The sequence below is a fragment of the Agrobacterium sp. SOY23 genome (genome assembly GCF_027212525.1).
GTDB classification, from domain to species: domain Bacteria; phylum Pseudomonadota; class Alphaproteobacteria; order Rhizobiales; family Rhizobiaceae; genus Agrobacterium; species Agrobacterium tumefaciens_I.
On record NZ_JAPWDT010000013.1, the window covers coordinates 1 to 54,992 of the forward strand.

Annotated in this window: 53 protein-coding genes and 1 pseudogene; 12 read left to right on the top strand and 42 right to left on the bottom strand. The window is 57.6% G+C overall.

Features of this window, described 5'->3' with window-relative positions; all coding sequences use genetic code 11:
- Positions 1–292 (top strand): aldehyde dehydrogenase family protein (locus O3S81_RS25160; protein ID WP_269347551.1); only part of this gene is annotated, 292 nt, incomplete at its 5' end.
- A 71-nt stretch (positions 293–363) separates the two neighbouring features.
- Positions 364–1,365: an ABC transporter substrate-binding protein gene (locus tag O3S81_RS25165; RefSeq protein WP_269347552.1), complete on the top strand. Its 1,002-nt coding sequence runs from the start codon at positions 364–366 to the stop codon at positions 1,363–1,365.
- 156 nt (positions 1,366–1,521) lie between these two features.
- Here O3S81_RS25165 and O3S81_RS25170 read toward each other — a convergent pair whose 3' ends face one another.
- A complete protein-coding gene (locus O3S81_RS25170; protein WP_269347553.1) occupies positions 1,522–2,397 on the bottom strand; it encodes a LysR family transcriptional regulator in 876 nt (291 codons plus the stop codon).
- Between the two features lie 80 nt (positions 2,398–2,477).
- Between O3S81_RS25170 and O3S81_RS25175 the strand changes: the two genes are divergently transcribed.
- The 5 genes and pseudogenes from O3S81_RS25175 to O3S81_RS25195 all read left to right on the top strand — a co-directional run bounded on the left by O3S81_RS25175 (position 2,478) and on the right by O3S81_RS25195 (position 6,129).
- Entirely contained in the window at positions 2,478–3,491 is a 1,014-nt protein-coding gene (locus O3S81_RS25175) for a zinc-binding alcohol dehydrogenase family protein (protein WP_269347602.1), read from the top strand.
- A gap of 38 nt (positions 3,492–3,529) precedes the next feature.
- Positions 3,530–3,928, top strand: coding sequence for a nuclear transport factor 2 family protein (locus tag O3S81_RS25180; RefSeq protein WP_269347554.1), 399 nt, complete (start codon positions 3,530–3,532; stop codon positions 3,926–3,928).
- 110 nt (positions 3,929–4,038) lie between these two features.
- Positions 4,039–4,146 (top strand): annotated as a pseudogene (locus tag O3S81_RS25185) (integrase); the annotation flags it as partial.
- 103 nt (positions 4,147–4,249) lie between these two features.
- Positions 4,250–5,455, top strand: coding sequence for a hypothetical protein (locus O3S81_RS25190; protein ID WP_269347555.1), 1,206 nt, complete (start codon positions 4,250–4,252; stop codon positions 5,453–5,455).
- A gap of 434 nt (positions 5,456–5,889) precedes the next feature.
- Complete coding sequence (locus O3S81_RS25195; protein ID WP_269347556.1) at positions 5,890–6,129, top strand: BrnA antitoxin family protein; 240 nt, start codon at positions 5,890–5,892, stop codon at positions 6,127–6,129.
- 90 nt (positions 6,130–6,219) lie between these two features.
- Here O3S81_RS25195 and O3S81_RS25200 read toward each other — a convergent pair whose 3' ends face one another.
- The 23 genes from O3S81_RS25200 to O3S81_RS25310 form a co-directional block, all read right to left on the bottom strand.
- Complete coding sequence (locus tag O3S81_RS25200; protein ID WP_269347557.1) at positions 6,220–6,531, bottom strand: type II toxin-antitoxin system RelE/ParE family toxin; 312 nt, start codon at positions 6,529–6,531, stop codon at positions 6,220–6,222.
- Positions 6,528–6,779, bottom strand: a complete 252-nt coding sequence (locus O3S81_RS25205) for an antitoxin (RefSeq protein ID WP_269347558.1) — start codon at positions 6,777–6,779, stop codon at positions 6,528–6,530. The genes O3S81_RS25200 and O3S81_RS25205 overlap by 4 nt, the downstream gene beginning before the upstream one ends.
- A gap of 300 nt (positions 6,780–7,079) precedes the next feature.
- Complete coding sequence (locus tag O3S81_RS25210; protein WP_269347559.1) at positions 7,080–8,309, bottom strand: AlbA family DNA-binding domain-containing protein; 1,230 nt, start codon at positions 8,307–8,309, stop codon at positions 7,080–7,082.
- Between the two features lie 295 nt (positions 8,310–8,604).
- Positions 8,605–9,996, bottom strand: a complete 1,392-nt coding sequence (locus tag O3S81_RS25215; RefSeq protein ID WP_269347560.1) for a DUF2235 domain-containing protein — start codon at positions 9,994–9,996, stop codon at positions 8,605–8,607.
- Complete coding sequence (locus O3S81_RS25220) at positions 9,954–11,018, bottom strand: hypothetical protein (RefSeq protein ID WP_269347561.1); 1,065 nt, start codon at positions 11,016–11,018, stop codon at positions 9,954–9,956. Before O3S81_RS25220 ends, O3S81_RS25215 begins: the two co-directional genes overlap by 43 nt.
- A complete protein-coding gene (locus tag O3S81_RS25225; protein WP_269347562.1) occupies positions 11,015–11,725 on the bottom strand; it encodes a hypothetical protein in 711 nt (236 codons plus the stop codon). The genes O3S81_RS25220 and O3S81_RS25225 overlap by 4 nt, the downstream gene beginning before the upstream one ends.
- Positions 11,692–12,204, bottom strand: coding sequence for a hypothetical protein (locus O3S81_RS25230; protein WP_269347563.1), 513 nt, complete (start codon positions 12,202–12,204; stop codon positions 11,692–11,694). The genes O3S81_RS25225 and O3S81_RS25230 overlap by 34 nt, the downstream gene beginning before the upstream one ends.
- Positions 12,201–12,764, bottom strand: a complete 564-nt coding sequence (locus tag O3S81_RS25235) for a peptidoglycan-binding domain-containing protein (protein WP_269347564.1) — start codon at positions 12,762–12,764, stop codon at positions 12,201–12,203. Before O3S81_RS25235 ends, O3S81_RS25230 begins: the two co-directional genes overlap by 4 nt.
- Before the next feature lie 111 nt (positions 12,765–12,875).
- Positions 12,876–13,187 (bottom strand): hypothetical protein, encoded by a 312-nt coding sequence (locus tag O3S81_RS25240; protein ID WP_269347603.1) that lies wholly within the window; start codon positions 13,185–13,187, stop codon positions 12,876–12,878.
- A 191-nt stretch (positions 13,188–13,378) separates the two neighbouring features.
- Complete coding sequence (locus tag O3S81_RS25245) at positions 13,379–14,008, bottom strand: 3-oxoacid CoA-transferase subunit B (protein ID WP_269347565.1); 630 nt, start codon at positions 14,006–14,008, stop codon at positions 13,379–13,381.
- A complete protein-coding gene (locus tag O3S81_RS25250; RefSeq protein WP_269347566.1) occupies positions 14,009–14,713 on the bottom strand; it encodes a CoA transferase subunit A in 705 nt (234 codons plus the stop codon).
- 135 nt (positions 14,714–14,848) lie between these two features.
- Complete coding sequence (locus tag O3S81_RS25255) at positions 14,849–15,763, bottom strand: alpha/beta hydrolase (RefSeq protein ID WP_269347567.1); 915 nt, start codon at positions 15,761–15,763, stop codon at positions 14,849–14,851.
- Between the two features lie 305 nt (positions 15,764–16,068).
- On the bottom strand, positions 16,069–16,752 hold the full coding sequence (locus O3S81_RS25260) for a TetR/AcrR family transcriptional regulator (RefSeq protein ID WP_269347568.1): 684 nt from the start codon (positions 16,750–16,752) through the stop codon (positions 16,069–16,071).
- Positions 16,753–16,825: 73 nt separating this feature from the next.
- Positions 16,826–17,641, bottom strand: coding sequence for an AraC family transcriptional regulator (locus tag O3S81_RS25265; protein ID WP_269347569.1), 816 nt, complete (start codon positions 17,639–17,641; stop codon positions 16,826–16,828).
- 129 nt (positions 17,642–17,770) lie between these two features.
- A complete protein-coding gene (locus O3S81_RS25270; RefSeq protein WP_269347570.1) occupies positions 17,771–19,204 on the bottom strand; it encodes an APC family permease in 1,434 nt (477 codons plus the stop codon).
- Between the two features lie 80 nt (positions 19,205–19,284).
- Positions 19,285–20,475 (bottom strand): cytochrome P450, encoded by a 1,191-nt coding sequence (locus O3S81_RS25275; protein WP_269347571.1) that lies wholly within the window; start codon positions 20,473–20,475, stop codon positions 19,285–19,287.
- Positions 20,476–20,537: 62 nt separating this feature from the next.
- Positions 20,538–21,782 (bottom strand): FAD-dependent oxidoreductase, encoded by a 1,245-nt coding sequence (locus O3S81_RS25280; RefSeq protein ID WP_269347572.1) that lies wholly within the window; start codon positions 21,780–21,782, stop codon positions 20,538–20,540.
- Between the two features lie 179 nt (positions 21,783–21,961).
- Positions 21,962–23,008 carry an ABC transporter permease gene (locus O3S81_RS25285; protein ID WP_269347573.1) on the bottom strand — a complete coding sequence of 349 codons (1,047 nt, stop codon included), beginning with the start codon at positions 23,006–23,008 and terminating at the stop codon, positions 21,962–21,964.
- Positions 23,009–23,010: 2 nt separating this feature from the next.
- Entirely contained in the window at positions 23,011–25,539 is a 2,529-nt protein-coding gene (locus tag O3S81_RS25290; RefSeq protein ID WP_269347574.1) for an ATP-binding cassette domain-containing protein, read from the bottom strand.
- A gap of 74 nt (positions 25,540–25,613) precedes the next feature.
- Positions 25,614–26,780, bottom strand: a complete 1,167-nt coding sequence (locus tag O3S81_RS25295) for a substrate-binding domain-containing protein (protein WP_269347575.1) — start codon at positions 26,778–26,780, stop codon at positions 25,614–25,616.
- Between the two features lie 60 nt (positions 26,781–26,840).
- Positions 26,841–27,629, bottom strand: coding sequence for a glucose 1-dehydrogenase (locus O3S81_RS25300; protein WP_269347576.1), 789 nt, complete (start codon positions 27,627–27,629; stop codon positions 26,841–26,843).
- A 58-nt stretch (positions 27,630–27,687) separates the two neighbouring features.
- Entirely contained in the window at positions 27,688–29,385 is a 1,698-nt protein-coding gene (locus O3S81_RS25305) for a class I adenylate-forming enzyme family protein (RefSeq protein WP_269347577.1), read from the bottom strand.
- A gap of 9 nt (positions 29,386–29,394) precedes the next feature.
- The gene (locus tag O3S81_RS25310) at positions 29,395–30,435 is read right to left on the bottom strand and encodes a 3-keto-5-aminohexanoate cleavage protein (protein WP_269347578.1); all 1,041 of its coding nucleotides are present in this window, start codon (positions 30,433–30,435) and stop codon (positions 29,395–29,397) included.
- 907 nt (positions 30,436–31,342) lie between these two features.
- Here O3S81_RS25310 and O3S81_RS25315 point away from each other — a divergent pair.
- Complete coding sequence (locus O3S81_RS25315) at positions 31,343–32,233, top strand: alpha/beta hydrolase (RefSeq protein WP_269347579.1); 891 nt, start codon at positions 31,343–31,345, stop codon at positions 32,231–32,233.
- A 77-nt stretch (positions 32,234–32,310) separates the two neighbouring features.
- On the opposite strand, the gene O3S81_RS25320 is transcribed toward O3S81_RS25315, so the two are convergent.
- The 9 genes from O3S81_RS25320 to O3S81_RS25360 all read right to left on the bottom strand — a co-directional run bounded on the left by O3S81_RS25320 (position 32,311) and on the right by O3S81_RS25360 (position 40,781).
- On the bottom strand, positions 32,311–33,507 hold the full coding sequence (locus O3S81_RS25320) for a cytochrome P450 (RefSeq protein ID WP_269347580.1): 1,197 nt from the start codon (positions 33,505–33,507) through the stop codon (positions 32,311–32,313).
- A 113-nt stretch (positions 33,508–33,620) separates the two neighbouring features.
- Positions 33,621–34,391 carry an SDR family NAD(P)-dependent oxidoreductase gene (locus O3S81_RS25325; RefSeq protein WP_269347581.1) on the bottom strand — a complete coding sequence of 257 codons (771 nt, stop codon included), beginning with the start codon at positions 34,389–34,391 and terminating at the stop codon, positions 33,621–33,623.
- Positions 34,392–34,427: 36 nt separating this feature from the next.
- A complete protein-coding gene (locus tag O3S81_RS25330) occupies positions 34,428–35,219 on the bottom strand; it encodes an MOSC domain-containing protein (protein WP_269347582.1) in 792 nt (263 codons plus the stop codon).
- A 69-nt stretch (positions 35,220–35,288) separates the two neighbouring features.
- Positions 35,289–35,675, bottom strand: a complete 387-nt coding sequence (locus O3S81_RS25335; protein WP_269347583.1) for a nuclear transport factor 2 family protein — start codon at positions 35,673–35,675, stop codon at positions 35,289–35,291.
- A gap of 219 nt (positions 35,676–35,894) precedes the next feature.
- Positions 35,895–37,400, bottom strand: coding sequence for an APC family permease (locus tag O3S81_RS25340; protein WP_269347584.1), 1,506 nt, complete (start codon positions 37,398–37,400; stop codon positions 35,895–35,897).
- 64 nt (positions 37,401–37,464) lie between these two features.
- Positions 37,465–37,869, bottom strand: a complete 405-nt coding sequence (locus O3S81_RS25345) for a Rid family hydrolase (RefSeq protein WP_269347585.1) — start codon at positions 37,867–37,869, stop codon at positions 37,465–37,467.
- Entirely contained in the window at positions 37,866–39,236 is a 1,371-nt protein-coding gene (locus O3S81_RS25350) for a flavin monoamine oxidase family protein (RefSeq protein ID WP_269347586.1), read from the bottom strand. The genes O3S81_RS25345 and O3S81_RS25350 overlap by 4 nt, the downstream gene beginning before the upstream one ends.
- Before the next feature lie 89 nt (positions 39,237–39,325).
- Complete coding sequence (locus O3S81_RS25355; RefSeq protein ID WP_269347587.1) at positions 39,326–39,781, bottom strand: flavodoxin domain-containing protein; 456 nt, start codon at positions 39,779–39,781, stop codon at positions 39,326–39,328.
- A 574-nt stretch (positions 39,782–40,355) separates the two neighbouring features.
- Positions 40,356–40,781, bottom strand: coding sequence for a nuclear transport factor 2 family protein (locus O3S81_RS25360; RefSeq protein ID WP_269347588.1), 426 nt, complete (start codon positions 40,779–40,781; stop codon positions 40,356–40,358).
- A gap of 285 nt (positions 40,782–41,066) precedes the next feature.
- Between O3S81_RS25360 and hemB the strand changes: the two genes are divergently transcribed.
- A complete protein-coding gene (hemB, locus tag O3S81_RS25365) occupies positions 41,067–42,044 on the top strand; it encodes a porphobilinogen synthase (RefSeq protein ID WP_269347589.1) in 978 nt (325 codons plus the stop codon).
- A gap of 94 nt (positions 42,045–42,138) precedes the next feature.
- Here the strand turns inward: hemB and O3S81_RS25370 are convergent, their stop codons facing one another.
- From O3S81_RS25370 to O3S81_RS25380, 3 genes are all read right to left on the bottom strand, one after another.
- The gene (locus O3S81_RS25370) at positions 42,139–42,618 is read right to left on the bottom strand and encodes a hypothetical protein (protein ID WP_269347590.1); all 480 of its coding nucleotides are present in this window, start codon (positions 42,616–42,618) and stop codon (positions 42,139–42,141) included.
- 88 nt (positions 42,619–42,706) lie between these two features.
- Positions 42,707–43,489: an ATP-dependent Zn protease gene (locus tag O3S81_RS25375; protein WP_269347591.1), complete on the bottom strand. Its 783-nt coding sequence runs from the start codon at positions 43,487–43,489 to the stop codon at positions 42,707–42,709.
- Positions 43,490–43,925: 436 nt separating this feature from the next.
- Positions 43,926–44,813: a LysR substrate-binding domain-containing protein gene (locus tag O3S81_RS25380; RefSeq protein WP_269347592.1), complete on the bottom strand. Its 888-nt coding sequence runs from the start codon at positions 44,811–44,813 to the stop codon at positions 43,926–43,928.
- 107 nt (positions 44,814–44,920) lie between these two features.
- On the opposite strand from O3S81_RS25380, the gene O3S81_RS25385 reads away from it, so the two are divergent.
- From O3S81_RS25385 to O3S81_RS25395, 3 genes are read left to right on the top strand one after another with little or no spacing between them, the layout of a single operon-like run.
- Positions 44,921–46,174, top strand: coding sequence for an aromatic ring-hydroxylating oxygenase subunit alpha (locus O3S81_RS25385; protein ID WP_269347593.1), 1,254 nt, complete (start codon positions 44,921–44,923; stop codon positions 46,172–46,174).
- Positions 46,164–47,252 carry a hybrid-cluster NAD(P)-dependent oxidoreductase gene (locus O3S81_RS25390; RefSeq protein ID WP_269347594.1) on the top strand — a complete coding sequence of 363 codons (1,089 nt, stop codon included), beginning with the start codon at positions 46,164–46,166 and terminating at the stop codon, positions 47,250–47,252. The genes O3S81_RS25385 and O3S81_RS25390 overlap by 11 nt, the downstream gene beginning before the upstream one ends.
- 13 nt (positions 47,253–47,265) lie before the next feature.
- Entirely contained in the window at positions 47,266–48,543 is a 1,278-nt protein-coding gene (locus O3S81_RS25395) for a M24 family metallopeptidase (RefSeq protein ID WP_269347595.1), read from the top strand.
- A 147-nt stretch (positions 48,544–48,690) separates the two neighbouring features.
- Here the strand turns inward: O3S81_RS25395 and gfa are convergent, their stop codons facing one another.
- From gfa to O3S81_RS25425, 6 genes are all read right to left on the bottom strand, one after another.
- Positions 48,691–49,263: an S-(hydroxymethyl)glutathione synthase gene (gene gfa / locus O3S81_RS25400; protein WP_269347596.1), complete on the bottom strand. Its 573-nt coding sequence runs from the start codon at positions 49,261–49,263 to the stop codon at positions 48,691–48,693.
- A gap of 57 nt (positions 49,264–49,320) precedes the next feature.
- On the bottom strand, positions 49,321–50,157 hold the full coding sequence (fghA, locus tag O3S81_RS25405; protein ID WP_269347597.1) for an S-formylglutathione hydrolase: 837 nt from the start codon (positions 50,155–50,157) through the stop codon (positions 49,321–49,323).
- A 3-nt stretch (positions 50,158–50,160) separates the two neighbouring features.
- On the bottom strand, positions 50,161–51,288 hold the full coding sequence (locus tag O3S81_RS25410; protein WP_269347598.1) for an S-(hydroxymethyl)glutathione dehydrogenase/class III alcohol dehydrogenase: 1,128 nt from the start codon (positions 51,286–51,288) through the stop codon (positions 50,161–50,163).
- Positions 51,289–51,344: 56 nt separating this feature from the next.
- A complete protein-coding gene (locus tag O3S81_RS25415; RefSeq protein ID WP_269347599.1) occupies positions 51,345–51,635 on the bottom strand; it encodes a DUF1330 domain-containing protein in 291 nt (96 codons plus the stop codon).
- 23 nt (positions 51,636–51,658) lie between these two features.
- The gene (locus O3S81_RS25420; protein WP_269347600.1) at positions 51,659–53,320 is read right to left on the bottom strand and encodes an electron transfer flavoprotein-ubiquinone oxidoreductase; all 1,662 of its coding nucleotides are present in this window, start codon (positions 53,318–53,320) and stop codon (positions 51,659–51,661) included.
- Between the two features lie 102 nt (positions 53,321–53,422).
- On the bottom strand, positions 53,423–54,970 hold the full coding sequence (locus O3S81_RS25425) for an FAD-dependent oxidoreductase (RefSeq protein ID WP_269347601.1): 1,548 nt from the start codon (positions 54,968–54,970) through the stop codon (positions 53,423–53,425).
- Positions 54,971–54,992: the final 22 nt, after the last annotated feature.

Consider the following 54,992-nt stretch of genomic DNA (forward strand, 5'->3'; position numbering starts at 1 on the left):
CGTGCTGGATTTCGAGCATGAGGACGAGGTTCTCGCCCGCGCCAATGCCACCGAATTCGGGCTGGCCGGCGGTGTCTTCACCGCCGACCTCGCCCGCGCCCACCGCGTCGTGGATCGGCTGGAGGCGGGTACGCTGTGGATCAATACCTATAATCTGGCACCGGTGGAAATCCCCTTCGGCGGCTCCAAACAATCCGGTTTTGGCCGGGAGAATTCTGCGGCGGCGCTGGAACATTATACCGAACTGAAGACGGTTTATGTCGGCCTGGGACCAGTGCAAACGCCTTATTGACCTCGAACGCGGTGGGAAGCAGCGGCGCTCCCAATCGTGACCATCGTGCCGCCAATGAAAAGGGAACTGACATGAACAAACTTCTGGCATCCACCGCATTGACGCTGGGTCTGCTCGCCAGCGCTTCGTTCACACAGGCTGCGGAATGCGGAAACCTGACGATCGCCAGCATGTCCTGGCAGAGCGCCGAGGTCCTGTCCAACCTCGACAAGGTAATCCTTGAGGAAGGGTATGGATGTCAGGCCGAAATCACGGTCGGCGACGCCGTGCCGACGATGACGTCGATGTCGGAGAAGGCTCAGCCGGACATCGCACCCGAGGCCTGGGTGGACCTTCTTCCGGAGGTAATCAAGCACGGAGAAGAAGCTGGAAATATCGAAAAGGTTGGCTCTCCCCTACCCGAAGGCGGTATCCAGGGCTGGTGGATTCCCCAATACCTTGCCGACAAGCATCCGGACATCAAGACGATTGCGGACGCCCTGAAGCATCCGGAGCTATTCCCCGACGCGGAAGATTCGAGCAAGGGCGCTGTCATCAACGGTCCTCAGGGCTGGGGTGGTACGATCGTTACCGCCAATCTGTTCAAGGCCTATGAGGCGGAAAAGGCCGGCTTCAAACTGGTCGACAGCGGCTCCGCGGCCGGGTTGGACGGCGCGATCGCGAAGGCCTATGAGCGCAAACAGGGTTTCCTCAGCTACTATTGGTCGCCGACGTCGCTCCTTGGCAAGTACAATCTGGTGAAGCTTGAACATGGCGTCTCCTACGACGCCGCTGAATGGAAACGTTGCAATACTGTCGCCGACTGCGCCGACCCCAAGGAAAATGACTGGCCGCGCGACGCCATCGTCACGCTGGTCGCAAAGCCCTTCGCAGAGCGGGCCGGGCCGGAGGTCATGGACTACCTCAAGAAGCGCTCGTGGTCGAACGACACCGTCAACAAGCTCATGGCGTGGATGACCGACAACCAGGCCACAGGCGAGGACGGGGCCAAGCACTTCCTCAAGGAAAACGAGGACCTGTGGATCAAATGGGTCTCGTCCGAGGCGGCTGAAAAGATCAAGGCCTCCCTGTGACATCTGCGCGGCGCCGTGGGATCGGTGCCGCGTCCGTTACAGATTTGTCAAATGACCGCAGCTCGCAAGACCATCGCCGGCCACTAATTGAAGAGGCGGCAATCCCATTCGGAAGAAGTCTGTCGCCGAATGGACGAAGTTCGTGGCAGCGGCCTCTTATATACATTCCCTGAACACCTCGACAACGCGATCGGCGACAAGCCTGACGCGCCGGGAGCGCCGGACATCAGGATGCATGACCAGGAAGAGTGGTCGGACCAATGGCGGGTTTACCGAGGCGCATGGTACAAGCTGCGGATGATATCGTGCCAGAAATTCCGGCAGCAAAGCGACGCCGAAACCGCCAAGCGCGGCGTGCAGCATGGTCGCCATGTCGTTCGAATGCAGGCTAAACTGTCCACTCGATGCCTCGGTATCGAGCCATTGCTTTTGCGGCAGGCCGGGCATGCTGTCATCGAAACCGATATAGATCCGTTCTGCCTCCGGCCGGGTTGTTTCCGACGCCAGCCCGAAAAGACCATAAGCCACTTCGCCGAGCGATTGCACGACGAGATCGGGTTCAGAGGGGCGGCCGAGACGGATGGCGATGTCTGCTTCGGCGCGGATCAGATCAGCTTCACGGCGTTCACCGATCAGATCCAGCCGCAGACCAGGATGATCAGAACGCAATCCGGCGAGACCTGGCAATACCAAATGCGCAAGCATGACCGGCGGCGCGGAGATGCGGACAACGCCGGTCAAGGCATCGATCCCCGCCGCGGCCCTGCGCAGCCCCAATACCTCCTGCTCTACCGCCTCGGCGCGACCAAGCAACACCTGTCCTTCGTCGGTCAAGGTCCATCCGCGCGCGAGACGGTCAAAGAGCCGCACGGCAAGGGCGGCTTCCAGCTGACCCGCGCGTCTGGACACGGTGGAGTGCTCCACACCCAACTGGCGTGAGGCGGCAGACAGGCTGCCGGTGCGGGACAGCGCCAGAAAATAACGGACGTCGTCCCACGACAACTCTGATGCAATCTGATTATTTTTACCCATATCCTGCCAATTTATACCATCTATCGATTTATTTTTATCGACTTATCTTTCTTGCGACAATTCAAACATGGAACATGGCCATGAAATCCGTAGGGATATTTCACAGTCTCCCGATCAGCGACTCAATGGCGCTGGTCGAGCGCGACATTCCCGAACCGAAGCCTGGCGACATGGACCTTCTGGTTCGCGTCGAAGCCATTTCGGTCAATCCCGCAGATTATCGGGTACGCCAGCGCAAGGCGAATGACGGCGCATATCAGGTGCTCGGCTGGGACATTGCCGGCACGGTGATCGAGGTAGGCCCGGGCGTTTCCGGTTTCTCCCGCGGCGACGCCGTTTTCTATGCCGGCGACCTGACCCGCCCCGGGGACAACAGCGAGCTGCATGTGGTCGACGAGAGAATTGTCGCCCGCCGTCCGGTAACGCTTTCAGCTGCCGCAGCCGCGGCCCTGCCTTTGACCGCCCTGACGGCGTGGGAGGCGCTGTTCGAGCGGCTGGGTCTGTCGATGGTCAGCGCGGGCCGCGCAAAAACTTTGTTGATCGTTGGCGGCGCGGGCGGCGTCGGTTCGGTAGCCATTCAGCTCGCGCGCCTCGTTCCCGGCCTCACAGTCATCGCCACCGCGTCCCGGCCTGAGTCTGTGGCGTGGTGCGAACGGCTCGGTGCCCACGCCGTCATTGATCACTTCGACGACATGGGCGCACAGATTGCGGCGCGGGGCTTGAACGCACCGGATCTCATTCTTCTCACCAATAGCCCGGACCGGCATTATTCATCGCTTGCCGAACTCATCGCTCCACAGGGCGTCATCTGTTCGATCGTGCCTTTCGACACTGCGCCCGACCTCAACCTCATCATGCGCAAAAGCGTGACCTTTGTTTGGGAGTTCATGTTCACACGGCCGATGTTCCAGACATCCGATATGGGAGAACAAGGCCGGATTCTGACCCTTGTTGCAGATCTGGTGGAGGCCGGGCAACTTGTTTCTACCGAAGCAGAGAACCTCGGGCTCATCAACGCCGAAAACCTGCGAACAGCCCATGCACGTCTGGAGCAGGGCCGCACCATCGGCAAGCTCGTGCTTGCCGGCTTTTAAACCTCACCTCTCCCGATATCAGAAAGAAGAGCACTGACATGGCCGTACCCTCAATCGTCCAGACCTTTCTTGGTCACATTTTCTCAGGCGCAATGGAGCCGGCCCTGGCTATGGTCGCGGCCAATGCCCGTTTCATCTCCACCAACCCCAAACCCAACCCGGGCACTCCGCTACATGGAACCTTTACCGGCGTCGACGGTGCGAAGGCATTCTTCGGCGGCTTCGTGGATCTTCTCGAACCCGGCGATTTTCAGGTCATCGCATCGTTCGGGGATGATGAACATGCTGCGTCATATGGCACGCTTCGTCACAAGGTTCGGCGGACCGGCAAGGATTTCGTGAGCGACTGGGCGCTGATTTGCCAGGTCCAGAACGACAAGATCGTCCTCTACCATTTCTATGAGGATACCGAGGCGCTGCTGAACGCAATGCGGTGACAGACACTGTCGCACCGCCGCTCGGGTGCATTCAAGGGCCGAGGTTGAATGCTGCGAAATGCACCAGGTTAGTGACGCCAGCGTAGTGCAGCACTGATGCGCGAAGAGGCCGCCATGTTCAGAAGCATCTGGGGCACACGAACGCCGAGATGACGCGGCGGTATCAACGACGGCGCGATCGGTTTCGAGTTGACCTGACGAAGGCCTCGGGGCTTTAGCTGGCTTCTTTGGCTGCTTGCGAGGTATTAACGGTCGCCGAAGCCTCATTTAGGCCATCCTTATTGCGTTGCAATATCCTGGATTCGGTTGAAAGAGCTTGTCATGGCGGGTACCGCAGCGATTTCGAGGATTGTCGGGATAGATCTCACCCGGTCGGTCGCCATCTTTTTTGCAATGCTCAGTCATGTCTGGGTCGTCACCGCAATGGATCACTTCTGGAGCAGCCTGTCTGCAGATTTATTGCGCGCGCTGATGGCGCTGGCGACGCCGATCTTCATCCTGCTTTTCGGCACGATGCTCGAAATCATCTATCGGCCCAAATTTGTCCCGGGTGAGCAGGGGCTGGTTGCCATGCGGCTGTTTTCGCGTGCCATACAATGCTGGCTGCTATACTGCCTGTCGGTCGTAGCGCTGTATCTGGTCCCAGACGGATATTCGCTGAAATTCTCGATCGCGACTATGATGCTTCTGGGAGTTACACCATTCACCGACATTCTGAAATTCTATGCCGTCGTTCTTTTCCTTGCCCCAATCCTATTGCTGTTGCGCAACAGAACCGGCCTGCTGCCGCTTCTCTTCGCCGCGGTCGCAGTCCATGCAGCCCACCCGATCCTTCGGGGATTGCCGAGCCCTATCGATTTTCAGATGAGCATGTACGCGGAAAGGGTAGCGACTTTTTTGTTTGGTATTGGCAACGCTAAGCTCGGCGGCCCGTCGATCCTTCACGGACTTAGCCTGATCATCGGAGGAATGGCGTTCGGGAGGCTCATCGCAGGTGACCGAGCTGCTCGATCTGAAACAACGGGCAGTATTCGCAAAAGAGCCTCGTTTCTGTTGGTCGCCTCAACTCTGGCATTAGCACTCGGTGTTCTTTTAAGCCGTGACAGTTCGTTGGCCGAGCTTGGCGACATGTCTCTGCGAATGGATAGCGACCCGCTTTATTTTGCTGCCGGCCTTTGCGGCGCGATTGCCCTTACCTCCTTGGCCGTGCTCGCCACTCAGGGATTGTCTGACGAGGGAAAGAAGAAGCTGGAAAAGCTCGTGTTTTTCGGACGTACCAGCCTGTTCACCTTCGCATTCGGCAACATGATCCTGTACGCTTGGCCCGATACGCCGGACACCCTTGGATCGGCCATTCTTCACGCTGTACTGATGAGCGTAGTCATTATCGGGCTAAGTTACCTGTTCGACCGGGAAATGCGTCGCGGCGGGCCACTGGCCACGGTTGTTGGATTGCTTCAGTCGAAGATCACGTCATTTGTCAAGATGCTGATAGCTTTGAGTATCCGCAGAGCGGAACAGACCTGATTTCTTAGAAAATGCCGCGGGGCTGTTGATTATCGCACGAATTTGACCCACTTTTTCATTCCGGAGCGATCCGCACCGCCAAAAGAGGCTTCCAGTCAACACCTGGATGAGATCAGGTGCTACAACGCGAAATGGAAACTTGTCGCAAATTCTGCCGAAACATCAACACAACTAAACTCCCAGCGAAGATCGAAGGCTACCTCCGGGTAAGGTTTCCTGCAACCAGTTCGGCAGTTGCAGGAAACCCGTGGAGTTTCACTTCGCGATATGCGATCTCTTCCGGATTGCGGGGCGGCTGACCAGTTCATCAGCAGCAATTATGCTCTTTTGGCTGCCCGCTACACGTGGGCTGCGACTACGCTGTGTTGGACATACAGCCTGGAAAAAACCGACCGGCTGCGCTGTTCAAGTGCACGACACAAGAGGATATGACCATGGCAACATCCCGACGACCGTCCAATCCCAAAGACGCAGCCGAGGCGCTGTTCAAACCGGCAACGAAGGTCGCAGCGCCGGCCGTTGAACGGCCTGCAATCCCTAACACCAGGGAGCTTGTATCATTGAAGATCGACAGCGATGTCCTCGCGCATTTTCAGGCAGACGGTCCTGGCTGGCAAGAGCGCATCAACGATACCTTGCGAGCCGCAATGAATGTGTCCAATGAAAGCTCTTGACGGGATCAGAACTGGCGCCCCGCTTTTTGGCCACGCGATAACAACGATTTGACGATTTCGCGCTCACGTAATCTCGCCTCCGTCCAAACATCATTCGTTCAGACGATCAACCAAGCGCTTCATGAGATCCATTCGTTCATGAAGAATCGCCACGATGAGGGCGGGCGCATCCTCTCGAGGCAGGCAAAAGACGTAGTGATATTGGCATCGCGCCATTCGTAACGCCGGATAAAGCACACTCATATCCTTGAAAGAACCTTTGCCCTCGGCAAGGGTTGCGATACCTTGCTCCAAACCCGAGACGTAGCGGCGTACCTGGGCAGCACCCCATTGCGCACGTGTGTAGCGGATTACCGAACGTAGATCTGATTCCGCCTCTGCGGTAAAAATGTAGGCAGTCAAGCACGACCCTCGGCAATCTCCTCGTCGAGGATCTCACCTACGGTTTTGGTCGACAGTTTTCCGGCGAGCCCTTCATTGACGCGCGTGTTCACCAAGGTTTTCAACTCCTCCCAGGCTCGTTCTGCGTCAGTGTCACCAGGGAAGAGGCGCTCGAGTGTATACTGTTTGATTGTCTTGCCCTGCAAAGCGGCCAGCGCCTTCAGGCTTTGATGTTGTTGGTCCGTTATGTCAATCGTCAATCGGCTCATGTGACGCACTCCCAAACTAAGAAAACCCACATTAACACATATGTTGGTATGTGACCACCGCCGCTACCTCGGATCCGATATCGTGCGCGTTGCAGTTGACTGGACTCGAACCTGCGGCATGCAGTTCGCTCTAGCTAAACTATTGAAAAAAATAATTTCACGGGTAACGAGCGCACTCAAATGAGTAGACGCCTCAAAAGAGGAATACCGTCAATATATTCAGGCTCAAAAGCCGAAGAATCCATGCAGTTTCATTGCATCACATTAAAGCCCGATAGGGATAGAGGAAAACGGCGGCGTTCAGCATCGGACGTATTTTCCCGACTCGTCGTAACTAGGTGATCCGCGCTGACCAAACGCATTCCACATGAGATCAAATAAAGGCCTAAGGGTATTCTCTGGAACATCCGCTGCGCCTCTCGCATCAATATTGAGTTCGGGCAGCATGATCCGGTCAGAACGATACGGATAATTGATGCTGCCCCGCCACTCATCAATCGGGGCCGAAACTCCACGAATACCAATGAGGCTCACGAAAATCGTGTATGGCGCGGGGATCGACCGCCGTTTGTATTCTCCCAGGATCTGCCGAATACCGGAGGCTATCCCTTGCTCCACACCGGTCAGATAAATGTTGCGTTGACCGTCCTTCCCGCCGACATTCAACTTTGCAACGGCCTCCGCGATACCATTGCGAAAAAGCGTCGAAAATGCGCGGACGGTACCAGATTGCTCCTCCGGCCCCGAGTAAGCGACGAGACCGTCGAGCGAGTACATTGGATTTGCGCCGCTAGCGCCGAGAGGCCACGGCCACATCGTTCCACCACGTTCATCAAACGAGAGTGAAATGCTCTCTGTGAATGAGGCTCGTGGCACGACTTGCATGACCAGCCGAGTCTCTCCATCGGCGCCAACCGCCAGAGGTCCCTCGTTGTTGGTCAGGATTTCCAGCCGTTCTGTTCTAAAGCGTCTGATCCTCTCTTCGACCTCGGATGCAAATAGAAACGCTCGCCGCAACTCTTCTACTGACATCGGATGCTTTCCGTTTTCGTCGCGGATGAAAAAGCGATAGTCCTTGGCGACGGTTACTCGATGGGGGGCACTCCAGCTCCGCGCCATCTTGATGACCAGAACGCCGCGTTCACCCTCGATAGCAATCCATTTCACCCGAAATTCGAGGATTGGCGGTTCGAACGACGTTCGAATGGTATCGGAAACCGCTCGAACCAAGCCATCAGGATCTGGCGTCGCAACGCCGCTGACGTCTGATGCTATTCCGTTCCGCTCGTCGACTCCGATCACAAGATACCCGCCCACAGCGTTGGCCATGGCGGATACATCGGCAGCAAACTCTCGCCGGTCTTCGTCTTTGCGCCCATAATGATCGCGCTTGAATTCTAGTTGTCTGCCTTCAGGGATTCCCTCTTCAACAAGTGCTTGAAGATCGGAAAGTGCTATGTCGTCGAACTCTCTCGCAAACATCGACTCGCTCTCTAAATACTCCGAAGAGCGTGCAATATTTGTATCCACCCAACAAGAACCGGACGCTCAATTCACAGCCACAAGCAGTATTGCGACCGACATCCCAATCGACACCACCATCATCGGGGACAACACCAGCGAGATAGCGTTCAAACTGCTTCTTCGAGGAGAAGGCGGCCAGAGCACGAGTTGGAAGCTGAGACTATCGTCAAGGGAAAATCAGTCGGTTGTAGTCGGCGGTAGTCAGCGTGCATATGGGCGGATTGAGGATGCGAACTCCACGCCCCGTGAAATCGGAGACATTTCGCGTCACCACTACCAGCCTCGCTGGCCTGTGACCTGTTCAAAGCGTCTTCCGAAACAACAAAATAGGATGATGAATTCGGCGCATTCCTGCCACCCGCTCATTCGCCTGCTTGATGATCTGGCGTGCAGCGGAAGCGCTTTCTGGAACTAAGGGATTGAGAATCTTTCCATCCCATCCGATGATGAGCAGGTTTCCAGTGACTGTCGGTAAGCCATCCCCATACGTCGTCGCCAGCTCTGGCAATGCGGCAATTAGATTCGCTGGTAGATAATGGCGGCGCTTACGTCCCTCGGGTGAGACCCGTCCAAGACGCTCCAAACTGGAAATATGAACAGCCTCACCAAGGACCGGTTGATATCGATCACGACAAACAATCGTCTGTCTGAAACCGACCGAGATCTTTGCCTCTCGTCCAATTGCCCGTATGGCCTTGGGGAAGAGTCTATAGATGCCACGGCGTGACCGATGGGCGACCGCATCAATGGCGGTTGCGGTCAGTCGCTCAACGTCGATCCCTGTCGGCAAATTCAAGTCTGGGAAATGAAAATTTAATCGAGTGAGCAGCCAAGAATATGGCAGGTCATCGATACGAAGGCATTGTTCTGTCGAGTCAATATATCCGCCGCCTATGTCGCCATGGGAGCCGGGAAACCATACCTGCTCTACATTCGCAGCGACACTAGGTCTCGACAGGCCCCGCCAAAGGCTAGCTTCGAATGCAAGTCTGTGCTCGTCGATGGCGAGCGCATGGAGGTTCAGATTGGCTGATGCCGAGAGACTGACATCATGGAACTCGTACAGATCGCGGTTAAATCTCCAAAGCGCGCGGACGGGAATTCCAAGTGCGCCGACCGTGTCGAACACTGCGAGGCAGTCGACATTGACCTCTTTCAACGGCCGTAAATATGGTTGCAACAGGACAGCTGTGCCGGATCCACGGTTTCCCCTTCGCGCCCGGTAAAAATCCCAAATGGAAGCCTCGATGTTCGGAACGCAATGCTCGCGTTTCAACAAACCGATCGACGACAGCAAACCGACCAGAGATCGAGCGGTATAAGCTCCTCGCGAGAACCCTCCAATGATCAAACGGTCACCAGGCCTGTAGACATCGCAAAGATAGCGATAGGCGCGACGTATCCCCTCGTCCAAGCCAATGCCTATCGCCCCGCCAGATACACGTTGGAAGAATGAGGTCCCTACCCCGCGGTCGTAGTAGATCAAAACGTCTGAGGACGTATCTTCCGACCGCGACAGCACCCATTGCCGCAGTGTTTCTCGCAATCTAACGACACTTGTCGTCGGACCAGGCGCATCGGCATCGTTCCATGTGCCATCGAGTAAGATAAAGATTGTTCGCTGGCGCGGTAGGTCAACAGGCGCGGTAGTCACTTTTGCTGGTCCATCTGACGCACAGTTGCTGCGAGCCAAGGATCTCCCGGGGGTAAAAGCTCAATCTTGCTCTGAAGGCGAGCCACGAGATCCTTGTTCACTTCCGCGCATCGGTTCGAGGGAGCTCTTGAGCATTCCGACAGCGACGCCATGTAAACGTATTGGAGGGCGGTTATCGAGTTCGGCAGGTCTCGCGTGACGGCACCTGCTAATTCTGACGTGTCTGCACCTTGCTGCGCCCGCATTCGGAGTTGCAACAGCGATGCATCCGCTTTAACTGCTGCGGTTCCACCATCGCTTCTCTTCACCTGCGTGAAGAGTTGATCGGCACCGCGCCAGTCTCCGCGGAATGTTCGAATGAGACCCCCGACAAAATTGACGAGTTCATCATCGCCGCGCCCCAGATCAGGCGTAGCGAGCCAGCCCTCGATGGGATCCGGCGACTGTCGCCTTATCTTTATCCAGTTTTCATGAACTTCAAGCGCCTTGATTGGGTATTGCTCGACAGCGCCCAGGCGGCGGGACTCGGTTGTCGCTCGTTCGTAAATCGGCAGAGAATTCGGCTGCGAATAGGCGTCGATGAATTGATTAGGAACACGGATAAGTTTCAGACTGTAGCTCGATCGCGGCAGTCCAAGAGATAGCTGGTTCGTTCCGACTCCAATGCGCCACTGCTCAAAAAGCTCGCTGTCCTCGCGAAAGTACCGGTTCGGAAGTACAGTGATGACTGGACTGATGACGACCTCACCGGGAAACTCATAAATATTCCCCCACACAGCGATAGATGCCGTGTTCTCGGCCAAACGCGCAGCGCGCTCGGCGGACGCATCATCTGTGACAGGCGTCGTCGGTGGGTTCACGATGATCTCGGCATCTGGAAACACTTCCCCTCTGTCTCCCTGCTTCCGCAGCGTTCGGAAGATCTGCATATTGATTGCGACTGACGCAGCCTTCGCCCAGTAACCTCCATCCGGCAGTGTCGCGACAAGAACATGGACGTCAGCGCGAGCCGCGGAAACGGAGACAGCCAACGTTAAGAAAAGTGCGCAGATTCGGTTCATGGCAGCACCAGGTCCTTCAGCTTCTTATCGATCGCCTCAGAAACAACTTTCAAATCTCCTGTTAGCTGGCCGTCGTCCTTTAGTTGACGTGCAATCTCCCCCGCGCCCTCCAGTATCTTATAGACAGTCGCGGTACTGCACTTTCGCGCCTGGGCGTCCATTGCCAGCGCGTACGCCATGATCAGCCTATGACTATCGATCAACGCTTGGGAGTCGCTTTGTCCTTTGACCCCGGGATCGTTCGCGAGAGAAGGAAGATCAAGTCCTTCGGAGTAGATGCTCGAAAAGACCTTCATCGGCGGAGAGCTGTGAATGCTTCCGTGCAGCATCCCAAGCATCGATTTGGCATTTTCCCACCAAATCCGTCGGGCCGCCGAGCTTCCATATGTATCCTGGATTGGCTTATCGGATCCGGTGGGCAGGCTTTCCAGATCGATGATCTCACCTGAGATTAATCCGGCTTCAGAAAGCGCTCTTGGCAGCCGAGCGATCTCTTTGTTGATCGCGAAGCGGAGGTGTCCGAACTCTGCTTCATAGTCCGCGCTCGCGCCGCGCGAGTAATCCGTCCAAAAGATGATCTTTCGCTCCGCCGCCTGCACACATGCGGCTGAAGATCCCACCGCCGAAGCGAGCAAAAGACTGGTCACTAAAAGGCTGACCGACAAGACCGGTTTCATGAGCACCTCACCGCTTTCCTCCACATCCACCTAAGCGAGCTTCCGGTAGCGAATCTCAGTTCTCGAACACCCGAGACGCCTGGGATAGTGTAAAGCACTTCAGCTTTGATGACCTTCTCCTTGTCGACAAGCATGACGGTCGCGGCGGCATTGTCGCCCGAGAAGCGAGCCGTCGTCGCAAGGCCTTGATCACCGAACAATCCATCCAGGCGAAGCAAACCAGCCATATTGCCGGTGTTGGTTATGCTGAAGGTTGCCCGGTCACCCGAGCACTTGACATCCAAGACATCGATATTTGAACTGGGCGCGAATTGAAAAACAGAAATAATCGCTCCGACCACCCCGATGAAGACCGGAATAGTTGCGAAAACATCCTTCCATACCAAAACTTTTCTGCGCCAGTCCTGCAGATTTCCGCATTCAACGCAGTGCTCGGCCCCCGCAAACATTGGCGAACCGCAGGCTATGCATCGGGACGTTTTCAGCAGGTTCGAGTCCGGCTCAGTCAATCCCAGTCCTCAGCAATCCCATGAGTACAATCAGACCCACTCAAGTCGCTGAAGATAGCTTCGGGGAGCGCCTTCTTAAGGAATCGAAGGTGCCAGATCGATGGCTCGTCATTCCATCGCTCACGTCTCCAATACATCGCAAGGGCGCGTTCTGTACCTTTTCCGTAGATTCCATCGACGCGCTTCTCGTATACCCCTTCCCGCTTCAGGAATATCTGTACGGCTCGGGTCAGGTCTTTTGGTGCGCGATTGCACGCGTTCATAATATCAGCATGCGCGCTCGAAGACACGGCTAACGCAATTGCGAGGAAAAGCAGGCGAATTTTAAGCATCTCAATTAGCAGCCTCCCGAACGTCACACCAAGTGCGATCATGATCACTGAATGCGAAGTAAGAACATTAGGAGGCGCTGCTTTAAAAGCAGCAGCCCAAGCCCGACGTTCGATGGAATGCTTGCACGTTTGCGTTGAAGCGTCAATTTCACGGATAGCAACTACAACGAATTTTAGACCTGCGCAGCGAACGTCTGGTGCCATGTAAAAGGGCGAAACGCCGAACATCGTTTCCACCGCCGATCCAAATTCGATCGGCAGCCCGGAGAAATAGCTGATGTCGCTGGCTTAAAGGTGAAGCCGACGAGATCCAGAGACGCACTCCTTCTCCCGGCAAACTCATTCTTCGCCGCTCTCCACCTCACCCAAAAGCGGTTCATTCTGAGCAACCTGTCGGCTGAGCAACCCGGCGTCCTCGAGCGCCTCGATGTCCATGGCGATGACATTTGCGCCGGTGGCACGGACCTGCTCCAGAAGCTCCGTGTTCTGGCCGGGATAAAAGAACGAGATCAACGTCTGACCAGCGCGAAGATGTTCGACTTCACCAAGCTCCGGCGGCCGCACCCTCGCGATCACGTCAACAGACGCCCAAAGTTCGGCTGCCGACGACGCTACTTCGACGCCCGCCGTGCGATAGGCTTCATCGGGTATTCCTGCCCCCTAGCCTGGACCAGTTTCGACGAAACAACCAAACCCAATTTTTTTTCAAGTGAAGCGCGCTGTCCGGAGTCAATACGACCCGATCTTCAGCGACGACGTTCTCACGCGGTACGCCAATCCTCATTCTCAATCCGCCCTTGCTGGTAGAGTTCAGTCGGTCCGAAGAAAAATGCGCCGCTGGATCAGATAACGATGGTCGCCTCGGTCGACTTGCGAAGTTCCTGTTCCGTAACGCCATCAGCGAGCTCGACAAGACGAAGCCCTCCGTCCACGACGTCGAGAACCGCAAGATTCGAGATGATGCGGTCGACGACCGCCTCCCCGGTCAGCGGCAACGTGCAATCCTTCAGCACCTTGGATTCGCCCGCCTTGTTCGTGTGGTCCATTACGACGACCACGCGTCCCACGCCCGCGACGAGGTCCATCGCGCCGCCCATTCCCTTGACCAGCTTCCCTGGGATCATCCAGTTGGCGAGATCGCCTTTCTCGCTCACTTCCATGGCGCCGAGAATCGCCATCGCGATCTTGCCGCCCCGGATCATGCCGAAGCTCATCGCGCTATCGAAATATGCGGTCTCCGGCAGTTCGGTGATTGTTTGTTTTCCCGCATTTATGAGATCCGCATCTTCATCGCCTTCAAACGGAAATGGCCCCATTCCCAACATCCCGTTCTCGGACTGAAGAATCACGTTTACGCCCGCAGGGATGTAGTTGGGGACGAGGGTCGGAATGCCTATGCCGAGGTTGACGTAGGTTCCATCTTGAAGCTCTCGAGCAGCGCGCGCTGCCATTTGATCTCTGTCCCAGGCCATTCACGCCCCCTCCCGTTTGCGAACGGTCACTTTTTCGATACGTTTTTCGTGTCGTCCCGCGACGAGACGATGCACGTAGACGCCCGGAAGGTGAACCTGGTCAGGGTCGAGAGCGCCGACCGGAACGATCTCCTCGACCTCGGCAATGCAAATCTTTCCGCAGGTGGCCGCGGGCACGTTGAAGTTGCGTGCCGTCTTTCGGAATACGAGGTTGCCCGTGGTGTCGGCCTTCCATGCCTTGACGATGGAAAGATCCGCGACGATTCCAGTTTCCAAGATATAGGTACGGCCGGAAAAGTCTTTGTGCTCCTTGCCCTCAGCGATCACAGTACCGACGCCGGTTGGCGTGTAAAAGCCGGGAATTCCGGCGCCTCCGGCCCGCATCCGCTCGGCAAGGGTGCCTTGGGGGTTGAATTCGAGCTCCAGTTCTCCGCCGAGAAACTGCCGCATGAATTCAGCATTTTCTCCCACGTACGAAGAAATCATCTTCTTGACCTGACGCGTGCTCAACAGCATGCCGAGGCCAAAATCGTCGACGCCCGCATTGTTCGAGGCGACGGTAAGGTCCGCGACTCCGTGATCGCGGATCGCCGCGATGAGGAGTTCCGGTATCCCGCATACACCGAACCCGCCCGCGGCGATCGTCATGCCGTCGAAAAGCAGTCCTTCCAGCGCAGCTTCCACGCTTGGGTAAATCTTGTCCATGTCGTTGTCCGAGAATGGCGTGTCCGGACACATCGGCGCAATCGGACGACGGATCAGCCCCGTTACCCGGCGATGCTGCGGACGCAGATGCTCGGCCTTACGGCCGAGCGACGATGTTGCGGCAGTTCGTTCGAACTAGATTTTCTTGAGCGTTTCCTTGAGCCAATCGGCGGACGCCTGCCCAATTTTCTCGAGGTGATCCGCCTTGGTATAGAGGCTCATGTGGTCCACGCCGCCTACTGATACGAAGGACTTGTTCGGGTTCGGAATGGCATTGAACATTTCGATCTCGAGGTCGGCCGAAGTGATGTTGTCACCCTTCGCGATCGCGACCAGAACAGGCGTTTCATAGATCCGCTCGGCGTAGGGCTTCACCTGGTAACGAAGCAGCCACTCGACGGATTCGATCGTGGTCCAATGCTCGTGTAGAGGCGCCGACTTCTCCTTGATACCCATAAAGCCGGAGTAGATGTGCGGAAACGGCCAGGCAGTGAGTTCCTTGCTCGGATCCTCTTTCGGCGACTGCGCGATGATGCCGCTCGGCTTGCCTTCGTATCGGTTCTTCCGGTCCTGAGCGACAAGATGCAGGAGTTCCTCGAACCGCATTTCGCCGTGGCAACGACGAAGGGTTAGATACCCGTCAATGACCGGGACCGCGGAAATGACGAACGCAAGCCGCGGCTCGATCGCACCGGTGATGATTGCGTGACCGCCGGCGTAGGAGATGCCCATGAGGCCAATGCGCTTGTGATCGATGCCTTCCAGCGTCTCGGCGTAGGAGACGGCATTACGAATGTCCTCGATCTGCTCCCACGGGTTGAGATCCTGCCGGATATCGCCTTCGCTCTCGCCGAAATTACGGTAGTCGAAGGCGAGCGTAGCACAACCAATGTCGTGGAACTTCTTGGCATAGTTCGGAAGCACGATTTCTTTCGTGTAGCACCACCCCCCTGCCATCACCACGAGAGGCACATTGTCCTTACGGTCCGGGCGAGTCAGCACCCCCTTCAGGGTGTAGCCACTGCTTTTGAATTCTACCTTCTGTTCCACGCGATATCCTCCATTGGTCATATTCGATTGCGGGTCGGCCAACCGTCCGATCCGCGATTTGAAGCAACGTAGACGATGCTTCTGGCGATTGCGCGTTCCAGTCTGCCAATCACTACGCCGCAAAAGTCATCTTGTCGGCTGCGCGTGTGTCGCGCGCGAACCTGAAATCGAAAGAGCATTTCGTATCAATAGCTTCGCTAAACGCGGCTCGGTCGTGGATGTGTAACGGAGGGTCGTTCACCCGTCGTGAGACGAACGTCGACAGCGCCCAATCAAGGGACACATCGCAGCTGCAGCAAGGACGCTTAGGCGCTTGCCTTCACGGTCCGGGAGACCTTTTCCAGATCGAACTGTGAAGCCAGTATGCCGCGAGAAATCGCAACCGCTTTATCGAGAGCCACGTTCCGGAGGGATTTATCGCTGGGCCAATCGCACCAGATCTCGGCACTGTCCATCAGGCTCAGGACTGCGCGCGCCTTCTGACGAGAGTCTTCGTGGCCTAACGCTTCGCCGACAGCCTCGTAGAGCCGAATGAAAAGCTCTACGCGTTCGTTCATGTCGGCACGAAGATTGGCGGGAAGGAAACGGCCGACGCGGTCGGAGGCAACGATCATGTCCCACAATCGATTGTTGGGGTTCTCAAGCATCTGTCGGCAGTGGTTGCGGACCAGAGCATCCCACATCTCGTCATGACTGCGGACGCCTTCAACCGCCTTGAGCAAAGACTCGCCGTAATCGCGCGACTGCCACCGCAAGCAGTATTCCGTGATTTCTTCCCGGCCACCGGGGAAATGCGAATAAATGCTTGGCGCCTTTATTTTCAGTTCTGCTCCAATGGCGCGCATTGTAACCGCCGCGTATCCTCGCGCGGCAGCCAGCCTCATGAAAACGTTCAGGATAGCAAGCCGCTTGCTTCCAATGTCCGAAAAATCGAAGGCCGCCATGCTCGTGCGGAGTTCGTCGAGTATCGTTATGATTTTTTGAGACAACGCCACATTTCGCCCTTTCGATAAGGGACGATTACACTCTGCCAGCCTACGGGACAACCTTTGTGTTTCGATATCAGACTGATGCATACAGTCCCTCGATCTTGTGCGCCGGAGAATGCGCAATGTATCCACTGGGTGTCACACCCGTCACTCGCCGGAACATGGCCGAGAACGCCGCCGGTGTCTCGTAGCCAAGATCTCCAGCCACGAGCGTTACCGGCTCGCCCTGGTCCAGTCGCGAAGACGCTGCTGCCACTCGAACCTGTTGGCGCCACGCAAGAAACGACATCCCGAATTCCGACTGGAACCGGCGGGCGAGCGTTCGCTTCGAAGCTCCCACCAGTTGCGCCCACTCATCAAGGCCCCGCGGGCAACCGGGGTCCTCGAGTATGGCGCTGCATACCTTGCCGAGGCGACGGTCCTGGCATTGAGGAAGTTGCAGTTCCAACGGAAGCGAATGTTCGGCCTCTCGAAGGAGCACACCTAGCTCATCGAGGATAAGCGCGAGTATGCGGTTTTTCAGGTCGTAGGGGTCTTGATTTGTTGGCGACTCCAGACTGCGCAGGACGAGCTCTCTTAGCAGAGCGCTGACGGACACCAGCATGGGCTGTGCTGAAAAGGTGTGTGGTACGACATCCGGGGAAAAATAAACCGTTCTTAGCTCGACCGCCCCCCTCGCGCGCATCTGATGAACGACCGAAGGCGGGATCCAGACCGCCCGCTGAGGCGGAACAAGCCATAACTTATTCCCAACGACAACTTCCATCACCCCCACAATCGCGTAGATGAGTTGCCCACGCCTATGGCAATGGGGCTCGACGAGTTGCCCGTTGTGATAGTTTATTTCACGCACGGCGATGTATTTGACGGTATCCTTCGTATGCGGCATCACAGCTCCTCCTGTCGCCTCATGAAGTTTTTTTCCGTCGCCCTTTAGACGACGCGTTCGAGCCCTCCTCGGCTCTCGCCGGCGCCACTCGGCGCCGACCGATACTTTAATAGTGGTGTGCCGTAGTCTTCATTGCCTCCCGATCGAAGCAAAGACCGACGGGTTGCACCGCTTGAGCGAGAGTGCCCAGATTACTCCAATAGAGAATACCGCGAAGACGCACCCGAGCATAGCTTTCGAAGCTATCCCGGCATCGCCTGTCAACGCATCGAAATTAAGAATCGCGATGACATTGGCCGCACCGAGCAGCAGGGTCGCTAGAACGGGAAACACGATACCGTTCAAAGTCATGCCCGGCTCAGGATTTCTCAAAAAGTACCCCGCACAGGCCGCGCTCGTGAGCGCCATGGCGAAAAGGATGCCATAGGTTCCCATTCCTCCAAACCAGGCATACCCCGTCGCCGGAGGCAGCTCGCTCAGGATGAGCACCGCAAGGGTGGCAAGAATAGCGAGACTTGTCGCGACCGAAGAACGGCTGGGAGAATTGTGCTTGTCGTGCGCAACCCCGAGGAAGCGGGGCAGGACGCCATCTTTGCTCAATGAATAGACGTAGCGTACGATAACGTTCTGGATTGCAAGGTGAGCCGCGAACGCGCTTGTCAGCAGTAGAAGATTGACAACGTCGTTGTATGTCGGGCCAAGGATGCGCAGCGAGGTGTTAAGGAATGCGCGAGCCGGATCTGCCTCGGACAAGCTCTGTGCAGCGTCGATACCCATTGCCTGGATCATCATCCACGATGTCACGCTGTAAAAGACGCCGATGAACAACACCACCAGATACGTTGCGCGCGGGATTACCCGGTTCGGGTCGCCGATCTCTTCACGGTAGATCGCAGTCGCTTCGAAACCAATGAACAGGATCACGGTGAAAAGAATTCCGAGGCCGACGTTGCTGTTGGCATAAGCGGTCGGGCTGAAAGGCGCGAAATCAAGACCCGACAGTCCTAGATGAACCAGGACGGCAATGTTGTAGACCGCGACAGCTATCACCTCCAAGATAAGAAGGTAGCTCAGGATCTTGGCAGACAGTTCAATCCGGAAGTATGCGAAAAAGCCGACCGCGGCCCAAAAGAGAAGCGCGTAGACCCACCAGGGTTGAGCGACTGGAACAAACTGCTCCACGTAGTCTTTTGTGATCGTGCCCGCGAAAGCATAAAAACCGACCGCAATCGCGCCGTAGGAGAAGAGCATCAGGAACGACGCTCCCAATCCGATGGGACGCCCCAGCCCGGCGGTGATGTAGGCGTAGAAGGCGCCTGGATTGGGCACCTTCTTGCTAAGTGCAGCGTAACCAACAGAAAAAATCAGAATGATGAACATCGTGACGAGGAACGACAGTGGCGTTGCGATGCCACTGCCGAACCCGATGCTCAACGAGAGATAGCCAGCACTCGCCGCGAGCGGCGCAGCGTATGCGAGCGTCGCAAGTATAATGTCGAGAGTTCCAAGATTTCCCTGTATTCGTGACGTATCGACGTCCACGCCTGTTTGGATTGTTGTCATTCTAGTTCCCTTGTCTTATTTATAAGCGGCCCCTGATGTTTTAACGGCCGCGGCCCTTGCCTTTTTCCTCCGTAGTTCGGTCAGAAGAACTTGACCGGCAATGTGACATACGCGCGGGACCGGTCGGTAGTATCGTACTCGGGCATGCCGGCCATTTCGATGCGCTCCACGCGATCAGCGATAACCTTGAAGATCGTGTCGGCTTCAGCTCGGCTGATGACCTGACCCGCACATGCATGCGGACCGATGCCGAAGCTGAGGTTCTGGGCGGCCTCTACCGGCCTGTGGGGGTCAAGAATATTGGGATCCTGGAAAACCTCCGGATCGCGATTGGCGGCGTCCAGAATAAACCGGATACGCTCGCCTGCCTTGATCTTTACGCCGCGGATTTCGAGGTCCTCCGTTGGATAGCGGACAAACGAAAGTTCGGGAGGATTCAAGCGCAGCAGTTCGTTTTGAATGCCGCTGCGCAGATCCGGCCGCTCGCGATACAAACGGTAGAGGTCGGGATTGCGGGCGAAATACTCGATGCCGGAACTTACGAAGAAGGAAGGATTGTGACCACCCGATCCCCAGAAGAGCGAGATCGTCTGGATGATCTCCTCTTCGGTCATTTCTCCGACCCTTTCAGCCTCGATCAGAGCGTCTGCAAGTCCGTCGCCCGGATTTGCACGCTTATAGGAAAGAAGGTCGATCGAGCGCTCCCGGAGATACGCGAAAGCTTCGGCAGCGCGGATGTCGTCTTCTTTCGAGGCGACCGAACTCAGCGCGGCCATCGCCGCCAGCATCGCCTGATGAACTGGCGAGACGTTGTCCGTCGGCAGTTGAAGGGCGCTGCACATGGCGGCGTGTGTCGGAACAACCCCGAGTTCGAGATTAGCTTCAACTGTCTGACCTAGCTCGAGGCGATCCAACGCATCGTTCGCAGCTTTTTCCGCTGCCTCCACCCAAGTCTGCACGAGTTTTGGAGTGAACCATTTATTGGTTCGTCGGCGCAAATTCGTGTGAACTGGCGGATCGACCCCAAGGACTGTTTTCGACAGCGCCGTCCATGGCCCCTTGGGAACCCATTCCGGGTCGACGATAGCCATAATCGGCAGCTTGCCGTATTTCGTAATGTCGTCGTATCTCGTGACGACGTATGTCCCGTCGGCCATTTTATACACGGGCCGCTCCTGACGAACTCGGTCATACCAAGGGTACGGATTCCGTCTATAGTTTTCATCGCCCCACGGCAGATATTCATCGTGGACCACTGCCATCGCTTCCATGTGCTCATCCTTCATTCAACAATGTGTAGAGGCACGTTCCATACGTGCGTATTCCGGGGTCGCTACGATGCTGCGACGTCGATCATCTGGGAAACATCCAGAATCTTCTGGCGGCAGCGCCCCTTGAGCGCATTGGCGAGTTCCCACCTGTCGATCTTCCGCCAATCGTTGAACGCGACGGCTCTATCGCCGACCTGTTCAGCCCAGCTTGGACCGCTCTTTCCGCTCCCGATGGACAGCCCTCCGGCTTCTACAGCCTGAACGATAGCGTCCACCACGTCCTTTGCATCTCGCCGGTTTGCGGCAATCGCGCCCTTTCCTCCGGTGTTCAACCACCCCACTCTGAACACGTTCGGTCCGCACCATTCAGCGCCGGTCGAGGTCGGATTTTCAAAACCAATCGCAGAAACGATGGCATCCACCTGGAGTTCTACGCGATGGGAGGAAAATCTCTGCTCCATCGCAAGGAAGCTGGTGCCGTCCCTGTGCTGAACGTCCAAAGGACGAGCATTGAAATGAAAACGGATGTTCACTTCACCCGCATGCGGCGATCCAGAAGAGTACTGCGCCAAGCTTGAAAGGAGCATGCTTACCTGGCCGTCCTGATCGTCGCCGAGGCCGGTTGCGGCAACTCGTACATGCGGCAAGCCGACGATCTCCTTGAGCATCGAGAAGTCGAATTTCGCCGCCGCGGCGGGCGATCGGCCGATCACATCGATATGCGTTATCCGTTCCGTGCCGAGATGCTTCAGTCTGGCATCGGCGATGTCAGACCCGTCGAAATGCTCGTCACGCTTGGCAAGGAGACGTATGGCATCCATGGCGACGTTCCCGTTGCCAACGACAGCGACTCTGCTTCCGAGCTGGCGGGGCGACCCGCTTGAATCCTTCGGGCAGTCAAACAGCGGATGTCCGTTGAGCGCTTTGAGAAGCGATCCGGCGCCGATGATAGGACAGAGCTCGAGGTCGCCATCGATTTCAAGGCGACGATCGCTTGCGAGCCCCGTCGCGAGGATTACAACGTCGAACGCGCCGCGAAGATCCTCAAAAGATATGTCGGTGCCGACGGTAACATTGCCAACGAACCGCACGTCTTCCCGCTCGAACAGTCTATCAAACTGTTGGCTGACGGACTTGTTGCCCTGGTGATCCGGCGCGACGCCGTATCGTACAAGGCCGTATGGGACCGGCAGCGCTTCGAAGATCACGATCTCTGCTGTCGGCCACTTTTTCCTTAGAAACTGCGCGGCGTAGCAACCCGACGGGCCACTGCCGACCACAGCAATGCTTGGGCGTTTGGCGTCCATACTTCGCGTTCCCCTTTGGTTTTTTTACGAAGTAATATTGGTAATAAGCATACTAACGTTAGTTAGTATTTCGTCAAGTTGCGATTTCACATTTCTTTTACAATTGAAGGCCGCCTTGGCTGGCGGCCTTCTGTTCACCAGATGCGTCCCCAGGGACTGGAGGCCCCCAAGGCAGCCCCTCACCCGCGTCGAACAGTGGATTTCACTTCCGACATCCACATTCCCACGCCGATCGCGACACCCTGGATGACCAACTGCCACGACGTGGGAAGCCCGAGCATTTTCAGCGATTGATCCAACTGGATCAAAAATGCGGCTGCGACTGCGACTGACAGCATGTTTCCGATGCCCCCCGTCATTGCGACTCCCCCGAGGACTGCAGCCGCGATCGGTGCCATGAAGTACGGGTTGCCTACGTCCAACGTAGGATTGCCTATGAAGCCCGCGAGAAGCACCGCAGCGACGCCGTATAGCAAACTGGCGCCAACATAGGCTCCAGCTTGATAGAGTTTGACATTGATCCCGGTTATGAACGCGGCGTCCGGGTTGCAGCCTGCCGCCTCGAACCTGCGCCCCGTTACTGTTTTCGTGAAAAACAGCACGGCACCGATTACGATTATAACGGCAATCACCACCGCCGTTGGAACGCCGGCTATTCGGCCGTTTCCAAAAACAGCCAGACTGGGCGGCACGGGCGACTCCGCGCCCATGCTCTGTCGGTACCAGAGCGTCAGGCCGGTAATGATCGCGCCGGCAGCCAACGTGACGATCAACGCGTTCAGCCTCAGGAACGCTATCAACAGGCCGTTGATGGTCCCTACCAGCACGGCTGCCAAAAGCGCGGCCGCTATCGCAATCCAAAGTCGTTCGTCGCTGCCACCTGAAACGCCGATAAGCACTGAGCTTGAAAGTGCAATGATGGCCGGAACGGACAAGTCGATTCCACGAGCCATTATGACCGTGGCTTGTCCGATTGCGGCAATCGCCAGAAAGGCGGCGAAAGGAGACACCGCGAGGAGCGTCGTGGCGTTCAGGCTCCTGGGAAGGAATATCGCGTCGGCCACAAGCAAGACCCCCAACGCGATCCAGATGGCGAGAAAACGCCCTTCAAGTTTGGCGAAAACAGACCGAGCGGGCCTGCTTTCCAGCTTTGGAGATGTCGACGCGCCCGTGCCAGGGACCGCACCCACTGCAATTTCATACAGTCGCTTGGAGTTCTGGATCATGGTCATACCTCCGCCGCCCTTTTCGGCTTTCCAAACCTTCGAAGCAATCGATCGAACCCTGAGGCGCCGCTGTATAGGAAGACGGCAATCAGCGTCATTGCTCCAGACGCGATCACACCGAATGCGGAATTCAAACCGAGCACCGAGATAACGTTCGTCATCAACGTGAAGAAGAACGCCCCCAGAAGTGCTCCGGAGAACGAGCCTCTCCCTCCACTTAGCGCCGCGCCGCCGAGCACTGCCGCTGCGATGCTGGAGAGCGCGTAATTCTGGCCGACGGTGGGATGGCCAACCGCCACCTCCGCACCCAGGAAAAGGCCCGCGACCGCTGCCATCAATGCGGCAAGAAGATAGGCTCGAACATGTATCCAGGTCGTCGGCGCGCCATTCCGCCGCGCCGACTCCTCTCGAAATCCGACCGCCTTCGCGAACAAACCGGATTTCGTCCTATGAAGCCAAATATCACCGACAATCGCCACCACAATGAGCACGCCCAATGAAACGGGCATGAACCCCACACATGTCCGCAGGAACGATGTGAACTGTCCGTTGATCACGCCACCGGGCGTCGGCCGTCCAACGAGGGCCAAGCCCTGCATCACGCTCAGGGTTGCGATCGTCGCTATAACCGGATTAATTCGCGCAAACCGGACAAGACCTCCGTTCAGGAATCCCGCGGCTACCCCAAGAACGACGCATGCGAGCACGCCAAGCGCTATCGCGGGCAGACCGATCCCAGCGCCTAGTGCAAAAGACATCGTGACAACTATCAAACTCATCAGCGACCCGACAGACACGTCGATGCCTCGAACGATGAGCGTCTGTAATTGGGCCATTGCGACGAACCCGACCGGCGCAAGCGCGAGGAGAAGATGCCGAAAGTTGATCGGCTTCAGAAAAACGTCGCTGTTTGCGGCAGCGTAAGCGCCGACCAATGCGACGAGTCCGATGAGGAAGACGATTGGAATCCACCATGAAGAGGCGCCCGAGACCGCCCGCTGCAAAGCGCAAAGCGCTTCTTCGGCAGGCTGTTCGCGCTTGCGTTCTCGCGCGTCGCGGACTGTGAGGAAGCTCGACACGATGTTTTCTTCCGTCACCGAATCTCCGACCAATTCCTTGACGATGCGCCCTCGCGAGAAGACGAACACGCGGTCGCAGATTCCCGCTAGCTCCTGCGCATCGGAGGAGTTGACGACGCACGTCCCTCCTTCGCTGATGTTCTCCCGGATCGCCTTGTAGATCTCGAAGCGGGCGCCCGCGTCGACGCCCTGCGTCGGCTCGTCGATAAGAAAAGCCTTGGCACCCGATCGGAAGCTTCTGGCCAGAACGACCTTTTGCTGGTTGCCACCGGACAGCCCGATGACGGGCACGTCGAGGTCGGCGGCGACCACGCCGAAATCCCTTTTCATGGCGATTGCTTGGTCCGATTCCCGCTTCCGCGACAGGATCCCGAAACGGACGAACGCATCGAGGAGAGGTAGGACCATGTTCTTGCCCACTCCAAGCTCCGGGAAGATCGCCTCGCCTTTGCGGTCAGAACTCAGGAAGAGCACACCGCTTTGCAACGCCTCGCCGGGCGACATCCTGGATACCGTCTTGCCGACGCAGGTGACGCGGCCGTCCGCCTTCTCCAGCCCAACCAGTGCGCGCATCGCCTCTCGTTGGCCGTTACCCTCCGCGCCGGCGAAGCCGATGATTTCACCTACATGTGCAGAGAACGAAACGTCGTGAAACTCTGCACCGGACAAGTGGTCGACGACAAGTACGGGCGCATTGGACGCACCGCGGAATTTGGCACCGTATTCGACGTCGATTTCGCGACCCACCATGAGGGTTATGAGATCATGCTCCGACAGGGCGGGGGTCACGTCGAACGTGCCCCGATGCACCCCGTCGCGCAGCACCGTGATACGACTGGCAAGTTCGAGAATTTCCGGAAGCCGATGACTGACGTAGATGATACCGGTCCCACGCGTTCGTAGATTCTGGATGATCGATACCAGCTTTCGTACGCCGTCGGCGTCCAGCGTGGATGTCGGCTCATCCAGCAAAAGCACTTTGGGGTCGGCCTGCAGCGCCTTGATAATCTCGACGAACTGGCGTTGCGCCGGAGACAGGTCGGATACGAGGGCGCAAGGATCGATGTTCACCTCGTAGGCGGCGAGCATCTCGGTGGCCCAGGCATCCATTTCACCGAATCTGACGGAGCCGTCCTTCGCCGCCATGAAGAGGTTCTGAGCGACAGTCATTTCGAGAACGAGCGAGTCGTCCTGATAAACGGTTGCGAGCCCGAACCCGGAAGCCACCCGCGGGTCTGCGCTCTGCAGGTTGTTCCCCGCAATTTCGACAGAGCCTCCATCGGGTTTGACCACCCCGCTGGCGATCTTCATCAATGTGCTCTTCCCGGAACCGTTCTCGCCGAGGATCGCATGAACCTCCCCCGGCAAACATTCCAGATCGACTTTGTCGAGTGCTCGTACGCCGGGATATGTCTTCGACACTCCCCGCAGTTTCAAAACGGGTACGCTCATCGTGGCCACCTGCTCCTGTTCAAGAATCGGACAAAACGGGCCGGCGCTTCGCGCCGACCCGCTCGGGAGGTGTCTCAGTTCGGGAACATTGCCTTGAGAGTTTCGGCGTTCACGATGGTGGATACGGGAGTTTCCATCGGAAGGCTCTTGTCGCAGAGACCTTCTTTCACGGGCTTCATCGAGAACGGTACCTTCACCCATGGCGTAACAGTCTCGCCAGCCTTCGCCGTCATCGCCGCGGTAACTGCGAAACGAGCGGTGATGGTAGAGCCGGACGCAGAATAGTAGATCCGGAACTTCGGGTTCTTCGCTTTGTCCCAGTCGCAGAACAGGCCCTGCTCGTCAGTACGGAGTGCGACGACTGTGTCGAGCGGTTTGTTGGCGGCTTGGTACCCGCGTATCACTGCACGGAAACCATCCGCATACTCGTAGATCCAGCCGTCGAAGTCGCCGTGCTGTGCGAGCGCAGCAGAAACCGCCTGGAAGGTTCCTTCCTGCGTCCAGTTCGTGTCCATCGTCGCCAGTATCCTGATGGAGGAGCTGTTGGCCTCCTCCTTTGCGCATGCCTGCCACGTCGCGCTCAGCGTGTTGCCGGGCGTGCCGCCAAGGGCGACGATCGATTTGGCGCTGGGCTTGTCGGCGACGATGGCCTTCACCATCTGGTGGCCGAGTTCGCACAGGTCTTCGTGGACGGTGCTTGCATAGTCCTCGCCTGCAGTGCCAACTTCCTGCCCGTTGTTGAGAACCACCGTTATTCCGGCTTCCTTGGCCTCGCGAACTGCCGGAAGAAGGGCCGGGCCGGCATCGGCGTAGAGCACGATGATATCGACCCCCTGCGCGATGAAGGCATTCATATCGGCGATCGCCTTCGATACGTCACCGCGCGCCGAGGAGTATTGGATCTTGCCGATCTCGGGATAGGCGAGTGCCTGCTGGATGAACTCCATCTTGCTGACGCGCCGCCATACGTTCTCGCCGAATCCGTCTGCGTAGGCGATCTTGAGTGCGCCCCCGGTACCGGTTTCGCAGGTGTCGTTCTTCCAGCATTCCAGGGCCTTGGCCTGAAGTTCAGGCGACAAGGGCTTGGCGGCGAGTTCAAGCGCCTTGGCGATCGACGGATCGACATCCGTCGTGCCCAGACGGCTCTTCATAAGGTCTTCGCCTGTTTCGGCGAGACTCTGGCCTGCGCCGAACAGCGCGGAAGTGACCGCTATCACCGAAAACATTGACTTGAAGTTCATCGTTCACTCCTCCCGTTTGCTTGGCTCCCCTCCCCAGGGAAAGCCAAGCGGTTGAAAAATTTAGATCAACACCATGCCGCCATCGACCATGATGGTCTGTCCGGTGATGTAGTCCGACGCGTCGGACGCAAGGAACGTCGTCACGCCGACAATGTCTTTCGGCACCGAGACTCGGCCTAGAAGGATGTTCGAAGAGAATTCCGTGATGAGCTGTTCCGGCTTGGACGTGATGCCGTGCTGAAGCGCGTCATCGTCAAGCTGCTTCCATAGCTCCGTGGCGACGACACCGGGGCTGAAGCAGTTCACGGTGATGCCGTCCTTCGCGAAGGAACGTGCGGCGGCTTGCGTCAATGCCACGACCGCGAATTTCGAGGCGCAGTAGTGAGCGTAGTCGGGCCATCCCTGTTTACCGGCGATGGAGGCGGTGTTAACGATCTTGCCGCCGTGGCCTTGTGCCCTCATCTGACGAACGGCCTCCTGCGTTCCGATAAGGACGCCCAGGCTGTTCACTTTGTAGATGCGGATGAAATCCTCCTCAGTGACATCCATGAACGGGCAGGTCTGGCTGATGCCGGCATTATTGAAGAGAACGTCGAGACGGCCGTACTTTTCGACGACCTTGGCGATCATTTCCTTGACCTGTGCACGATCACTTACGTCGACACCGACGGAAATCGCGTCCCCGCCAGCCTGCCTGATCTGTTCGGCGACGGAACCGGCGTTGTCTGCATTCAGGTCGGCAACGGCCACCTTCGCGCCGTTGCGGGCGAGGTCGCCGGCCATTCCGGCGCCCAGGCCGCGTCCAGCGCCGGTTACGATGATGATTTTATCCTTCACTGATCCAGACATTGATGTTTCCTCCGTATGGTATGGATCTGCATAAGTCGCGGCATGAGCCGCGGGATTCCTACGAGGCGTAAAGCTTTCGCGCGAGCTCCCTCACTTCCGCTTTTTGGATTTTGCCGTTTTGATTCCTCGGCACTGCCTGTTCACTGACCAGCCAGAAATCGGGCACCTTGTAGTCGGCGATTTTTTCGAGGAGGTAGGCCCGCAGGGAGCTGTCAGTCACACCGGCCGATCTGCGTTTCACCAACGCGAAAGTCTTCTCGCCGAGAACGGGATCAGGCACGCCGACGACCGCGCAATCGTCGACCTCCGGGTGCTCCATCAGGGAGTTCTCGACTTCGGCGCTGAAGACCTTGAAGCCGCCTCGATTGATCATGTCCTTGAGGCGGTCATGGACATAGATCAGTCCGCTGGTTTCCCTTTTGCCGATGTCCCCACTCTTCCAGAAGCCGTCCTCGAAGGAATCCCTGGTTGCCTTCTCGTTGCTCCAGTAACCTGGGCTGACATTCGGACCGCGAATCCACAGTTCGCCGGATTCACCGTCCGGAACCGGGTTTCCGTCACCATCCACAATCAGAATTTCATCGCACTCGAGAGAAAAGCCGACACTCGCCGGGGCAGATGACGTCAGCTCCGGAGGCATTATCGTGCAGACGGCACATGTCTCGGTGGCACCGTATGCGTTGATCATACGTAGACCAGGAAGAATCTGACGGAAGCGGTTGATGACGGCCGGCGGCATGATAGCTCCGCCGTAAACGCCGTATTTCCACGCCGACAGATCGTAGTCCTGGATGTTCGGCGCCATCGCAAACAACTGGTACATCGACGGTACTAGCACGGCGTAGCTGATCTGCTCCCGAACCATCAGTTCGAGGACCGGTGCGACCTTGAATTCTCGGGCCAGTATGAGCGTGCCGCCCGATGCGATCGTGACGGAAGCAAGCGGGCCAAATCCGGCAATGTGTGTCGCGGGAATTGCTAGCAGGCTCTTTTGTGGTCTGTCGATTGCGAGGGCGTACAGGTAGTGAAGGCAGGTGTGCACGAAATTCGTGTGCGTCAGGCACGCGCCTTTCGGTTTGCCCGTCGTTCCCGAAGTGAAGATGATCATCATCAGGGATTCGCCCTGCAGCGACGGCAGGTCTTTCGGGGAAGCGTCGTACAGCGTGTCGAACAGGTCCGCCGTACTCGCCTGAGCATCGACGACGAAAGTCCGGCGCAGGCTGGATTCAGCCGGAAATTTGTCCGCCCACTGCTGGCCTGTCACGGCGAACGTCGGTGTGGCGTCCCCTACGATGTAGGAAACGTCAGCGGGTCCGAGGCGTGTACCGAGGGGAATTGCGATCCCTCCAGCCCGGATCGTCGCCAGGACGCCGACGAAATATTCGAGGCGGTTATCCAACATGATCGCGACGCGATCACCCTGGCGAAGGCCTGACTGTAGAAAGCCATAGGCGGCTCGCTGTACCAGCTCGTCGAGCTCGCGATAGCTTACGCGGCGGTCGCCGCAAACAACCGCTTCCCGATGGGGAAAGCGCTCCGCACTCGCACGAAACAAGGCATCGTATGTGGCCGGACGAGCCGAGTATCGGTAATGCTGGAGGCCGGGCTCGACTGCAGTCGTGTTTACGGTTTCATCAACCTTCCAGCGACCACCCTCAAAGGCCCCTAGAGGGATGTTCCAACGGTCTCTGTTTGCCGTGGGATCGAATGTCCCCAGAGTGGGGACACCATCGTTTCTATTGTTCTCCTCCCTCATAGCCGCGCCTCACTCGGCAGCGGTCGAGGTACCGCGGGCTGTAATCGAGGGAATGCCGCACATCTGACGGAATTCCTCTGCCGACATCAGCTCGCGGCCGACGGCCTCGACCATTGTCCGCGCAATGCGGAACGCATCTACATTGCGCTCGATGAGGTCGTCGCGATGCGGCCATTTCCAGACCGTATCTTCCATGCCTACGCGAATGTGCAGACCCATCAGCAGTGCGAGGTTTGCGAGATGCAGGCTGGCGCGGCCGCCGGCGCATACGATGATGTTCGCACCCGGATCAACCTGCCGGATGAGTCCGACCTGCCGGACGAGACCGTCGATCATGCTCTGGGGCGAGTACATCGGCGAGCACCCCGGAAGGCCTGCAAGAAGAAGCCAGGTCAGGGGTCCTTTCACCAGACCGCTGTCGATCAGAAGACGACGAGCGTTGTCAACGTCACCGTCGGTGTAGACGGCGAGTTGCGGAACGAGACCGGCATCGACGACCATACGCGTCTTTTCGATGATCGCATGCGGCGGCTTTACAAAGAGGTTGTCGCCAAGGATAAGCGCCGTGGTATTTACCGGAACGGCATTCACCAGCATGCGGTCGATTACATCCTTCATGCCCTTACATTCTTCGTCGTTCACCGCGACGAGGCACGCGTCAAGCGCGATGTCCGGATGGTCGGCCTTCAGACGGCCGAGAACATCGCTGAACCGATCAACGTCCAGCACGTTGTGACCGCCGTCGTCGCGAACGTGAATGTGAATGATCTGAGCACCTTCGGCGATGCACTCTTTCGCCGAGCGGATGATCTCGTCAGGCGTTTGAGCCTGGTTCGGGTTTTCGTTCTTGGTGAAGAACGCGCCGTTGATGGCGACCGAGACCGCAGCCTTCGGCAATGGTTCCCAACGGGGCATCTGCGGTGCGCCCGAGATCAGGCTGTCGCCGGCCGACATGATCGTCGGGGCAGCATACGGACGCCAATACGTCCGGACGTTTTCCTTGCTGACGCGATGCTTTACGCGATCCCAATTGATGGTGTTGGTGCTCATTAACAGTTCCTCCGAAGTTGCGTGTTCACGCGATCGCCCGAACCTTGCGCCGTTTAGCGTTTGGTTGGTGCGATGAATTGATATGAACTTAGCTGCTAGGGATGAGCTCGGCTTCGCATTGGACTGACAAGTGCTACGCCAAAACTGCCAAAATGAGTGTGGCCTATCTTACATGTGCCAATCTGTCGACGGATCTCTCCGGAAGGGAACCTTTCATTCGAAGCGTTATGCAAGACTGCCGGCAGGTGGTGAGTTCCCCGGATGCACTAGGGACGGTCTAAATCGCTACGCGTTTAGTGCGAGATTTGCGGTCGGGCGGTCGGGCGGTCGATACCTTCAAGAGCCGAGCAGAAAAAGATCCAGAAACGGTCAACACCGCCTAATGAGTTCGCTTGGATCTTTCTGCTCGCACAGCAACGATTGTATTCGCTAAATCGCTCCGCCTCTCCTTCATCCCGCAGCAAAAATACAACGTCTGCGTTTTAGGGAGTTCGCCAGACATATCGTGCATTACCGGCCGTTTTGGCAGATGCCACGTAGCCAATGTCCCGTCTGCCCGTTTCATGATTTGTGCGAAGGGATAAAGTCTAAAAACTTAGCGCAGGCAAAGGATTGCTGCGACGGGTCTGGCATTGATCGGGAGGGATTGATGGTGCAACGGCTAAAACTCTTGTGGGAAGTTGTCCGCGAGTGGTTGGCGGGAATCGGAGCCGCTTACTGCGTCTACACCGTCGATCGAGACAACCCTCCGAAAAACCGCTCGTAGCCACGAAAAACCTCTGGAGTACCTCCCTGACCCTTTGCATCCAAGAGACTCAAAAATCTTCAACGACGGAAACGCACGTCAGAAAAAAGCGCGGCGCGTCTGCACGAACGTCGGCGCTTTGAAATTCACAAAGGAAACTTCATGTCACGGAGCGATGTAGCATTCTGGTCCGAAGGCGATCAACTGCGAGGTTGGTTTTACCGCCCCGAGGAGAAGGTCGAGCGATATCCTGCAATTGTAATGGCTCATGGCTTTTCCGCTGTGAAGGAACAGTATCTGGATCGATACGCCGAGAAATTTGCCGAAAGCGGGTTTGGCGTTCTCGTTTTTGACCATGGTTGCTTCGGCGCTAGCGACGGCCAGCCCCGGTTCGAGGTTGATCCGGAGAGGCAGCGACGCGGCTATAAGGATGCGATATCCTTTGTTCAAACAATTGACGGCCCGGATCCAGACCGCATCGGGATTTGGGGAACCAGCTACAGTGGCGGGCACGTCCTCGTGGTCGCCGCCGAGGATCGGCGAGTCAAAGCTGTCGTTTCTCAGGTTCCGACGATCAGTGGATCCAAGGTCGCGGTCCGGCGTTCGAAGACGCCCCAGGCTTCCTATCTCAGGGAACAGTTGGCAAAGGATCGAACCGTCCGGGTCCTTTCCAATGAACGAGGATATGTGAGCGTAGTGTCGAGAGATCACGACACGCCTTGCGCATTGCCTGGCGTGGACAGCTTCGAGTATTTCACGACATCGTCGACCTTTGCTCCGAATTGGAACCCAGACGTAACGATCAGAAGCCTGGAACTGGCCCGGGCCAACGAGCCCGGTGCCTACATACGCTTCATCAGCCCGACGCCCCTTCTGATGCTCGTAGCCGAAGACGACCATTTGACGCCTACGGATCTCGCCCTGGATGCGTTCGACCGCGCAGGCGAACCTAAAGCGCTCGAAATGCTGCCTGGCGGACATTTCGAACCCTACACGACCCTCTTCGATCGCTCTTGCGAGGCCGCAACAAGCTGGTTCCAGAAACACCTCTGAAAGAGGTGATCCCAGTGGCTAGTGCGGACTCAAAAGAAAGAGCCTATCTTGCCTGGCCACCGGGACTTGCCTTGTGTTTAGACGATAAGCCGCAGCATTAGTCGCGAGAATGCTGCCGTACGGTCATTATGATTATAGATCGGCTCTGCAGCCAGCTCCAATCGCTTTACGCGGCTCGCGACGATGTTGAAAACAGCGTTCGCTTCAGCCGTCGAGATTATCATACCGGGGCAGGAATGGACGCCAATACCGAACGAGATGTGCTGGTTCGTTTCCGTTGATCTTGTTACGTCCACGACATGCGGATTTGGAAAGGCTTCGGGATCGCGGTTGGCGGAGGCGATCATAAAACGTATCATCATCCCGGCTGGTATCGTTACCCCACGTATCTCGAGCTCTTCCGTCGTGAAGCGGGTCACCGAAATTTCCGGTGTGTGCAATCGCGCGATTTCGTTGAAGATCGCCGTGTGTTTTCCAGGATCATTTTTCCAGAGTTCGAATATTTCCGGCTGGCGCGCGAATACCTCGAGCCCTCCCGTAATCAGGTATGCGGCGTTGGGCGTTCCTGTCGCCCAGAAGAGAAGCAAACCTTCGAAGAGTTGCTGCTCGTTCATTTCGCCGCTGGCGACGAGTTCGATCCAGTTGGACACCATACCAGGCCGAGGGTCTTGCCGACACATCCTCACGTAATAACGAACCCTGTCCGACAAGTATTCGAACGCCACGCGGCAGCGTTCCTCTTCTTGGCTCGTTACGGCCGCGCCTAGAGCGACCATCGCGTCGTGCATCCACGCGGAGGCGGTGTCGAAGCCATCTTCCGGCAATCCCAGGGCCGCGCACATTGCGTGGTGGGCCGGCATAAGCGCGAGGTTGCGGTAGGCTTCGATCAGACCGCTTGGGCCAATGTCGTCTATTGCTGAGTTCACTGCCTTAGCCGTCGCCTCAGCCCATTGAGCAGCAAGTTTCGGCGTAAACCACTTGTTCGAGCGACGACGATGCGCGGTGTGTTCAGGAGGGTTCGTAGTGAGCATGCTGTCTTTGAAGAGACTCCATGGGGTTTTGGGAACCCAGCTCGGCGCAACCATAGACAAGGACGGGTGCTTGCCGAACTTCACGATATCGTCGTAACGCGACACGACATACGTGTTCTCTGCAAATGGGTCGCGGTAAACCGGAGCCTCCCGACGAACAACGTCGTACCATGGATATGGGTTTTCCCGAAAGGCAGCGTTGGCCCAGGGCAGGAGATTTTCTTGTTGAACATGCGCATTCATGAGCAATTCCCCTTATATTGGTTTTCACAGAAATGCTTCGTATAGAGGATCGGTAGCATTGCTCCAGATCGTCCAAACAGTGGTTCATGGTGGTCCTGGTCTTGCCCTTCCGGCTAGAACGCCTCACGCGCTGCAGTCAGCCAGCCCCCGTCTATGACGAATGCGCTGCCGTGAACGAAATCCGCATCTCCTCCCGCAAGAAAGGCTGTCAGGCGCGCGACCTCTTCCGGCTTGCACCAACGTTGCGCGGGCGTCTTCATCACTCCGCTGGCCATGTCAGGCAGTGCCTCGGTAGTTCCGCCATGAAGGGCCATGGGCGTGGCCGTCGCGCCGGGGCAGATCGCGTTAACCCGGATGCCTTTCGCGCCGTACTCGAAGCAAAGCTGCCGCGTGAGCCCCAGGACGCCGTGCTTCGATGCAGTATAGGCCGAACCACCGCCCGCCGCGCTGAATGAGGACAGCGACGCGATGTTTATGATCGTGCCTTTGCCCTGTTCGAGCATCTGAGGGATTACGTATTTGGACATAAGGAACGGCCCCGTCAGGTTGATGGCGATTACCTCCTGCCACGCATCAAGACTGACGGTGTGCGCCGGCTCGTAGGAGTCCAATACGCCGGCATTGTTTACGAGCACATCCACCCGTCCCCAGAGTGCGATTATCTCGTCAATCACACGGACCACGTCACTTTCGGTCGCGACGTTCACGGAAAACGCCTTGCCCTTTTCAGGGTCCCCGGCGAGACGAACGCTCTCCTCGACCTTTTCCAAAGTACGTCCGAGTGCCGCAACGCGTGCGCCGCGCGCGATGAACTCGCTAACCATGGCCCGGCCCATTCCAGAACCGGCCCCAGTGACCACAACTACCTTGTCTGCAAATTCCATTACCTGACCTTCTCTCGTTAAGTACCTGTCTATGATTTATGCCCGCTCCAGGGTGACGCGATCACCCAGAGCGACCTCGCCCGGTTCGACCACCTCGGCATATGACGCGAAGCCCGGATTGGCGTAGCTCGGCATGAGCCCGTCCGGCAGGTGAACTTTCTTGCGATATTCGAGCAGAGCAGCGACAGTCCGGGCATTGTTTTTCCCGGTTTCCGGATCGAGCTGGGTCACGACACAACGCGGAACGGAGCTTCGACATTTTATAACGGCGGAGCCAACGCGCATTGTCGTTCCGCACCAACTATCTTCTGCGTACGGTTCGTCGCAATCGACGATCAGATTTGCCCGAAACCGACGATGATCGGCCTGGTATCCCAGACGACGGCTGAGATCGGCGAGAGATCCCGTCGTTAGGATCGTCATGGGCAGCACGTCCACCCCGGCACCGCTTCTCACAACCTTCACAATCCGTACGTTCACTCCCGAGAATTCACGGAGGCGCCGGTTCCACTCGTCTCCGATATCGGTAACCTGGATCCCGCGCATGTCCATGTAGTTCACTGGGAAAGGCGCTTCGTTCGAAGCGCATTCGCCCGTGACGATCCGCCCGTCCGGATAAGTCAGTTGCAGGCGGCGCGACCTTTCGTCGCAATCAAATCGGAGCGGGAGGAAATGACGATGAGAGCCTGGTCCCAACGGCATTCCCTGTTCATTCAGAAGAATGAAATCCCTGTCGCCAAGGATACCGTTCTCCGTGATGGTCGCCCGCTTAAGGTCCAACAATCTCGTCGCCTTTACGTGCGTCATGCCGATATGCTTGACGATCATGGATCCACCATTCCCCGGATGCCGGCCCGACTTGAAATGTCTCGGACAAGCAAGCCGATAAGAGCGCGTTTAAAAGTGGGTTCCGAAACCGAACATCTGGGTATTGCAAAGCCACTCATCGCCTTGTTTCACCCAGCCGAAGACAATTTTGTAGGACGTAGGCTCCGCATCGTCGACCGGATGAATAGCACCGATTACATACTCGATGGCGCCATCTCCCATAGGAACGATACGTTCGGACTTACTGGTCCAGGTATAGGTGCCTACGACACCGGCGTAGAGCTCCCGAATGGCATCGGAGCCTTTCCAGGTCTGGTCCTGATCGCCGAACACCCAGGCGTCTTTCGTGTAATAATGATTGGCGATTAAATCGGGATCGCCCGATGCGAAGGCTTCCTTCATCAGGTAGTGCCGGGCGGAAATTGCGGCGCGAATGCCGTCCGTAATTGGAGACATGTCTTATCCATTTCCATTCAAGGTGTTGTTAGGAATGTTTGTTAATTATCGACGCTTCAAGCCAAGGCTGATGCCGCTGCAACGCTCGCAGCCCTGCCCGACATCACAAGGCGGCCGAAGCCGCGCTCGGTGGATGTCAATGGCTGCTTGACGGCGGCGGCAGCGCGTTTGAGCTACCGTTGGCCCGCCCCTTTTGAAGGACGGGCCTCGAGAGAGCTGTTATTTGCGAGCGAGGAACTCGCTCATTCGATCCGCACGTCCCAGACTCTGGTAAGTGTCGGGTCTTGCTGCTCGGAAGTAGGCAGCGAGCGCAATGCCGGCAAGAAAAGGACCCAAAAGCACGGCGAGCATCCAGAGGTTCTCGCCGGGGGCGCCGCCAACCACGAGTTCCAGATGCGCGATCGCATAGAAGACGGTGACCGTCATGGCGACGCCTGCAATGGCCGGAGCGACGAAGACCTTGAAGACGTTGCTGGTCTTTGGAATTCCTGCTCTCCAGAACCAGGCGATTACCGAGAAGCTTACAAGAGCCATCAACACGATCACGCCGACGCTTCCGATACCAGTACCCATCGCGTACATAACGGCACCGTCAGCGCCCGCTATCATAAAGGGGAGGACGAGTACCGCGGCCACAATGGCAACTGCTGTAGAGGCGACATGCGGAGACCAATGGCGTTCGTGAACCTTTGCGAGCGCTGTAGGAAGGGCCTTGTCCACGGCGAGGTTAAGAACGTAACGCGACAGCACGTTATGAATCGAGATGAGCGCCGCGATCACTGAGAGAACGACGGAGAAGTAACCGATCTGCTCAAAAACCGGAGCTACAAACCTTCCAATGGCGATGCCGAACATCGAGGCTGGTGCGTTTTTTGCGACTTCCCAGGCTTGCGCCCCGAACGCTGAGGTAAGCGCATAGCAAGACAGCGTGTAAAGCAGCCCGACGAAGAGTACCGCACCATATGTCGCGCGCGGAATCGTGGTGTCCGGATCTCGTACTTCGTCGCGAAACAAAGCCGTCGCCTCGAAACCCATGAAGACAAGGATCGCGTAAAGCATGGTCACAGCCATGTCGCCCTCCGCGAATGCGCTCGGCGTAAATGGAACGACCGACAGACCCTCGGCACCACCATTGATCAGCACGGCGACGTTGAAGATCATCACGATTGCGACCTCGATGAGCATTGCAACGGCGAGGATCTTGGCGGAAAGCTCGATATGGAAATAGCCTAGCGTACTTACCAGCGCCCATCCAGCGAATGCCCAGATACCCCATGAAGTCTGGGGCAACCCTATGCTTTGGAGAAGTGCGTTCACGGTGACGCCAAGCTGAATGTAGACGCCGGCTAGAATTGTAAGATAGGCCGCGACTGCAAGGAATGCGGCGCCAAGACCGACGACGTTACCTAGGCCCGAACTAATAAATGCGTAGAAGTCGCCCGGCTTGGGAACGCTTCTCACCATCGCTACATATCCGACGGAAAATAGCAGAAGAAGCAGCAAGGCCAGGATGAAGCCGAAAGTCGCACCCGGTCCATCGAAGAGAATGGTGAAGGGGATGAACCCCTGCACCACTGCGATCGGAGCCGAGAAAGCCAGCACCGTTAGCATAAGCGCTCCCGCGCCCATCTGCCCCGCGAGCCGCGGCTTTTCGCGAACGCCCGCGGCGTCGCCTCGGAGGATGCCAATCTGTGCAGCTCCGGAGATATGCGTAGTATCAGTCATGGAATTGTTCCCCATTGATTGTTAGAACCGACAACGCTTTTCGATTTCGACGAGATGTGGCTTTTTACTCCTTCGGGATTTCAGCGATGGCGGAGATCTCGATCAGCGCGCCTGGTATTGCCAGGCTGGTGACTCCCATCGACGTCCACGCGGGATAGGGTGCCGGGAAGATGTCCCTCTTGAGAGGCAGAAACCATTCGTTGACCAGCGTGCAGTCACCGACATGAAACGTATTCATGACGATCACGTCCGTGAAAGTGCACCCGGCCGCGGCTAGGACCCGCTCCAGATTCTTCAAGGCTAGAGATGCCTGCTCTTCTGCCGACGCTCCAAGCTGTCCGTTTGCGTCAACCCCGATCTGGCCGGCGATATAGAGCAAGCCGTTTGCGATCCTGCCTGGTGCAAAACCATAGTTTGCAGCGCCTTCCATGCCGGCTGGCACCACCGCCTTGGGTTTATTTGCGGTCATTTCAGTAGTTCTCCTTTGATTTGCTGGGCAGCGGCTTCCCCTGACTGCACAGCACCCTCCATGTAACCAGTCCAAGCGGGAGCGGATTCAGTTCCCGCAAAGTGAATGCGGCCGATCGGGGCGCGCAGCGACGAGCCGCAGGTGCTCAGCAATCCAGGCGGCATATGGCAGACAGGTCCGCCCATCGTGAATTCGACATCGTTCCAGTTGGTCTCGATGTAGGCTTGCGGCTTTAACGCCTCGTCTCCGAAGCAGCGGGCTACGGCATCGAGCATTTCGATGCGCCGCGCCTCCTCCCCCGAGCCGAACCACTTGTCGTAGTTCGAGCCACCAATGAAAATGACGAGGGTCGCGAGCTCGTCTCCGGGACGAGTCACGTCCAGCGCGAAGAAGCCGGGCGAGAGAGAGAAGATTTCACCGGAGAAACCGCGATCCAACCAGAACTGCTTCTCGTACCGGATCTGCAGTTTCATATAGCGGCCAAAGTTCGTACGCCGGTTGATTTGGCGCCGGGCCGACGGAAGTTCGGGATGAAAAGCGATTTTCGCAGCGGCGGCCGGGGGCAAGGCCAGTACAACGCGCTTTGCAAAGTACTTTCCATGATGCGTAAGCACCTCGACCTGCTCGTTGCCGTGGGTTACGGAGATCACTCCTTCACCGAGGTGCACGCTCCCAGCCGGCAGCTTGTCTGCGATGCGCAACGAGATCTGCTGAGCGCCACCAACCCACAGCATGACGTTCGCCGTCACCTGCAGCGCGTACATGTCTTCGCACTGCGCGACATAGAAGGCGAAGAACAGCAACGATATTTCCGAAGGATCGACGCCGGTGATGATGGTGACGTCGCTGCCGACGATCTTTCGGACGAGAGGATCGGCGACGTTGTCGGCGAGCCAAGAGGCCATCGTCATCGCGTCCAGCTCGGCGGCATCGGGAGCATCCCACGGGCTGTCCTTGCCGACCTTCTTGGCGAGCTCGTCTATTGCAGCGAACGCCTTCGATAGTTCCGCTTGCAGACTGCTTCCATTTCCGACGGTCTTTTCCGGATAGCTGCCGTCTTCCGCAATCAGGATCTCGGTTCCAAGATCCCAGACCATCTTTCCGGCAGGGCGGGCCTTAACCATTTCCAAGCCCAGTTCCTTACCGAGCCGCTGGGAACGTCCGTGGGTGGTGCCGATAAACATGCCGCCAAAATCCAGCGCGCCGTTCGGATATTCACTGTCCGACCAGGTTCGACCACCGACGCGGTCTTTTCCATCAAACAGCAGAACGCTGAGACCACTTTCGGTGAGCTGCTTTGCGGCGGTCAGGCCTGAGAGGCCGGCTCCCACCACAATCACGTCGGCGTTTTCGGTATTAGCATTCATTTAACTAACTCACATTTGTTAAGTCTATTGACCAAGTTTTGTTTGGATTTCTCAACTCGGCAGACCGCCCACCTCGACGGACGCCAACGTCATGCAGCGCGGCGATTGATGGAAGCCAGAAACTGATCGGCCCAATTGAGCGCCGACTGCGAAAGCGACACGCCCTTTGCCGCGTCATGACGGCCCGTCTCGCCGATCTGATGGGCGCCAAGTTCGCTCAAAAGGCTGGCGACGACGTCGATGCCATTTCCGTATGTCTCGTAGGTACTGTCACCCAGACCGAAGGCACCAAACTTGAGGGTGGCAAGATTTGGTTTGGATGCGCATAGCGCATCATAGAATGGCTGGGTGGTTTCGGGCAGTTCGCCCTCCCCATATGTGGAGGTGATGACGATGACTAATCCAGACGCGGACAACTTGTCGACGTCGCATTCCTCCATTGGGACGACCTTGGCCTCTTCGCCGTTCTCTCCAAGAAATTGGGCGATGTCGTCGGCCGCCATTTCAGAGTTGCCGCTCTCTGTACCGAAAAGGACTGTGATCATTCTATGTTCCCTGCTCTCTCTGTTTCGCTGCCTTGTCCGCTACGTTTTCAAGCGTGTCCGTACGGACATTAAAAACTAACGTAAGTTAGCTTAAGCAAACACCGTGCCAGTCCCGCCGACCTCCATAAAACGGTGTCTCGTCAACGTTTGCTGGACCTATGTGCCAGCCATTTGTGCGGCCTTGCCATCGTTGCACAAATTCTAATCAACGAGCGCGTACTGGACTAAAGCTCCTTATGCATCCGCCGCTAGCCTCTTTGCGGGGCAGCCGTCGTCTTGAGAGGAGGCGTTTCTGATGAAAAGTGCTCGAGAATAGACTCGGCGGGCTCGAACCCATGGCGGCATTCAAAGATCCGCGTAAGTGCTCGCTCCACCGCACACTTCAACTCTCGTTCGTCTTAAGAGACTATCCTCCTCAAAACAGGCCCTTCCGAACGTAACCGGAACTTATAGATTGATATTCAAAACCTCGCGTGACAGTACTTGCCAATCTGTACGGCGAAATTGCCAATCAGACGATCGGCCTGCATAACGGGCGCAGGCGCCGCCAATGCGGCGACGCCTCCTCTTCAAATCAGAACGGCACGTCAAGGTTGATGTCGAGACGCTTTACCAGCCAGTTTTCGTCACCGCCCTTGGTCAGGTCCACTTCGAAGATGCCCATCGTTACTGGGCTCACCTTGCTGTCGGCCGCCGACAAGAGCGTCATGTAGCAACGGACCGTGGCAGCCATGTCGGTTTGGCTGACGAAATGATGATTGCTAAGGCAGTGCCGGCGGCGATCCGTTTGGCTATTGCGCATGCCTTGGAGGCCGCCAACGATCTCCTCGCGCCCGCGCATCGGGCCCCACGAGATATCGGTACCCGCAACTTTCCCCCCACTGGTAGCGTCCTCAGCGAAGACGCTTGCGAGAAGGGAGAAGTCATTCTCATCGAAGCCCCAGGCATACTTAGCGAGGGTGTCGATAATGGTTTGACGATCATTTAGATTCTGGGACATTTTCCTCTCCAACCGACTCGCCCCCCGAATGCCGACCCTCACAGCCGGCTGACGGGGAGCCTAAGATTTCCCCCTCAGGGGTACTGAGTTGAAGCTAATCGTTCCCGCCGGCATCCGCCGCGAGCGGATTGACAAACTTTACGCGGAACAGGCCAAAATGATGTGCGAGCGGCGCGCGACACTTGCAACGCCAGAACGATGTCGTGCAGGCTTCGAAGGTGGCTTTCGATCTCCACGAGTGATCAAAGCTCTGCATATGCAATGATACGGCCAAGGATTTCGTCGATGTATTTGACAACTTACCCCGTTGCCCGAAACAGACGCCTTCGGAAAACGGCGTCGCTCCGAAACCTCGTCGCCGAGAACAACGTCACGATGAATGACCTTATTTATCCCGTCTTCGTTGAAGAAGGGATTTCGCGACGCGTTGAGATAGAGTCGATGCCTGGCGTGTTCAGGGTTCCCGAAGCGGAACTGCGCGACGAAATAGCAGCCATTTACCGCGAAGGCATACGGGCTGTGATGATGTTTGGTGTATCACATAACAAGTCTCCCGACGGATGCGATTCATGGGCTGAGAAAGGCCTTCTCGCCAGGATGATCCGAACCGCAAAAGAGGCTGCTCCGGAGCTCGTTGTCATTTCTGACAACTGTTTCTGCGAATACACAATCGACAGCCATTGCGGCGTCAGCCACAACGGACACGTCGACAACGATCAGACGATCGCGAACCTGGGCCGGCAGGCAGTTACCGCGGTCAAATCTGGAGCCGACATAGTTGCCCCATCGGCCATGATGGACGGCCAGGTGAAAGCAATCCGGAAGGCACTGGACGACGCAGGGTTCACCGAGACGCCCATCATGGCCTACTCTTCAAAATTCGCTTCAGGTTTCTATGGACCTTTCAGAGAAGCCGCGGGATCGACCTTGCTGGGAGATCGAAAATCGTACCAGATGAATTGCTTGAATGGCCGCGAGGCACTCAGGGAATCTTTGATTGACGAGGCAGAGGGAGCCGACTTCCTAATGGTGAAGCCGGCCCTCGCCTATCTGGACGTATTGGCTCGGTTGAGCGAGCGAACGCTTCTTCCCCTGGTCGCCTACCAAGTAAGCGGGGAGTACTCCATGATCAAATTTGCTGCCCAAGCGGGCGCGATCGACGAAAAAACGGTGGTTCGCGAAACGTTGGGTTCGTTCAAACGAGCAGGAGCCGATCTCATCGTTACCTATTTTGCCAGAGACATTGCGAGAGACGGTTACTGAGCGTGCAAGAACTGCGAATCTCTTTGTTATTGCAAACGTCACCGATGAGCGAGCTCGACCAGACTTCCATCGAACGGCTACAGCCCAATCTCATTCAGTCTCGGCACGACGATCTCCCGCCATCCCGAGACCGCACCTTTGCCAACCTGATTGCCGCCAAGCCTCCAGAACAACATGCAGGCAGCCTGCCGATCGGCGGCGCCCGTTGGCAGACACCCAGGAGCGAGGACGCGCCAGAAACCCCAAGGGCATTGAACAGATGGGCACGCGCCGTGCCACCCAGGCGGACGGGATAGAACGGGCGCTGCAGCGAGATATGGTCGCGATGACCAGCGACATTGTACCAAGCCGACCAGACCCCGGAGCCGAATGATATCAGGGCTTCCCGGAAAGATCCGAAGCCGGCTGCTCGTGCATAGGCCTCCGGCAGGCCAATTGGGAAGTCGAAGCCGACGAGGAACCAGCCAGGATCGATGGCCCGACGCCGCAGCCGCTCAAACAAACTCGATGTGTTACCGACGAGTTCCGGAGGCTGAACATACCAGTGTCCGCCGTGCTTGATGGCCACAGCCATCCAGCGCTTTTTCTGCTCCAGACCCCAATCGCACTGGGCGACTACCGCGCACTCATACTACATCCGATTCTCGTCATCATCCGCATGATTATCTTCCGGACGTCAGATCACCATCTGTCAGGATTTGCATCACGGCCTTTTCATCCATTGCCTGGGCATCAAACAGCGCCTTGGCGAGGGCATGGAAGGTCGGCCTGCGCCTCCTGAGGATAGCCACCGCCCGGTCGAGTGCCGCCTCCAGTCTTCCATGGACACGAGCCGCGAGCTCGGCGTCACGGTCCAGAACCGCGCCCGGATCGCGATGGGGTCGATAGAGCAGCGGATGCTCGCTCCCGAATCCAAGGACGCGCTCCATATCCAAGGCAAGCCGCGTGGCCCGCGCCAGATCGCTGTCGTCGACACCTCCGGAACCGCTCGAGACACGTTTCAGCACCAGTTGCTCGGCAGCCCGCCCGGCCATCAGCATGGTCAGCATGTTTTCATACCAGTCGCGGGTGTCGGTGGCCCAGACGTGGAAGCCGACGAGATTATAGCCGCCCTCGCCGGTATCGATATTGAGACCGCGAACAGGTCCGAGATCGAGGGCATGATGCACGACCGCATGCCCCGCCTCGTGGAAGGCGTAGTGCCAGCGCAGATTATTGGGAACAGGCGGGCGATGACCGCGGATGCCTTCTTCGATGTCCTCATAGCGGATCGCCCGCTTGCCACGCCGCGCTTTTAACCGCGCTTCCCGGACGATGCGTTCGATATCAGCGCCCGTCAATCCCATCGCCCGCGTGGCGAGACGCCTGAGGATCGTATCGGCGGAGCTGCCTTCTTGCGCGGCCGCCGACAATTCCGGCGCGTTGCTGATCTGTGGCTCGGTCATCGGCTGGCTCGGCCGAGCTACCTGCTGAGCGGAATGCTGGAGTGCGCCGAATGCGGTGGCTCCTACGCCATCATGGCCAAGGAACGCTACGGCTGCTCCAACCGGACGCCCAGTCTGTCCCCGAGATATTGGAGGAGTTGAAAGCGCAGGGATACATGGCGGAAGGCGAATTCACCTACGAGCTTACGCCGTCGCCAACCTGATCATGCAGAACAAAATATGAACAAAAGACAGAACGTCAAGAATGAATTTAATTCGCTGACGTTTACCGGCCTGAGCGCTCATTAAAACCTTCTCGAGGACGCTCGCTGCGCCGTCCAGCCCAAAAGCCACCGTTTCCTTTGTTGACCGTAGCAATTGGCCAGACCTGCGAGTAAGAGCCTATTTGAACATGCTCAAGACGCCGCGAGGATGGCGAAACGGACCCAGCCGTACTTCAACCGTGGAGTGAAGCTGTCAACCACGAACAGGCGCGGTCTACGGCCACCGTCCTCCGTGACTTCAACGGTACGAGAACGTTGTATCTTCCCTCCACTGCGATGCTCGAGTCATCGAGGGCGACCAAGCTTCCATCATCCAGGAATGTCTGAACCAACACACCCCATCCCAATGCAACACCCTGCCCCGCACGTGCGGCCGAGATGGTTTCGGTATAGTGATTGAAGCGAAGCGAAGGCTTAAACGGAAAGCCAAGACCTAGCCGGGCCATGCAGTGGCTCCAAGTGAGCCAGGATCTCTCCTCGGCTTCGGTGTCTATGAGATCATCCGTATTACTTAGAGGACCAGGGGCTCGACGTTCCAAGTAGTCCGGTGAACAGACCGGGGTTATAGAGTCTCCCCTCGACGCAATGACCGTGCCATCATTGAAGGGCGGTATCCCAAACCTGATGGCAACATCCACTTGCCCCTCGTCGAGGTCGATCTTGCTGTCCTGCGACACAACACGGATCTGGATGCCGGGATTCTGTGCGCGAAAATCAGGAAGTCTTGGAAGCAACCAGAACGACGAGAACGCGACAGTTGCTCCGATGGTGACGACGTCCTGGGACGAGCTCCTGATGGAGTGTATCACATCCGAAATGTTGGCGAAGCTCTGAGCGAGCGTCGTGCCAAGTAAAATACACGCGGGTGTAGGCTCGATTGCTCGATGCTTCCGCACGAACATCAGCTCTCCAAGCTCTTCTTCGAGAATCCCGATCTGGCGACTGACAGCAGCCTGCGTGACCCCAAGTTCACCCGCCGCGGTCGTGAAGCTCTTTCGCCTCAATACGGCTTCCAGCATGATCAGTGACGTGAGCGACGGCAGCCGTTTCCGAAATAACATCTCAGGACCTTCACATAAGCCTGCGTTATGCGAGCGTGATTTTTTATGCCGTTGAACACGTTGCTTAGCAAGAGCAAATTCGCTCCATCAAACCAATGGGGAACTCTATGCTGAACAGGCTGCCATCCGACATTTCCGCTCTTCTTGAAGCACGCACACCGGGCCACTCGCTGCCAGCGGGCCTGTACACCCGCGAAGACGTTTTCGAGGCGGATATCGACGTCTTCTTCCACAAGCACTGGATCTGCATCGGACTGGACTGCGACGTGCCCGAACCTGGCGACGCAACGGTCGTGGACATCGGAAAGACAAGTCTAATTCTGCTCCGGGACGACGAAGGCGAGATCCGCGTGCTTCACAACGTCTGTCGCCATCGCGGATCGCGCCTGCTCGATCCCGGAACGACAATCGTTTCGAAGCTGGTCTGTCCCTACCATACATGGACATACGAGCTCACAGGCGAACTCTCTCATGCCCCGCACATGGGCAAGGACTTCGACAAGGAGTGCCACAGCCTCAAGGCCGTGAACTTCAAGTCGATCGGAGGACTGATCTACGCCTGCCTGTCTGACAATCCGCCGGAAGACATCGCCAGGCTCGAAGAGACGATGCTGGAGCGTCTCGCTCCATATGACATCCGAAATGCCAAGGTGGCTCATCAGACCGACGTCATTGAGAACGGCAACTGGAAGCTGACAATGGAGAACAACCGCGAGTGCTATCATTGCTCCGCGAACCATCCGGAACTCTGCGTTTCCTTTGTCGACCTGGATTTCGGGTTCGATCCGGAAACTCTCAGCCCGGAAGACCTGGAACAGGCCAGGGAGCATTTCCGCCTCTACGAGGAGCGCACCAAGGGCTGGGAAGCCGACGGCTACCCCTCCGCCGCGGTCGAGCAACTCCTGGACTGTGCAACGAACTTCCGGAGCCAGCGGCTCATTATCGCCGGCGCGGGCGAGTCCCAGACCCACGATGCGACCGCCGCCTCGTCCAAGCTTCTTGGCCATATGACGCGCAAGGACCTTGGCGACGTCCACCTCTGGGGCATGAATGGCTGGAACCACTTCATGGGTGACCATGCCGTCGTAGCCATCGTCATCCCCCTCTCGGCAGGAAGAACGCTCGTGAGGACGAAATGGCTCGTTCACAAGGACGCCGTCGAGGGTAAGGACTACGATCTCGATAAGCTGACCGACGTCTGGATTGCGACCACCGATCAGGACGCCGATCTCGTAGCACGCTCGCACGCCGGCGTCCTCGACCCTGCATACAGACCGGGCCCATACTCGAAGTTCTCCGAAATTGGCCTGGACAAGTTCGCCACTTGGTATGTCGACCGGATGCGCGCTCATGGGTATTGATCTGACCTCCGTCCAGCTTGCACCGGGCTCGCGTCCTTTCTGGGATCCGGAGACGGACGAGACGCTCGTCTGCATCGACGTCGATCAGGAGACGCACGACGTCAAAAGCTTCACGTTCGCCTCTCCGGAGGGAAAGCAGTTCCAGTTCGAGGCCGGGCAGTATTTCCTGTTCGACTTCCCCACAGGCGCGGAAGGAGAGGCGCGCTGCTACAGCATTTCCTCGTCGCCGCAGCGAACCAACACGTTCACGGTTACCGTGAAGCGCGTTCCTGGCGGAAGAATCTCCAACTGGCTGCATGACAACATGGCGCCGGGAATGTCGGTCAAGGGTCAGGGGCCACTCGGGCACTTCACCCGACCGAAGAACGGCAGTAACAAACTCCTGCTGCTATCCGGAGGCTCGGGGATCACCCCGGTCATGTCGATCACCCGAGACCTCGCCGATCGTTACGAAGCCGCGGACATCGTGTTCCTCCATGCTGCGCGAACGCCGAGCGACCTCATCTTCCGTCACGACCTTTCAGGACTGGCCACGCGCATGAAAGGCCTGCGTCTGCAGTTCCTCCCTGAAAGCACCGTCGGCGAGAAGTCGTGGCCGGGCCTGACCGGCCGCATCTCGCCGGAATTCTTCAGGCTGGCGGTTCCCGACATATCGGAGCGGGTCGTCATGTGCTGCGGCCCAGCACCATTCATGTCGGCTGCACGCTCTATCTGCGAGCAGCTTGGTGTTCCTCCGTGCAACTACATCGAGGAGAGCTTCGATGCCGCAGTGATCGACGAGCCAGTAGCGATCGTTGAAAATCAGCCAGCAGCGAAGTTCTACCAGGTCGAGTTCTCGAAGCAGAAGAAGAATCTGGAAGTCTCCTCTGCACAGACCGTTCTGGCAGCTGCGAAGAAGGGCAGCGTCCGGCTTCCATCCTCGTGCTCGAACGGCGTCTGCGGAACCTGCAAGTCAAAGCTTGTGTCCGGCTCGGTTGAGATGAACCACAACGGCGGCATCCGCCAACGTGAGATCGATGCCGGCTTCTTCCTGCCGTGCTGCTCCAAGCCCCTCAGTGACCTCGTTATTGATCGATAGATCGGAGTTTCTGATGCTGAAGGAAAAAGAGACGACAGCTTCGGGTAACACCGATGTGTTCAAGGACGAGCGTAAGAAGGCCTATCTCAACCCGGAGGGGGCGGATCGCCCTCTGGTGAGCGCCATACCTGCGTCGACACTAGATCATGCGAGACGATATCGTCTTGGCAGACTGCGCCAGCAGATGCATGAATGGGACTGTCCCGCCCTGCTCCTCTATGACCCGGTCAACATCCGCTATGCGTTCGACTGTTCCAACATGAGCATCTGGACGATGCACAATCCTTCCAGATATGCGCTGATCGTTGCGGATGGTCCGGCGATAATGTTCGAGTTTGATGGATGCGAGCACGTCAACGACGGGCTGCCGGGGATCGACGAGATCCGCACCTCCAAGTCATTCCTTTTCTTCACCGCAGGAAACCTGGTCGAGGATCGGATAAAGCCCTGGGCTGACGAGATAGCAGACATCCTCTCTTCACACTCGGGTATCGGGCGCATTGCAGTCGACCGTCTCGAGCCTGCTCCTGCGGCAGAACTTCAGCGAAGAGGCTTCACGCTTCTCGACGGACAGGAACTCGCAGAACGGGCGCGCTCCATCAAAAGTGCCGAAGAGATCGAACTCATGCGGTGGACCATCAGGGTCTGCGAGGCCGGAATGGCTAGAATGTACAAGGTCTCGGAGCCGGGTCGCACCGAGCGTGAGATCTGGGCGGAACTGCACTTCGAAAACGCCCGCAGCGGCGGCGAATGGCTCGAGACGAAGCTCCTCACAGCAGGAGCTCGAACGAACCCGTGGTATCAGGAATGTTCGGACTACGTGGTGCAGCTCGGCGAGATGATCTCCTTCGACACGGACATGATAGGACCCTATGGCTACTGCGCCGACCTTTCGCGATCGTGGACATGCGGTCATGTGGCGATGTCCGGGAAGCAGAAGAGCCTGTATTCCGCCGCTCGCGATCAGATCGAGCATAACCTCTCGATCATCAGGTCAGGGATGACCTTCCGGGAGTTCAACGAGAAGAGCTGGCGGATACCTGAAAAGTATCAGCCCTATCGCTACACTCTTGCAGTTCATGGAACGGGCATGGCAGACGAATGGCCAGGCATCCTGCTACATCCCGACTTCGATCCTCAATTCGAAGGGGTGATCGAGGAGGGCATGGTGCTGAACGTGGAAAGCCTGATCGCGGAGAGCGGCTCCGAAAGCATCAAGCTCGAAACCCAGGCACTTGTCACGCCGGGCGGAGCCGAGCGCCTGGACACGTTCCCCTGGGAGGACGAGTGAGGTTCTCAGTCAGGAACGGCTCGAGACACTTCGATTTTGGGCTGGTGTCTAAGTAGTTTCAGTTCGCGGACAGACTCGCAGCGGGTGTTCGGTTGTCCGGAAAACGTGGCTGGCGGCGCTTCTGCATCCGCCAGCCGCTTCATACGTTCAAGCGGCGAGCGCCCCACTCTTCCTCGCGGTCCATGTCGCGATGTAGTCCATCAGTCCCGGTGACAGGCAATCGTAAGGTTCGAGACCAGCCTGCTTGAGCGTCGAACGGACCTCATCCATCTTTGCAGGATCGTAGCCGCTCTCGATGATGGAGGAAACGAAGGCTGCAAAGCCAGGCTTGGCCCATCCCTTTCCATCGAAGCGCTCGGGGTGGATGAACGAGAGTCCCTTGAACGGGTGGTCACGCTCAACCGGGCCATACATGTGAACGCCGCAGTCCTTGCAGGCGTGACGTTGAATGAGCGCCGACGCGTCCACCACTTCGAGCTTGTCGCCGTTCTCAAGCACCTCGACCTTGTCGGTCGGAGCGACGGCAACGATCGAGAACGCCGAACCGTCCGGCTTCCAGCACTTCGTGCAGCCACAAGCGTGGTTGTGCGCGATATCACCGGCAACCTTCACCCTCACCGGATTAGTGCTGCAATCGCACACCAGCGTTCCGCCTGAGAAGCTTGCGTCTGTCGCCTGGTAACCTGAATCAACAACTGGATGAATATTTAAGCTGGGCATGATGTAATCCCTTTCCTCCCGAGCCGGAGCGGGATTGCTCCGGCCAAGCTGCATCCTTCACCCGCAGAGCCTATCGGCGTGCCAGCGCAGGTGATCATTCATGAAAGTCGATATGAACAGATAGGAATGGCCGTAGCCTTCCTGCATCCTGAGGGTCATCGGAATACCTGCCCTGCGACACGCATCTTGCAAATCGTTGGGCCGCAGCCCCTCATCAAGAAAGGAGTCGCTGGTTCCCTGATCCACAAGCAAATCCCGAACTCGCCGGCCGTCCTCTATCAACGTGCAGGCGTCGTACTCCCGCCAGTCCGATTGGTCCCCTCCGAGATACTTCTCGAAGGCCGAACGCGACCAATCCGAAATGCTTGGATGAGAGATCGGGGCGAAAGCGGAGCAGCTTTGATATCGTTCCGGGTTTTTCAGAGCGATCGTGATGGCACCGTGACCCCCCATCGAATGTCCGAAGATACCCTGCCGTCCCATGTCGGCAGGAAACTCGCTCTCGATCAGCCTAGGAAGCTCGTGGACGACATAGCTATACATCCGGTAGTGCGAGGCGAAAGGGACTCGGGTGGAATCGAGGTAGAACCCCGCCCCTTTTCCAAACTGCCAGTTGTCTGGGTCGTCGGGGACGCTCTCGCCTCTAGGGCTCGTGTCCGGGCACACTATGATGAGCCCGAGTTCGGCGGCCAGCCGCCGATACTCGCCCTTGTCCATGACGTTGGCGTGCGTACACGTAAGACCAGAAAGGTACCAAAGAACAGGTAGCCTTTCCTCGGACGCCTGCGGTGGAACGAAGACCGCAAAGGTCATCTCGCATCCGCAGACATCCGAGCGGTGCGAGTAAACACCCTGGATTCCGCCAAAGGACTTGTCGGTGGAGATAGTCTTCATTGTTCAGTACACCACGACGCCGCGGATCGATTCACCCTTGTGCATCAGGTCGAAGCCCTTGTTGATGTCTTCGAGCGGCATGGTGTGGGTGATCATCGGGTCGATCTGGATCTTGCCTTCCATGTACCAGTCGACGATCTTCGGCACATCCGTGCGGCCGCGCGCGCCACCGAAGGCGGTGCCCATCCAGTTGCGGCCGGTGACCAGCTGGAACGGACGCGTGGAGATTTCCTGACCGGCGCCGGCAACGCCGATGATGACCGATTTACCCCAGCCGCGATGCGAGGCTTCCAGCGCCTGGCGCATGACCCTGGTATTGCCGGTACAGTCAAACGTATAGTCCGCGCCGCCGATCAGGTCGCCGTTACGCTTCGTCATGTTGACGAGATAGGGCACGATGTCGTCACCGACTTCCTTCGGATTGACGAAATGGGTCATGCCGAATTTTTCGCCCCAGGCCTTGCGGTCCGGGTTGATGTCGACGCCGATGATCATGTCCGCACCGGCAAGGCGCAGGCCCTGCAGCACGTTGAGGCCGATGCCGCCGAGACCGAAGACGATTGCGGTGGAACCGATCTCGACCTTGGCGGTGTTGATGACCGCACCTATGCCCGTCGTCACGCCGCAGCCGATGTAGCAGACCTTGTCGAAGGGCGCGTCCGGGTTGATCTTGGCGAGTGCGATCTCGGGCAGAACAGTGAAGTTCGAGAAGGTCGAGCAGCCCATATAGTGATGGATCTTGTCCTTGCCGATCGAGAAACGGCTGGTGCCATCAGGCATCACGCCCTGGCCCTGTGTGGCGCGGATCGAGGTGCAGAGATTGGTCTTGCGCGAGGTGCAGGAGTAGCACTCGCGGCATTCCGGCGTGTAGAGCGGAATGACGTGGTCACCTTTCTTGACCGAGGTGACACCGGGTCCGACATCAACGACGATACCTGCACCCTCATGGCCGAGAATGGCCGGAAACAGACCTTCCGGATCGGCGCCCGAGAGGGTGAAATCGTCGGTGTGGCAGATGCCGGTGGCCTTGACTTCGATCAGCACCTCTCCCGCGCGGGGGCCCTCTAGCTGAACGGTCATAACTTCTAATGGCTTGCCTGCCTGAACGGCGACAGCAGCGCGAACGTCCATCGTATCATCTCCTTTTCTACGTCTGTTATCGGTGAGTGCGGCTGTTCTGCGCGCTTTCAATCCACGCCTTCTATCAGGATGAAATCGGCGTCGGCCGCGCCGTCTCGGAGCACCTTGGCATGAGCATACTCATCGCTCTCCCAGAAGGCCTTGGCCTGCTCGAGGCTCTCGAATTCGAAGATCGCCATGCGAGGCCGGGGCGCGCCCTCTACAACCACGGCACTTGCAGGCCGTACGAAAAGCCTACCACCGAAGCGCTCGAGAACTTCCGTCGCAGCGGTTCCATACTCCGCGTACTTCGTCGGGTCCGTCACCGTGAGCTGTGCAATCAGATATCCCTTGGCCATCTCAGCTTTTCCTTGGTTCGATTCTACATGTTCGCATAGACCGGCCCCTCGCCGCCCTGCGGCGGCACCCAGTTGATGTTCTGGTTCGGGTCCTTGATGTCGCAGGTCTTGCAATGCACGCAGTTCTGGGCGTTGATGACGTAAACTTGCCTGCCGTCCTTCTCCACCCATTCGTAAACGCCCGCCGGACAATAACGCGTGGAGGGCCCGGCATAGACGTCGTGTTCGGAGCGCTTCTGCAACTCCATGTCCTTCACCTGAAGATGCACCGGCTGGTCCTCTTCATGGTTGGTGGAGGACAGGAACACCGAGGACAGGCGGTCGAAGGTCAACACGCCATCCGGTTTCGGATAGGCGATCGGCTTGTGCTTCGAAGCCGGTTCCAAGCTCTGCGCATCCGTCTTGCCGTGCTTCAGCGTGCCGAAGAAGGAAAAGCCGAACAGCTGGTTGGTCCACATGTCGAGACCGCCGAGCCCGACGCCGACCAGCGTGCCGAATTTCGACCACAGCGGCTTGACGTTGCGCACCCGCTTCAGGTCCTTGCCGATATCGCCTTCACGCCATTCGGCCTCGATCTCGGCCACCTCGTCATGGGCGCGGCCTGCGGAAATCGCCGCGGCGATCTTTTCCGCCGCCAGCATGCCCGAAAGCACCGCATTATGGCTGCCCTTGATGCGCGGCACATTGACGAAACCGGCGGAACAGCCGATCAGCGCCCCGCCGGGGAAAGTGAGCTTCGGCACCGACTGATAACCGCCCTCGGTGATGGCACGCGCGCCATAGGAGATGCGCTTGCCGCCCTCGAATGTGTCGCGGATCGCCGGATGCGTCTTGAAACGCTGGAATTCCTCGAAGGGATAAAGATAGGGGTTCTTGTAGTTGAGGTGCACCACGAAGCCGACGGCGACGAGGTTATCTTCCAGATGATACAGGAACGAGCCACCGCCGGTCTTGAAGCCGAGCGGCCAGCCAAAGGAGTGCTGCACGAGGCCCTGCTTGTGGTGTTCCGGCTTGACCTGCCAGAGTTCCTTGATGCCGATGCCGAATTTCTGCGGCTCGCGATCTTTCGACAGGTCAAATTTGGAAATCAGCTGCTTGGCGAGCGACCCTCGCACGCCTTCACCGATCAGCACATATTTGCCGTGCAGTTCCATGCCGCGGGTGAAGTTCGGACCCGGCTCGCCGTTCTTTTCGATGCCCATATCGCCGGTGGCGACGCCGATGACGGCGCCTTCGTCGTTATAAAGCACTTCGGTGGCGGCAAAGCCCGGATAGATCTCGACGCCGAGCGCTTCCGCCTTTTCCGCCAGCCAGCGACAGACGAGGCCAAGCGAGACGATGTAATTGCCGTGATTGTTCATCAAGGGCGGCATCATGAAATTCGGCAGACGGATGCAGCCGGCCGGGCCGAGGAACATGAACTGGTCGTCCTTGACCTCGGTCTTGAAGGGATGCCCCTCCTCTTCGCGCCAGCCCGGCAAAAGCCGGTCGATGCCGATCGGATCGACCACCGCGCCCGAGAGGATATGCGCACCGACTTCGGCGCCCTTTTCCAACACAACGACGGAAAGATCAGGATTGACCTGCTTCAACCGGATCGCGGCAGAGAGGCCAGCAGGTCCGGCGCCGACGATCACGACATCGAACTCCATCGATTCACGTTCCGCAAGCTCCTGATCGCTCATCGGCATCTCCCATCGAAGTCATTGCTGACCATGTGCAAAGTGCTGCACGGGCCATGCGGTGCAGCCTCCCACACAACTTGCCCAGCGTTGAACGAACGCTCGTCAGATAGCCTGAAGGACAGGTTCACTTGACCCTCCCGATTTGATCTCAGACGGCTGCATCTCCTGATAGACACGCGAAGTATCCTCCTCGAAGTGTCGAAGCTCCTCCTGCCGCCGCTCTTCCGACCATCCTGCCGCGCTGGCAGCGATATGCGAAATCTCTTCCACGCGGCTGCGTCCGAGATCCGGATCCAGTCCATCTTTCAAGCGTCTGCGGATCAGGTCTACGAGACGGACCACATGTTCCTCGCGAACGATCGCAGGTATATCCATGTTGGCCCTTCGGGGAAGAATGCCCTTTGGCGGCTCGCCTCGTTTTCCAAGCTTCTTCTCGACGCACTGCGCTACGAGGCGCCCTGCGTGCCGATGCATCATGATGTAGGATCCGGTGACCGTTATGAGACCGGGTCTTTCCGGATTCTCGAAAGCTCTCACCGGAAGGCTGACTGTCTCCCCATCCAGTGTAGACATGGGCCGGACTCCGCACCATGCGTGAAGCACATCATGTCTGGTGAGATTGAGCTTCGGGAAAAGCAGGTTTGCTTCGTTGAGAATGTAGTCGATCTCGGATCCAAGGACTCGAACATCGTCCGGATCGTCCTCAACGACAAGCTCGGTCGGCCCGATGAAGTGATGGTCCCCCCAAGGAAAAACATAAAACGTCTCCCCCTTGCTGGAGAACGCCTCAAGCCCCTGCCCTCTCCAAGCATCCGGAAGGCGTACCATGACGTTCACGCCCTTTTTGCCAACTACGCGCTTTTTCTTCCCTGCGCCTCCGCCCGGAATACGATCGACCCAGGGCCCCGCAGCGTTGACGATCGACTTGGCGACGACACGCGCCTGCCCAGACGGGCCTGGCGCCTGATCTTCGAGAGAAACCTCCCATTGCGGTCCTATCTCCCTGATAGCCGTGACCTTTGCATAGGTCCGGATCGTGGCACCACGCGCCTCGGCATCCAAGGCGGTGTCAACGCAGATGCGCTCGGGCCAGTCGTACATATACTCGTCGAAGACGCCAACGCTGGAGAGCGGCCCGCCAAGGGATGCAACTAGGTCGCTTTCCCCACTTGCCACGGTCGGCGACAAGCGCCTGAATGCGAGCGGAACTCCGCGGCTGCAGAGCGTCTCCATCATTCGGAAGCCGAACTCGACGAGCCAGTGAGGATATCTGTCGCCCTTTCGAAAGGGATAGTGAAACCTGTGCTTGGGGAGACGGCCTGGCATGTCCTTCAGCAGTTCGGCCCTACAGTGCATGATGTTGCGAGCGTAGAGGAAGCGCTTAAGGACGGCTATCGGCCGAAGAGGTATCTGCCAGAGCGGAAATGGTGGAGCGAGATAGCCCACTCCCGAATACAACATGCGGCTTGAGCGTGACGAGGTGCCCGATCCGATATCAGCCCGATCGACCAGAAGAGTCTCAAAACCGCGACCCGCCAATTCGCGGGCGGCCGCACATCCAACCGCGCCTGCGCCTACCACGACTACGTCATAAACACGGTCTCGGAGCGAGGTTATGCGGCTACCAGTCTCGAAAGCATCGGTTTCCATCACAGCTCCCTAGATCGCCTTC

Bases quoted from the DNA above. Each gene is read 5' to 3' on its own strand.
- O3S81_RS25335 (WP_269347583.1), bottom strand. From the start codon at position 35,675: ATGTCTCCAATTACGGACGGCATTCGCGCCGCAATTTCCGCCCGGCAC.
- O3S81_RS25265 (WP_269347569.1), bottom strand. From the start codon at position 17,641: ATGCCGCATACGAAGGATACCGTCAAATACATCGCCGTGCGTGAAATA.
- O3S81_RS25330 (WP_269347582.1), bottom strand. From the start codon at position 35,219: ATGATCGTCAAGCATATCGGCATGACGCACGTAAAGGCGACGAGATTG.
- O3S81_RS25420 (WP_269347600.1), bottom strand. From the start codon at position 53,320: ATGAGCGATCAGGAGCTTGCGGAACGTGAATCGATGGAGTTCGATGTC.
- O3S81_RS25350 (WP_269347586.1), bottom strand. From the start codon at position 39,236: ATGAATGCTAATACCGAAAACGCCGACGTGATTGTGGTGGGAGCCGGC.
- O3S81_RS25300 (WP_269347576.1), bottom strand. From the start codon at position 27,629: ATGTCTGGATCAGTGAAGGATAAAATCATCATCGTAACCGGCGCTGGA.
- hemB (WP_269347589.1), top strand. From the start codon at position 41,067: ATGTATTTGACAACTTACCCCGTTGCCCGAAACAGACGCCTTCGGAAA.
- O3S81_RS25305 (WP_269347577.1), bottom strand. From the start codon at position 29,385: ATGAGGGAGGAGAACAATAGAAACGATGGTGTCCCCACTCTGGGGACA.
- O3S81_RS25345 (WP_269347585.1), bottom strand. From the start codon at position 37,869: ATGACCGCAAATAAACCCAAGGCGGTGGTGCCAGCCGGCATGGAAGGC.
- O3S81_RS25205 (WP_269347558.1), bottom strand. From the start codon at position 6,779: ATGAGCCGATTGACGATTGACATAACGGACCAACAACATCAAAGCCTG.
- O3S81_RS25370 (WP_269347590.1), bottom strand. From the start codon at position 42,618: ATGGCTGTGGCCATCAAGCACGGCGGACACTGGTATGTTCAGCCTCCG.
- gfa (WP_269347596.1), bottom strand. From the start codon at position 49,263: ATGCCCAGCTTAAATATTCATCCAGTTGTTGATTCAGGTTACCAGGCG.
- O3S81_RS25280 (WP_269347572.1), bottom strand. From the start codon at position 21,782: ATGGACGCCAAACGCCCAAGCATTGCTGTGGTCGGCAGTGGCCCGTCG.
- O3S81_RS25220 (WP_269347561.1), bottom strand. From the start codon at position 11,018: ATGAACCGAATCTGCGCACTTTTCTTAACGTTGGCTGTCTCCGTTTCC.
- O3S81_RS25285 (WP_269347573.1), bottom strand. From the start codon at position 23,008: ATGATCCAGAACTCCAAGCGACTGTATGAAATTGCAGTGGGTGCGGTC.
- O3S81_RS25325 (WP_269347581.1), bottom strand. From the start codon at position 34,391: ATGGAATTTGCAGACAAGGTAGTTGTGGTCACTGGGGCCGGTTCTGGA.
- O3S81_RS25360 (WP_269347588.1), bottom strand. From the start codon at position 40,781: ATGTCCCAGAATCTAAATGATCGTCAAACCATTATCGACACCCTCGCT.
- O3S81_RS25235 (WP_269347564.1), bottom strand. From the start codon at position 12,764: ATGTTCGGCGTTTCGCCCTTTTACATGGCACCAGACGTTCGCTGCGCA.
- O3S81_RS25410 (WP_269347598.1), bottom strand. From the start codon at position 51,288: ATGGACGTTCGCGCTGCTGTCGCCGTTCAGGCAGGCAAGCCATTAGAA.
- fghA (WP_269347597.1), bottom strand. From the start codon at position 50,157: ATGAAGACTATCTCCACCGACAAGTCCTTTGGCGGAATCCAGGGTGTT.
- O3S81_RS25295 (WP_269347575.1), bottom strand. From the start codon at position 26,780: ATGAACTTCAAGTCAATGTTTTCGGTGATAGCGGTCACTTCCGCGCTG.
- O3S81_RS25320 (WP_269347580.1), bottom strand. From the start codon at position 33,507: ATGAATGCGCATGTTCAACAAGAAAATCTCCTGCCCTGGGCCAACGCT.
- O3S81_RS25390 (WP_269347594.1), top strand. From the start codon at position 46,164: ATGGGTATTGATCTGACCTCCGTCCAGCTTGCACCGGGCTCGCGTCCT.
- O3S81_RS25290 (WP_269347574.1), bottom strand. From the start codon at position 25,539: ATGAGCGTACCCGTTTTGAAACTGCGGGGAGTGTCGAAGACATATCCC.
- O3S81_RS25270 (WP_269347570.1), bottom strand. From the start codon at position 19,204: ATGACAACAATCCAAACAGGCGTGGACGTCGATACGTCACGAATACAG.
- O3S81_RS25310 (WP_269347578.1), bottom strand. From the start codon at position 30,435: ATGAGCACCAACACCATCAATTGGGATCGCGTAAAGCATCGCGTCAGC.
- O3S81_RS25175 (WP_269347602.1), top strand. From the start codon at position 2,478: ATGAAATCCGTAGGGATATTTCACAGTCTCCCGATCAGCGACTCAATG.
- O3S81_RS25195 (WP_269347556.1), top strand. From the start codon at position 5,890: ATGGCAACATCCCGACGACCGTCCAATCCCAAAGACGCAGCCGAGGCG.
- O3S81_RS25190 (WP_269347555.1), top strand. From the start codon at position 4,250: ATGGCGGGTACCGCAGCGATTTCGAGGATTGTCGGGATAGATCTCACC.
- O3S81_RS25340 (WP_269347584.1), bottom strand. From the start codon at position 37,400: ATGACTGATACTACGCATATCTCCGGAGCTGCACAGATTGGCATCCTC.
- O3S81_RS25425 (WP_269347601.1), bottom strand. From the start codon at position 54,970: ATGGAAACCGATGCTTTCGAGACTGGTAGCCGCATAACCTCGCTCCGA.
- O3S81_RS25380 (WP_269347592.1), bottom strand. From the start codon at position 44,813: ATGTTATTTCGGAAACGGCTGCCGTCGCTCACGTCACTGATCATGCTG.
- O3S81_RS25385 (WP_269347593.1), top strand. From the start codon at position 44,921: ATGCTGAACAGGCTGCCATCCGACATTTCCGCTCTTCTTGAAGCACGC.
- O3S81_RS25180 (WP_269347554.1), top strand. From the start codon at position 3,530: ATGGCCGTACCCTCAATCGTCCAGACCTTTCTTGGTCACATTTTCTCA.
- O3S81_RS25375 (WP_269347591.1), bottom strand. From the start codon at position 43,489: ATGACCGAGCCACAGATCAGCAACGCGCCGGAATTGTCGGCGGCCGCG.
- O3S81_RS25355 (WP_269347587.1), bottom strand. From the start codon at position 39,781: ATGATCACAGTCCTTTTCGGTACAGAGAGCGGCAACTCTGAAATGGCG.
- O3S81_RS25275 (WP_269347571.1), bottom strand. From the start codon at position 20,475: ATGGAAGCGATGGCAGTGGTCCACGATGAATATCTGCCGTGGGGCGAT.
- O3S81_RS25245 (WP_269347565.1), bottom strand. From the start codon at position 14,008: ATGGCCTGGGACAGAGATCAAATGGCAGCGCGCGCTGCTCGAGAGCTT.
- O3S81_RS25315 (WP_269347579.1), top strand. From the start codon at position 31,343: ATGTCACGGAGCGATGTAGCATTCTGGTCCGAAGGCGATCAACTGCGA.
- O3S81_RS25250 (WP_269347566.1), bottom strand. From the start codon at position 14,713: ATGGACAAGATTTACCCAAGCGTGGAAGCTGCGCTGGAAGGACTGCTT.
- O3S81_RS25395 (WP_269347595.1), top strand. From the start codon at position 47,266: ATGCTGAAGGAAAAAGAGACGACAGCTTCGGGTAACACCGATGTGTTC.
- O3S81_RS25415 (WP_269347599.1), bottom strand. From the start codon at position 51,635: ATGGCCAAGGGATATCTGATTGCACAGCTCACGGTGACGGACCCGACG.
- O3S81_RS25170 (WP_269347553.1), bottom strand. From the start codon at position 2,397: ATGGGTAAAAATAATCAGATTGCATCAGAGTTGTCGTGGGACGACGTC.
- O3S81_RS25165 (WP_269347552.1), top strand. From the start codon at position 364: ATGAACAAACTTCTGGCATCCACCGCATTGACGCTGGGTCTGCTCGCC.